The following is a 55,860-nucleotide window of genomic DNA, read 5'->3' on the forward strand; positions in this document are numbered from 1 at the left end:
GCCGACATCGACCGCCGCGGTCATCAGCTCGGACATGTCTGAATGCAGCTGCTCAAGCTCGGCCTTGAGCCGGATGCGGATGTCTTCGAAGTCGAGGCCAGCGTACTGCTGGTTGAGGTAATTGGCTGCGGTGACCAGCTCCGACGGCGAATATTTGCGGTTGGTGATCAGGATGCGGTTTTGGACATCACCACGCGTGGTGACGATGATCAGCAGAATGCGTGTCTCTGACAGCGACAGAAACTCAATCTGACGAATGCGCACGACCTCCCGTCGCGGCGACACCACCACGCCGGCAAAGTGGGTGAGTTGCGACAGCAGGTTCGACGCCGCGCTGATCAGGCGCTGCGGCTGGTCAGGTTGCAGTTGCTCCTTGAGTTCGAGCATCTGCGCCTTGTGCATGGGCCGGACGGTGAGCAGGTTGTCGACGAACAGGCGGTAGCCGCGCGAGGTCGGAATCCGGCCGGCCGAGGTGTGCGGGCTCGAAATGAAGCCCGCCTCTTCGAGATCCGACATGACATTGCGGATGGTGGCCGGTGACAGCTCCAGCCCGGATTGCTTCGACAGCGCGCGCGATCCAATCGGCTGGCCGTCCGCGATATAGCGTTCGATCAGCGTCTTGAGCAGGATTCTGGAGCGTTCGTCGAGTTCAGCCATAGTGTTCGTAGTCCGGATCGGCCATGGATTTTAAGTAAGTCTGCCACGTGTGCCTAGCGCAGTGTCGGCGGCGTCATGCTTTGCACCGTCGAATCGCCCGGATTCTTGTGGTTTAATCTTTGCCCTATGAATCCTGCGTTCAAGACGATCGCTCTGATCGGCAAATACCAAAGCCCCGATGTGGCCGCCGCCGTGCTGCAAATCGGCGATTTTCTGCGTGCTCGCGGGCTGCATGTGTTGATCGAGCAAGGCACGGCAAGTTCCACCCGTCTCGGTTCGGGCTTTGCCGTGGCGACTTACGAAGAAATCGGCGCTGGCGCCGATCTGGCCGTGGTGCTGGGTGGTGATGGCACGATGCTCAATGCCGCGCGTCGCCTGGCCGCGCATGGTGTGCCATTGGTTGGCGTCAACAAAGGGCGGCTGGGCTTTCTGACGGACATCGCGCGTGAGGTCATGGACGTCAGCCTGGGGGCAATTCTTGACGGCGAAGGCGTTGAGGCCCACCGGTTCATGCTTGATGTGGTCGTCAAGCGTGGGCCCCGTAGCGTGTTTCATACGGTTGCCCTTAACGACGTTGTGGTCAACAAAGGCGACATTGGCCGCATGATTGAATTCGATGTGCGCATCGACGACGAATTTGTCTATACGCAGCGCTCCGACGGCATGATCGTGTCCACCCCGACGGGCTCTACGGCCTACGCGCTGTCAGCCAACGGCCCGATCCTGCATCCCGACATGGTCGGTATCGCGCTCGTGCCCTTGTGTCCGCATACGCTCACGGCGCGCCCGATCACCTTGCCTGATAGCTGCACCATCGATATCACACTGCTCGCGCCGCATGACGCGCGGGTGCACTTCGATGGTCAGGAACGCTTCGATGCACGGGCGGGCGACAGTATTCGTGTGACCCGTTCGCCGCATTACCTCCGCCTCATTCATCCGCCCGGCTACAGCTATTTCGCCATGCTGCGCGAGAAGCTCCACTGGAGCGCCTCGCCGCGCACGCCCTGACACCGGTTTTTTCGTCCCTACGGTCCATCCATGCTGCGTCGTCTTCATATCCGCGATTTCGTCATTGTTGATGCGCTCGAACTGCATTTCGATGCAGGCTTTGGCGCGCTCACCGGCGAGACCGGTGCGGGCAAGTCCATCCTGCTCGACGCGCTCGGCTTGGTGATGGGCGATCGTGCCGAAAGCGGGGTGGTTAGAGCGGGGCAGGCGCGGGCCGAGATGAGTGCCGAATTCGACCTGCCGGTAGCCGACGATCTGATGCAGTGGCTGGACGAGCAAGCCATCGACGTGGATGACGACAGCTTGCTGCTGCGTCGCGTAGTCGACCAGACCGGCCGCTCGCGCGCCTGGATCAACGGTGTGAGTGTCACGCTCACGCAATTGCGCGAGGTCGGCGCCTGGCTGGCCGATATCCACGGGCAGCACGCACACCACGCCTTGCTGCGCGCTGATGCGCAGCGCAATTTGCTTGACACCTACGCAGGCCTCGAAGACCAGGCAAAGGCTGTTGCTGCCGCCTGGCAGCAGTGTCAAAAGGCGCGTCAGGCCTGCCAGCGGGCTGAGGCTGACGCCGCCGGTGTGGCGCAGGAGCGCGAACTGCTCGAATGGCAGGTGAAGGAGCTCGACGCGCTCGATTTCAATGCCGACGCCTGGCGCGAACTCGAAGCCGAACACGCCCGATTGGGTCACGCCACCGGGCTGCTCGAAGGCGTGTCGGCCGCGGTGGATGTGCTGGACGAAGGCGAGCAGCCGCTGATTGGCGAGATCGAGCGCATGGCCGTACGGATTGCCGAACTGGCGGCGATCGACCCAACACTTCAAGAACTGCAAGAGCTTCTCAGCAGTGCGGCCATTCAGGCGGACGAGGCGGTTCATGGCCTGCGGCGCTATCGGGATCGTGTCGAGGCGGACCCCGAACGCCTGGCCGATATTGAAGCCCGTATTGCGGCCGTGACCGACATGGCGCGCAAACACCGGGTTAGCCCCGAGGCTTTGGCGGATGTGCTCGCCGAGCGCCGTGCCCGGCTGGACGCCTTGCTATCGGATGCCGATCCGGTCGCACTGCAAGAGAAAGCCGAGGCCGCGCAGCGCGCCTACGCAACACTGGCGGCCGATTTGAGTACGGCGCGTGCGCCGGTGGCCAAGGCCTTGTCTGAGCAGGTGACTGCCGCGATGCAAACGCTGGCGATGACCGGGGGGCAATTCGACATTGCCTTGCTGCCGATGCCGGAGGGCAGCGCTCACGGCAACGAGAGTGTGGAATTTCAGGTGGCCGCCAACCCCAGTCAGCCGGTGCGGCCTTTGGCCAAAGTGGCGTCCGGCGGCGAGTTGTCGCGTATCGGGCTGGCGATTCAGGTCATTACCAGTCGCGCCGCGGCGGTGCCGACCCTGATTTTTGACGAAGTGGATGTCGGTATTGGCGGTCGGGTGGCCGAGATTGTCGGCCGCATGCTGCGCGAGCTGGGTGTGCAGCGCCAGGTGATGTGCGTGACCCACTTGCCGCAGGTGGCGGCGCAGGCCAACTGGCAGTGGTCCATCGCCAAGACGCAGCGCGATGGCGAAACGGTGAGCACCGTGGCCGTGCTGGATGACGCAGCCCGTATCGATGAGATTGCCCGCATGCTCGGCGGCGTCAACATCACCGACACCACCCGCCAGCACGCCTCGGAAATCCTCGGCCTGACGCCAACCGCCTGAGTCAGTTGAGGGCGGTGATCAGCGCGGTGAGCATGAACCCCGCCGCAGCGACGCGTCGCATGATGTGACCGGGCAGGCGCTGGGCCAGGCGTTCGCCAACCAGCACTGCCGGTATGTTAGCAATCATCATGCCCAGCGTGGTGCCCAGCACGACCCAGGTCAATCCATCAAAGCGTGCGCCCAGCGCCACGGTCGCGAACTGGGTTTTGTCACCAATCTCCGCCACAAAAAACGCCACCAGCGCGATCATGAACACCCGCCACGCGGTGTGCGCGGGCGGGGTGGTGGTGTCGTCCAGCGTGTCGGGGAGAAGCGCCCACAGCCCGAATGCGACAAAGCTGATGACCAGCGCCCACTTCAGCCAGCCCTCCGGCAGCCACTGGGCCAGCCAGGCGCCCGCCGCAGCGGCCAGCGCATGGTTGAGCACGGTGGCGATGAGGATGCCCCAGATGATGGCGCTGCGATGCTTCAATCGCGCGGCCAGCATGAAGGAGAGGAGTTGGGTTTTGTCGCCGATTTCGGCGACAGCGACCAGAGCGGTCGCCGTCAGAAAGGTTTCCAAGTACGCCTGCTTTGATTATTTTTCGTTGTTGTTTCGGTTGGGGCAGTTCTTGCGCAGGCATTCGACGTAGAGATACAGCGCATGCTCTTTCACCGCAAAGCCGCGTTCTTTGGCGACGGCGACCTGGCGTTTTTCGATCTCGGGGTCAAAAAATTCTTCCACCGCGCCGCATTCGACGCACACCAGATGGTCGTGGTGCGCGCCTTCGTTCAGTTCGAACACGGCTTTGCCGGACTCGAAGTGATGGCGTTCGAGCAGCCCGGCCTGCTCGAATTGGGTGAGTACCCGATAGACCGTGGCCAGGCCAATGTCCATGTCGTCATTCATCAACAGACGATAGACATCCTCTGCGGTCAGGTGGCGCTGATCGGTGTGCTGGAACAGTTCGAGGATCTTCAGCCGCGGTAAAGTGGCTTTCAGACCCATGCTCTTGAGGCTCTGCGAATTTGATGGCATGTCGGTGTCGGCCCGCCAGATGTTGGGGAACACGAAAAGTTGGGCGAGACAGTATGATATATTTTTTGTCTTTTCCTGAGAATTCGGGCGTTATTCCACGCCGTTCCTTGAGCAGACCATGCACTCCAAAACCAAATTGATGACCGCAATGGCGGCGGCACTGCTGATCGCCGGCTGCAGCGTGACTGAGTATCTCAGCCCCTATCGCATCGACGTGCGCCAAGGAAACTATGTGACTCAGGACATGGTGTCGCATCTGAAAAAAGGCATGACCCGCGATCAAGTGCGCTTCGCGCTCGGTACGCCCTTGCTGTCGGATGCCTTCCATGCTGACCGCTGGGACTATGTTTATCGCTTTGCGCCCGGCAAAGGTGAAGCGGATCAGCGCGTGCTGACGGTGTTCTTCGAGGGCGATCAACTGGTGCGCGTCGAAGGCGATGTGGTGGCCGGCGATGCCGCTGGGCAACCTGAATCGACCGAGAACCGGATTCGCACGCTGTCCTTGAGTGGCCCGGAGGCGACAGCCGCGGCAGAGGCCTCGACCGACGCACAGGAAGCGAAGAAGTGAGCGCACCTCAGCCAATCAAAATTGCCGTTGCCGGGGGCAGCGGCCGCATGGGCCGGATGCTGATCGAGGCCGTGCAGCAGTCAGACGATCTGGTGCTGGCGTCGGTATTCGACCGCGTCGGCAGCCCGTTCATCGGCCGTGATGCCGGTGAGCTGGTGGCCCAGCCTTGCGGCGTGATCATGACTGACGACGTGGCCGCAGCCATTGCGGCGGCCGATTGTGTCATCGACTTCACCCTGCCGGAAGGCTCGCTCGGGCATCTTGAGGTGGCGCGCCAGCTGGGTAAAGCCATGGTGATCGGCACCACCGGTTTCAATGCCGAGCAAAAAGGCCAGATCCAGCGTGCCGCCGAGCGTATTCCCGTCGTGTTCGCGCCGAACATGGCGGTCGGCGTAAATGCCGTTTTCAAGTTGCTTGAAGTGGCTGCGCGCATTCTCGATCAGGGCTACGACATCGAAGTCATCGAGGCGCATCACCGCTTGAAGGTCGATGCGCCTTCCGGCACCGCGCTGCGCATGGGCGAAATTGTGGCCGCTGAGCTGGGTCGGGATCTTGAGCAATGCGCGATCTACGGTCGTGAAGGCGTGACCGGCAAGCGCAAAGACGAGACCATCGGCTTTTCGACGATCCGCGGTGGTGATGTGGTGGGTGATCACACGGTGCTGTTCGCGGGCATCGGCGAGCGCATCGAGATCACGCACAAATCGGGCAGTCGCATGCCTTACGCGCTGGGCGCCTTGCGCGGCGCGCGTTTCCTGGCCGGGCGAGAGAAGGGATTGTTCGACATGCAGGACGTTCTCGGCCTGCGTTGATGAGGGTGGCGACCTGATGCATCGCACTCAAGTAGCGATGCGTCAGGCCGATAGCGCTTGTGATGGCCCGCTTTTCTGCTTGGGCCGCCATTGTGATCCGGGAAATCTATCCGCGTGGCCTCTCCAGCTTTTCAGGCGCTTCTTGAAGAACATCTTTCGCTGCAGTCGGGCGAAACGGTCGATGCGTGCTTGACGCGTCAGGGCTTCTCGGCCGAACAGGTCGCATTGTTGTCAGCGTTCATGACGGCCTGCGAAAAAAACTGTGCGCTGACCGCCGACCGTTTGGCGGGGGCGCAGGAGCGGCTGGGCCTGGCCTTGCGCAATACCGACATGGGCCTGTGGGAGTGGGATCTTCGTACGGACGCCGTTCAGGTGGATACGAGCTGGCAGCGGATGCTCGGACTTGACGAGGATGAGAGCGTTAGCGATTTCCCCGCCTTCTTTTCGCGAATGAACGCCGACGATGTGGCGAGCTTCCGCGAGGCGCTACTGGCGCACCTGCGGGGCGAAAAACATTCGTTCGAGATCACCTTCCGCGCCCGCGACAGCAAGGATGACTGGCGATGGGTGCAGGGGCGTGGTCGCGCCTTCGAGAAAGGTGCGGACGGGCGCTGGTCGCGCATGCTTGGCACCTACCGAGACGTGACGCAGGAGCACATCGACGCGCAGGCGCTCCGCGAAGCGCGTGACGCCGCCGAAGACGCCAATCGCGCCAAAAGCGAATTTCTGGCCAACATGAGCCATGAAATTCGCACGCCGATGAACGGCATTATCGGCATGACCGAGTTGGCGCTCGATACGCCGCTCGACAGCGAGCAGCGCGAGTACCTCAACAACGTCAAGGCCTCTGGCGACGCGCTGCTGACGATCCTGAACGATATTCTTGATTTCTCGAAAATCGAGGCCGGCAAGATGGGCCTGGAGGCCATCGATTTTTCGATGCGCTCCGTGGTCTCCGATACGGCCAAAACCCTGGCACTGAGGGCGCATCAGCAAGGCCTGGAGCTGGCCTATGAAATCGCCCCGGAAGTGCCCTCGGTGCTGAAGGGTGATCCTGGGCGGATCCGGCAGATCCTTCTCAATCTGGTTGGCAATGCGCTCAAGTTCACGCCGCGCGGACAGGTCATGATCCGCGTGACGCGGGTCGAGCGTGGCGGGGCAGGCACGACGCTTGCCGTGACGGTCAAGGACTCCGGTATCGGGATCCCGCAAACCAAGCTGGCGTCGATCTTTGAGGCCTTCTCCCAAGCGGATACCTCAACCACGCGTAAATTCGGCGGCACCGGCCTCGGGCTGGCGATTTGCCAGCGCCTGGTGAGCTTGATGGGGGGCGTGTTGAGCGCGCAAAGCGAGGAGGGCGCTGGCAGCGAGTTTCGCTTTACGATGTGTTTGCCCGAAGTGGCCGCCGCCACGCAGCCCGATGCCAGCCTGATGCGGGGCCGGCGCGCCCTGATCGCCGACCGCAATTTGGTGCTCGGCCAGATGCTCTCAACGATGCTTGGCCGATGGGGCGTGCGTTGCGAGCTCGTCCAGACGGGCGACGGCATGGCAAAAGCGCTGCAGGTGGCGAGCGATAGCGGCGTGCCCTTTGATTTTGTGATGGCCGATTCCGGCATGGCGTCGCCGGGGGGCTTCGCGCTGGCTGAGCGACTCAAGGGCGAGACGGTCTGGCTCGACCGGATCGTGATGATGCTCACCACACATACCCAGCGGAAGGATCTGGCGCGCTGCAAGGATCTGGGCTTGTCGTCGCGCCTGATCAAGCCGTTTTCCGCCGACGAGGTGTGCGAGGTGCTCTCCGCGGCGTTGAGTGGTCAGAGCACCGTGGGCGAAGAGCTGTTCGAGTTCGACCCGGAGCTGACGCTCACCCAGTTGAGCCACGGCCGGGACGATAGTTGCACGATCTTGCTGGTCGAAGACAACCCGATCAATCAGGCGGTGGCGACCAAGATGCTGGAAAAGGCCGGGCACCGTGTGACCGTGGCCGGCAACGGCCAGGAGGCCATTGAGGCGCTGGAGGCGTGCGAGTTCGATCTGATCCTGATGGACGTGCAGATGCCGGTGATGGGGGGGATCGAAGCGACACAGGCGATCCGCGCGCGCGAGGCGCGGCGAAGCTGGGCGATGGCGGGTCAATGGAAGTCGCTGCCGATCATTGCCATGACGGCACATGCCATGGCGGGCGATCGCCAGCGCTGCCTGGAGGCCGGCATGGACGACTACGTGACCAAACCGATCAAGCCGGCCGATCTGTTCGCGGCCATTGCCCGGGTGTCTGGAGAGGCCGATCTGGAAACGATCGACCCCGATTTGTCCTTGCTGGAAATGTCCACGCGCAGCAGTGGCGTCAGTGTGATGGACCTGGATCAGACCCGGCAATTGCTCGACGGCGATGAAGATGCCTTGAAGCAATTGGTCGATATCTTTTTTGCGGATTTTCCGAGCAGCCTTCAAAAGCTCAAGGCCTCGGCCGGCGCGGGAGACCTGACAGCGCTCGCCGCCATTGCACACACCGTCAAGGGGTCGGTTGGCGTTTTTGGCGCGACACCGTCGCTCGAAGCGGCAGAGGCGGTCGAGCACGCGGCACGGGAAGGCAGTATCGAGCGCGCCCGCGAAGCGCTGCCCGGATTGCTGGATGCCCTGAATCAGCTGGGCAATGCCCTGCGCCGTTCAGTGCTGGCGCGGCCAGCGCGCTGAGGCACCATCTGGGCAAGTGTCGAGCCAGACGTAGCGTCGGCACCGATTTGACAGAGCGGCGAGGCCATTTTTGAGTCCGTGCGTTTTTACCGACGTTGCCGGCGAGGCCGAATTTAGCTAGAATTCGGCGAATTTTCTTGTTGATTGCTGAGCGGGATGGGCCGGCTAGGCTTGTCCCGTTTTTCACGTGTGGAGCAGCGCGCGGTTGCGCTGAAATCCTATCAACGGTTGAACCAGGAGTTTCGTCGTGACTCAATTTCCGCGCGCCATCCTCGTCCTCGCTGACGGGACGGTTTTTAGCGGCAAAGGCATCGGTGCAGTTGGCCAGACCGTGGGCGAGGTTGTTTTCAATACCGCCATGTCGGGCTATCAGGAGATCCTCACCGATCCGAGCTATTCACGGCAGATCGTCACGCTGACTTACCCGCACATCGGTAACACCGGTGTGAACGCCGAGGACGTGGAATCCGGCCGGATCCACGCTGCCGGTCTGGTGATTCGTGACCTGCCTTTGCGCGCCTCCAACTGGCGTATGTCCAAAACACTGGACGCCTACCTTCGTGACGAAGGCGTGGTGGCCATTGCCGATATCGACACGCGTCGTCTGACTCGTGTGTTGCGCGAGAAGGGCGCCCAGGCCGGGTGCATCGTGACCGCGGGCGAAGATGGTGTGATCGACACCCAGGCGGCGCTGGCCGCTGCCCGCGCCTTTCCGGGCCTCGCTGGTATGGATCTGGCGAAGGAAGTCACGGCCGAGGCGACTCAGCAGTGGGCTGAGACCGAGTGGGATCTCGCGGACGGCTACGGCGCGCTCGACGCACCGAAGCACCACGTGGTGGCCTACGATTTCGGCGTCAAGCGCAACATCCTTCGCATGCTCGCGTCGCGCGGCTGCCGCCTGACCGTTGTGCCGGCACAAACGCCTGCCGACGAGGTGCTGGCCATGAATCCGGATGGCGTGTTCCTGTCGAACGGACCGGGCGATCCGGAGCCGTGTGACTACGCCATCAGCGCGATCAAGACCATCGTCGACAAAGGCGTGCCGACTTTTGGCATCTGCCTCGGGCATCAGCTGCTGGCGCTGGCCTCCGGCGGGCGCACAGCAAAGATGAAGTTCGGCCACCACGGTGCCAACCACCCGGTGAAAGACCTGGATTCCGGTCAGGTGATGATCACCAGCCAGAACCACGGCTTTGCGGTTGATGCCGACAGCCTGCCGGCTAATCTGCGCGCCACGCATGTGTCCTTGTTTGACGGCAGTTTGCAGGGCATTGCGCGCACCGATGCACCAGCCTTCAGCTTCCAGGGACACCCCGAGGCGAGCCCCGGCCCGCACGACGTCGCCTACCTGTTCGACCGCTTCATCAAACTGATGGATGCGCGTTAGTGATGTGATCGATCCCGGCACAAGCGGGATCGCCTTCTTTTCGACACATCACATTTACCGAGTTATCGAGGCAAGCACATGCCCAAGCGTACCGACTTAAACACCATCCTGATCATTGGCGCGGGTCCGATCATCATCGGCCAGGCCTGCGAATTCGACTATTCCGGCGCGCAAGCCTGCAAGGCCTTGCGCGAGGAAGGCTATCGCGTGGTGCTGGTGAATTCCAACCCCGCCACGATCATGACCGACCCGGAAACGGCCGACGTCACCTATATCGAGCCGATCACCTGGCAGGTGGTCGAGCGCATCATCGAAAAAGAGCGCCCCGACGCGATCCTGCCGACCATGGGCGGGCAGACCGCGCTGAATTGCGCGCTCGATCTGGCCAAGCACGGCGTGCTCGAAAAGTACAATGTTGAGCTGATCGGCGCCAAGCGCGAGGCCATCGACAAGGCCGAAGATCGCGAGAAGTTCAAGCAGGCGATGACCAAGATCGGTCTCGGCTCGGCGCGCTCGGGTATCGCCCACTCGATTGAAGAGGCTTACCAGGTCCAGGCTGGCATCGGTTTCCCGGTCATCATCCGGCCGTCCTTCACCATGGGGGGCAGCGGCGGCGGTATTGCCTACAACAACGAAGAATTCATCGATATCTGCAAAGGCGGCCTCGAGGCCAGCCCGACCAATGAGCTGCTGATCGAAGAGTCGCTGATCGGCTGGAAAGAGTTCGAGATGGAGGTGGTTCGCGACCATGCGGACAACTGCATCATCGTGTGCTCGATCGAAAACCTTGATCCGATGGGCGTGCACACCGGTGACTCCATCACCGTGGCGCCGGCGCAGACGCTGACCGACAAGGAATACCAGATCCTGCGGAACGCCTCCGTTGCCGTGCTGCGCGAGATCGGCGTTGATACCGGTGGCTCGAACGTACAGTTCGCCATCAACCCCGACGATGGCCGCATGATCGTCATCGAAATGAACCCGCGCGTGTCGCGCTCCTCGGCGCTGGCGTCCAAGGCCACCGGCTTCCCGATCGCCAAGGTCGCGGCCAAGCTGGCCGTTGGTTTTACGCTCGACGAGCTGAAGAACGACATCACCGGCGGCGCCACCCCGGCGTCTTTCGAGCCGTCGATCGACTACGTGGTCACCAAGATCCCGCGTTTTGCATTTGAAAAATTCCCGACCGCCAATGGTCGCCTGACCACCCAGATGAAGTCGGTGGGCGAGGTGATGGCAATCGGTCGCAGCTTCCAGGAATCGTTCCAGAAGGCCCTGCGTGGTCTGGAAGTTGGCGTCTATGGTCTCGATGAGATCGAAGCCGACCAGGACGAGCTCGAGCGCGAACTGGCCTATCCGGGCGCAGAGCGCATCTGGTACGTGGGTCAGGGCTTCCGCGAAGGGATGACGCTGGACGAGGTGTTCAAGCTCACCAAGATCGACCCGTGGTTCCTGGCTCAGATCGAAGACATCGTGCTGACCGAGAAGTCGCTTTCCGGCCGTTCGCTCAAGCGTCTCGACGCCGATCAGATCCGTGCGCTCAAGCGCAAGGGCTTCTCTGATCGCCGCCTCTCCAAACTGCTGGCCACCGACGAAACCGCCGTGCGCCTGCACCGTCATGCCCTCGGCGTGCGCCCGGTGTACAAGCGCGTTGATACCTGCGCCGCAGAGTTCGCGACCTCGACCGCCTACATGTACTCGACCTACGAGGAAGAGTGCGAAGCCGCACCGACCAGTCGTCGCAAGATCATGGTGCTTGGAGGCGGTCCGAACCGCATCGGCCAGGGTATCGAGTTCGACTACTGCTGCGTGCATGCCGCGCTGGCGCTGCGCGAAGACGGCTACGAGACCATCATGGTCAACTGCAACCCGGAGACCGTGTCCACCGACTACGACACCTCCGATCGCCTCTACTTTGAGCCGATCACGCTCGAAGACGTGCTCGAAATCGTGCATATCGAGCAGCCCGAGGGCGTCATCGTCCAGTTCGGCGGCCAGACGCCGCTCAAGCGGGCGCGCGCGCTCGAAGCCAACGGCGTGCCGATCATCGGCACCAGCCCCGACATGATCGACGCCGCAGAAGACCGGGAGCGTTTCCAGAAGCTGCTCAACGACCTCGGCCTGAAGCAGCCGCCCAACCGCACGGCGCGTACGCCGGAAGCGGCGGTGCGTCTGGCGGCCGAAATCGGCTATCCGCTGGTGGTGCGGCCCAGCTATGTGCTCGGTGGCCGCGCGATGGAAATCGTGCACGAGCAGAAAGACCTCGAGCGCTACATGCGCGAGGCCGTCAAGGTCTCCAACGAGTCGCCCGTGCTGCTCGATCGTTTCCTGAATGATGCGACCGAAGTCGACGTCGATGCTTTGTCCGACGGAGATCAGGTGATCATCGGCGGCATCATGGAACACATCGAACAGGCTGGCGTGCACTCCGGTGACTCGGCCTGCTCGCTGCCGCCGTATTCGCTTCCCGCCGACCTGCAGGACGAACTGCGTCGCCAGACCGCGGCCATGGCCAAGGCGCTCAAGGTGTGCGGCCTGATGAACGTTCAGTTCGCCATCCAGGGTGAGGGCGAGGCTGCCGTGGTGTATGTGCTGGAAGTGAACCCGCGCGCATCGCGCACCGTGCCCTTCGTATCCAAGGCTTGCTCACTTCAGCTGGCCAAGATTGCGGCGCGCTGCATGGCCGGGCGTTCGCTGGCCGATCAAGGCATCGTCGGTGAGATCGTACCGCCGTACTTCTCGGTCAAAGAGGCTGTTTTCCCGTTCAATAAATTCCCGGGTGTTGACACCATTCTCGGCCCCGAAATGAAGTCCACCGGCGAAGTGATGGGCGTTGGTCACACCTTTGCCGAAGCCTTCGTCAAGTCGCAGATCGCAGCCGGCGTCAAGCTCCCGCAAGGCGGCACCGCCTTCATCAGCGTCAAGCCGACCGATCGCCCCGCTGCCGTGGATGTGGCGCGTCAATTGCACGACCTGGGTTTTGGTCTGGTGGCAACGCGTGGTACGGCATCGGCCATCGAGGCGGCGGGGATTCCGGTCGCCGCGGTGAACAAGGTCAACGAAGGTCGTCCGCACATTGTGGACATGATCAAGAACAACGAAATCTCGCTGGTCATCAATACGGTCGAAGAGCGTCGTCAGGCAGTGACTGACTCGCGCTCGATTCGTACCAGTGCGCTGGCTGCCAAAGTGACGGTCTATACCACTGCAGAAGGCGCCCGCGCTGCCTGCATGGGCTTGCGTCACCTGAATCAACTGGAGGTGTACGCGCTGCAGGCGCTGCACGCGGAACTGAACTAAGACAATGAACAAGATTCCTTTGACCGTGAACGGAGCCGAACTGCTCCGCCAAGAACTGCATCAACTCAAAACTGTCGAGCGCCCGAGTGTTATCGCGGCGATTGCCGAAGCGCGTTCGCATGGCGATCTGTCGGAGAATGCCGAGTACGATGCCGCCAAAGAGCGCCAGGGATTCGTCGAGGGGCGAATCAAGGAAGTCGAAGGCAAGTTGTCGATGGCGCAGATCATCGATCCGAGCGTGCTCGATGCCGACGGCCGTTGCGTGTTTGGCGCCACCATCGAACTCGAAGACCTTGAGACCGAAAGCGTTGTGACCTACCAGATCGTCGGCGACGATGAGGCCGACATCAAGCTGGGCAAGATTTCGATCAGCTCACCGATCGCGCGTGCCCTGATTGGTAAATACGCCGGCGACGTGGCCGAAGTGCAGGCACCCGGTGGCGTACGCGAGTACGAAATCATCGACGTTCGGTACATCTGAGTCATTCGATGACATTTACCGTCGCCCGCCTGCAGCGCCTGATCCTCACACTTTGGGTCGGTGCGATGTGGGCGGTGGCGTATCTGGTGGTGCCGGTGCTGTTCAGCGCGCTCGACAACCCGGTGTTGGCGGGGTCGCTGGCCGGCAAGTTGTTTGAAAACGTGGCATGGCTCGGGCTGGTGTGTGGCGCCGGCCTGCTCGTTCTGCAGTTTTCACGGGGTCACGCCTCGCCGTTACCGCGCGTTGTGGTGATTTGTATCATCGGCATGGTGGCGCTGGTGTGTGTCGGGCAGTTCGTGATTGACCCGATGATCGCCGCCATCAAGGCCGAAGCCGGTGCGGCGGGCGTCATGGCCGGTGCCCAACAAGATCGCTTTGCCATGTGGCATGGCATCGCCAGCGTGCTCTATCTGTGTCAGAGCCTGCTGGGTGCCTTGGCCGTCTGGCGCGCCGCGGTGCCCGAAGGCACGATCGCGGACGCGTCAGCGCGTTCAGCCACGTGACTGACGACGCGGTGCGCTGGTGCGCGCCGTGCGGGACGCCGGTTTGCCGCGGCTTGCGGTGGTGTCGCGGGTGTAAGCTGTGCGTGCCTTCGGTTTGTCGGCAGACGGGCGGGGGCTGCGTTTCTTGACCTCGACCGCCGGTTTTTCTTCGGCCGGCGCTTCACGCCAGAGTACGAGAATATTGCCGATATGCTGAATGCTGGCGGCGCCGGTCTGCTCGCAAATGTCGGCCATGAGCTGCTCTCGGGCATCGCGGTCTTCACCATAGACGCGGACCTTGATCAGTTCGTGGGCAGCCAGGTTGTGATTGATTTCTGCCAGCACCGAGGGGCTCAACCCGTTGCCCGCAACACTGACCACCGGATTCAGATGGTGGGCGCGGGCGCGAAGAGCACGTCGCTGGACGGGCGTGAGGTCAGTCATGTTGTTGATCCATTTGGGGAAAAGGACGCGATTCTACTCCTATGAAGCGTAGCAAGACCAGCAAGGCGTGGATGCGCGAGCATCTCAACGACACCTATGTACAGCAGGCGCGGGCCGCCGGTTATCGCGCCCGTGCGGCCTACAAGCTGCTTGAGATCGACGAAAAAGACAAACTGATCCGGCCCGGCATGGTCGTGGTCGATCTGGGCGCCGCGCCCGGGTCCTGGAGTCAGGTGGCGGCGCAGAAGGTCGGTGACAACGGGCGGGTGATCGCGCTCGACCTGCTTGAAGTGCTGGGTATGCCGCGTGTGACCTTCATTCAGGGCGATTTTCAGGATCTCGCGGTGCTGCGCCAATTGGAGGCGACACTCGATGGCCGGCCGGTCGATCTTGTTTTATCGGACATGGCCCCCAATGTATCCGGTATCGGTGCGGCGGATCAGGCACGATCGATTGGCCTGTGCGAGTTGGCGCTTGATTTCGCGGTTCAAAACCTGACGCCGGGGGGTAATTTCCTGGTGAAGGTGTTTCAGGGCAGTGGCTTCGATGCGTTCCGGCGCGCCATGCAGGCCGCTTTTCGATCGGTGGTTGTTCGAAAGCCCGCCGCCTCGCGGGACCGCAGTTCCGAAGTCTATTTGTTGGGGCTGGGTGTCAAATCGGCCGATTAGAGGCAGGCAAGTGGTGTTTGTTTTGCCTGCGGGAACGTTCACCCATAGAATGGGTCTGCATCACTAGTGCCCCTGCCGGGCGTTCAAGGAAGTCGCGTTGAATAATCTTTTCAAGAATCTGGCGATCTGGATGGTGATCGGCGTCGTTTTGATGACGGTCTTCAACCAGTTCAATAAACAGCAGCTTTCGCAGAATACGATGGAGTATTCGCAGTTCATGCAGGAAGCGAAAGCCGGCAAGATCACCAAGGTCCTGATCGATGGACGTGTGGTGCGCGCCACGACCCAGGAAGGGCGGAACATCGTCGTCTATACGCCGGGTACGCAAGACCTGTGGATGGTCTCCGACCTGATGCGCTATGGCGTCAATGTCACGGCAGGCAAGCCGGAAGAAGAGCAGTCCTTCCTGGCCAGCATTTTCGTGTCCTGGTTCCCGATGCTGCTGCTGATCGGCGTGTGGATCTTCTTCATGCGGCAGATGCAGGGCGGCGGACGTGGTGGCGCCTTCTCCTTTGGCAAATCGAAAGCGCGGATGCTCGACGAGAGCGCCAATACGGTGAATTTCGCGGATGTGGCCGGCTGCGATGAAGCCAAGGAAGAAGTGTCCGAACTGGTCGACTTCCTGCGTGACCCCTCCAAATTCCAGAAGCTGGGCGGCCGTATTCCGCGTGGCGTGCTGATGGTCGGCTCGCCGGGTACGGGTAAAACGCTGCTCGCCAAGGCGATTGCCGGCGAGGCGAAGGTGCCGTTCTTCAGCATTTCCGGTTCCGACTTCGTCGAGATGTTCGTCGGTGTCGGTGCCGCCCGCGTGCGCGACATGTTCGAGCAGGCCAAGAAGCAGGCGCCGTGCATCATCTTCATCGACGAGATCGACGCGGTCGGCCGTCAGCGTGGCGCTGGCCTGGGCGGCGGCAACGACGAACGCGAACAAACCCTCAACCAGTTGCTGGTCGAAATGGACGGCTTTGAGGGGTCGGCGGGCGTGATCGTCATCGCCGCAACCAACCGTCCCGACGTGCTCGACCCGGCGCTGCTGCGTCCGGGTCGTTTCGACCGTCAGGTGGTCGTACCCCTGCCCGATATTCGTGGCCGCGAGCAGATCCTGCGGGTGCACATGCGCAAGGTGCCGATCGCGCCCGACGTTGAGCCGATGGTGCTGGCGCGCGGCACGCCGGGCTTTGCCGGTGCCGACCTGGCCAACCTGGTCAACGAAGCGGCCTTGTTCGCAGCGCGGGCAAGTAAGCGCCTCGTCGATATGGATGACTTCGAGAACGCCAAAGACAAGATCATGATGGGTGCAGCCCGTCGCTCGGTGGTGATGCCTGAAGAAGAGCGCCGTAATACGGCCTACCACGAGTCAGGTCATGCCGTGGTAGCCAAGCTGCTCGACAAGACCGATCCGGTGCACAAAGTCACGATCATTCCGCGTGGCCGCGCGCTTGGTGTGACCATGCAGTTGCCGGCAGAAGATCGTTACAGCCAGGATCGCGAACGTCTGTTGCAGACCATTGCCGTGCTGTTCGGTGGCCGTATTGCCGAAGAAATCTTCATGAAGCAGATGACCACAGGCGCATCGAACGACTTCCAGCGCGCGACCGACATGGCGCGCCGCATGGTGACGCAGTGGGGCATGTCCGACGTGCTCGGCCCGATGGTGTATGGCGAAGAAGACGGCGAGATTTTCCTCGGCCGTCAGGTCACCACGCACAAGAATGTGTCTGAATCGACGATGCAGAAAGTCGATGCCGAGATTCGTCGCATTCTTGATCAGCAGTACGCGATTGCACGCAAGCTGATCGAGGCCAATTCCGACAAGGTTGAGGCAATGACGCAGGCCTTGCTTGAGTGGGAAACCCTGGACGCCGACCAGCTCGACGACATCATGGACGGCCGCGCGCCGCGTACGCCCAAGCCGGCCTCGATGCCGCCGACCCGACCGGGTGATGATTCACCAGGTGCTGCGCCAACGGCGCCCGCGCCGGCGGCGTGATCGTAGTTGTGTAGAACGAATGGCCGGCCTATGCCGGCCATTTTTCCGTTCATTCTCGATTTTTCGCACTGCCATCAGGACTGACGCATGACTGCTGCTCCGATTCGCTATTCCATTCAGCCCATTGATCTTGCAGGCCATCTGTTTTCAGTGAGTTGCGAGATCAGCGCACCGGCACCGGCGGGGCAGTGTCTGTCTTTGCCCGCCTGGATCCCTGGTAGCTACATGATTCGCGATTTTGCGCGAAACATTGTCAGCATCGCCGCCGAATCGGCGGGGAAACCGCTTGGATTGGAAAAGCGTGACAAACACACCTGGCAGGCTGAGCCGGTGGCTGATGGCGCGGCGCTGCGGATTGTCTATACCGTCTATGCGTGGGACTTGTCGGTACGCACGGCGCACCTGGATCAAACACACGGCTTCTTCAACGGGACGAGTGTCTTTCTGGCCGTTGATGGGCAAACCGATCAACCCTGCCAGGTCGACATCTTGCCGCCACCGGCCGACGCCGTCGGCCACTGGCGCGTTGCCACGGCCATGCGCGAGGCGGTGGGTGTCGACGGGGCGGCGCACCGACATGGTTTTGGATGGTACGAAGCCGACAACTACGACGAATTGATCGACCACCCGGTCGAGATGGGCGATTTTACGCTGGCGAGCTTCGACGCCGGCGGCGTGGTGCACGAGATCGTGCTGACTGGTCGGCACGACTGCGATCTGACGCGGCTGTGCGAAGACTTGGCACAGGTCTGCCAGTGGCAGATCGATCTGTTCGGCGCGCCGCCACCCATGTCGCGTTATGTGTTTTTGACCATGGTGGTGGGTGATGGCTATGGCGGGCTGGAACATCGCGCGTCCACCGCCTTGCTCACGCGTCGCGACGATCTGCCCTTCCATGGCATGGATAAACAGACCGAGGGCTACCAGCGCTTTCTCGGGCTGTGCAGCCATGAGTATTTTCATAGCTGGAACGTCAAGCGTATCCGGCCGGCGGCTTTCATCCCCTACGACTTGTCCCGCGAAACCCACACGCCCTTGCTGTGGTTGTTTGAAGGCTTCACGTCTTACTACGATGATCTGGCGCTGGTGCGCAGCGGGGTGCTGGCGGTTGAGGACTACCTCAATCAGCTGGGCAAGACGATCACTCAGGTGCAACGTGGCGCCGGGCGTCTCAAGCAGAGCGTGGCCGCGTCCTCCTTCGACGCCTGGACCAAGTACTACCGTCAGGACGAGAACGCCGCCAACGCGATCGTCAGTTATTACAGCAAGGGCGCATTGATTGCCTTGGCGCTGGATCTGCAGATCCGGCTGCACAGCGAAGGGGCGCAGAGTCTGGATGATGTGATGCGAGCCTTGTGGCAAGCGCACGGGCAAACCGATGTCGGGGTGACGGAAGAGGCGGTGTTTTCAATCGTCAAAACCGTTGGTGGCGCGACGATCGCCCGCTGGCTGCGCAAATCGGTCAGCGCAGCCGAGGATGTGCCGCTGGCGCGCTGGTTGAAAAAGATTGGCGTGCAGGTGCAGATCGATGTGGCCGGCACCCCATCGCTCGGCGCGCGCCTTGGCGCGACGTCGGGGCCAGCGGTGCTTTCGGTGGTGCATGAAGGTTCAGCCGCGCATCGGGCTGGCTTGTCTGCTGGCGATACTTTGATCGCCATCGATGATCTGAAAGTTTCGGCAGAGACACTGGTGCCGATGTTGGCGCGCCGCGCCGCAGGTAGTGCGGTGCGCATCCATGCCTTCCGCCGCGATGAATTGATGTGTTTTGATGCCGTACTCGACCGTGGCGACGTCTCCACCCGTCTCGCGCTGCTTGAGCGCCCGACCACGCCGGTGCGTCGATTGCGGCGTGCTTGGTTGGGGCGCTAGGCGGTCTTCAGCCGACCCACGGGGCGACAGGCTGAAAGCCGTGTGAAGCCGGAATCAGCGTTTTTTCGATAGCGCGCTGATGGCGCGGCTGAGCCCGTCGAGCGTCAGCGGATACATGCGCTCCTCGCCGACGATATCGCGAATGATGCGGATCGACTGGCGGTACTCCCACAGCCGCTCGGGCTCGGGGTTGAGCCAGGCCGCCGAGGGGTAGGTTTCGAGCAGGCGGCGCAGCCAGTCCGCGCCGGGCTCCTCGTTCATGTACTCAATGGCACCGCCGGGCTGGACGATTTCATACGGGCTCATGGTCGCGTCGCCGACAAAGATCAGTTTGTAATCTGGCCCGTAGGTGTGGATCACGTCCATGGTCGGCGTCCGCTCCGAGTGCCGGCGGTGGCCGTCGCGCCACACGTAGTCGTACACGCAATTGTGGAAGTAGAAATACTCCAGGTGCTTGAACTCGGTCCGGCTGGCGGAGAACAGTTCTTCGCAGACCTTGATGTGGTCGTCCATCGAGCCGCCAACATCGAAAAACATCAGCACTTTTACTGCGTTGTGGCGTTCCGGCCGCATGTGCAGATCCAGCCAGCCGGCGTTGCGGGCGGTGGCGGAGATGGTTTTGTCGAGGTCCAGCTCTTCGACGGCACCCTCGCGGGCAAAGCGTCGCAAGCGGCGCAGTGCGACCTTGATGTTGCGGGTGCCGATCTCGACGCTGTCGTCGAGATTGCGAAACTCGCGCTTCTCCCACACCTTGACGGCCGTGCGATGGCCCGCTGATTCGCCGCCAACGCGAATGCCTTCGGGGTGGTAGCCGTTGTTGCCGAAAGGTGAGGTGCCGCCGGTGCCCACCCACTTGCTGCCGCCCTGGTGGCGTCCCTTTTGCTCTTCGAGGCGCTTGCGGAATTCGTCCATCAAACTGTCCCAGCCGAGTTTTTCGAGGGCCGCTTTTTCTGCGGCGCTCAGATGCTTGGTCGCCAGCGCCTTGAGCCAGTCTTCTGGCAGGTCGACATTGAGACCGGGGATTTCAGTGACACCCGAAAAATAGCTGCCGAAGGCTTTGTCGAAGCGATCGTAGTGGCTCTCGTCCTTGACCAGACAGGTGCGTGAGAACACATAAAAATCGTCGATCGAGTGTCCGCACACACGCTGCGACAGGCCTTCGAGCAAGGTCAGGAACTCCTTGGTGGAGACCGGGAGCTTGTGCTGCCGAAGATGAAGGAAAAACGGGATCAACACGGTGGTGCGCTTCCAGCGGTTTGGCGAGTCATGATGCCGCCCACGACGTCGGCCGTCGAGTGATCAGCGTGCGCGGATTTCGACCAGTTCAAAAATGTCTTCTTCAATTTCGGCGTTGCTTGCGGCCTTGGTTGTGCGCACCATTTTGACATAGCGTTTGGCTTCGGGCGCGTACCACACATCGAAGTGAACCGTTGTCGGTTCAATATCGCGCATGGCGGAGCCGCCGGTCGCCAAGCGGGTGCTCCACACTTCGATGCGAACGGTGTCGAAGCTGCCCGCCGGCACACGTACGCGCTCACGGCCATCGACTTTTGCCACTGTGTTCCAGTCGCCCCAGCGGCCTTCGAGTTTTGGTGTGCTGATGCTGCGCCAGCGCCCGGAATTGGTGGGCGGGTCAAATGCGCCCATCCAGGGGCTGAACTCCCAGCCGATGTCGCCCCAGTCGACCAGTGTCGCTTGCGTACCGGGTGAGCGCCGAAGCACGGCGCGGGCGGGCTTGGGGGCCAGGACGCTCATGTTTTCGTACACCGTGTTGCCGTCCACCCGGTCCGTGGTGAATTGGAGCGTGCGTGCCGGGCTGGTAGGCCACTTGCCGCGGGTGCGGTAGATCCAGGTCTCGCCGGGCTGGGGGTGGGCAGAGACGACCGGCGCCGGCGGCGGTGGTGTCGGGGTCGCGAGGACTTTCTGACGCGTGCTGCCGCCGGGGCCGGTTGCGGTGAGTGTCAGCGTGGCGGGTGCGGACAGTGGCACCTTGATGCAGTTGCGGGCGGTGCTGGGGAGGTCGCCCGGGCGCGGCGTCAGGCGTAGCTGTGTACTGTTCTCGACCCGATAGCAGATGGTGGCGCCATCGGATTCGGCGCGGGCGTCGAGGCTGAGAATGCGCGGTGCGGCGGGCGCGGGGGGCGGTTGGGGCGCCGGAGCAGGCGCGGGTGTCGGCACAGCCACCGGGGCTGACGGTGTGGGCGCAGGCGGCGCCTCTGCCTCGCCGGACAGTTGCCATTGCAGTGGTTCGCCCTCAAGTTGACTGACATGCAGCGCCGCCAGATAGTTGCCGGCTTGAGCGGGAGAGAAGGCCACGGTGTAGCTGCAGCTCCCACCGGCGCGCAGTGAGTCACCACAGGTGTCGACGATGATCCGGAAGCTGCCGTGCGCGTTGTCAGTCAGGGTGCTCTTCAGCGCGGCGGGCGCCTGACCGGTGTTTCGGAGCTTCAGTTCGAGCGTCGCGGTTTTTCCGAGCGCGATGGCGTCGAACCGGGCCTCTTTGTGCTCGGCAACCAGATGTGCCACGGGGGGCGGGGCTTCGGCGGCGGGGGCATTGCGAGCGGGGGCTTCGGCCGCAGGGGGCGCAGAGGCTGGCGTGGCAGGTGGGTGCGGGGTGCCGCGATTGAGCCAGAGCCACGCGCCGACGGCCGCGACGATCAGGGCGGCGAGGGCGCCCCAGCGGCCCCAGTGCTTGGCCGGCGAGGTGGGCGTGGCAGCGGGGGGGGCAGGAATGATGGGCGGTGGGGCGGCGGGTTCGGGGTCCGCCGACGGGGCGGGCGTGGGCGCATCGTTTGCGCCAAGAATCTTTTCGAGCGTGCGGATGAGTTCGCCGGAGGTCGCGTCCCATTGTTTGTGATTGAGCTCAACGGCCTGCCGACGCACCAGGGGGCGGAGGTCTTCGGGCAGCGCCTCGTAGGCCGGCATGGGCGCGCGGTCGAGCAGGACCGGTACAACACGGATGTCGCGCGCCAGCGCGGCACGGGTTTCGAGGCGGATGAAATCGTGCGGGTCGTCGAGCCGCCGTCGGCCGTTGGCGTCGGTGGTCGACAACCATTCATCGCCGATCAGGACTATCAGGACGCGGCAGGACGCAACGGCGTTTTCGATCGCGTCGACGAAGTCCGTGCCAGGCTCAATGCCTTCCACGTCCATGAACACCCGGCCCGCGCCAAAGTGGCCAGCCAGCCGGTCATAGAGGCGGCCGGCGTAGCCGGCCGAATCGTCCCGACGATAGCTTATGAAGATGCCATCCACACTCGCAGCCCTCATGCCTTCGTACTGCAAGCATAGCAGTGGCGCGCTGCCGGTGTGGCGCCGATTAGTCTTCTTCGGCTTCGATGCTGGCGCGCTGGCGCGCCATGTAGGCGCGGTGCAGCCCGGCGATGCAGAGTAGGAAGCCGACGAGCGTGACCAGCCCGAGCAGCATGCCGGCGCTACCGGAGATGATCAGCGGCGGGGGCGTGGGTTGGCTGGCGGCCACATAAATGCCGAAGCCGAAAACCATGAGAATGGGCATCACGGCGGTGCCGATCGCGAAGAGAATGACTTTCATACGGTGTCTCGATAGTGCACAGAAATGGCGTGGGTTAGCGGTTGCGCTTCGCCATGTAGGCGAGGCGTTCGAAGAGGTGGACGTCTTGCTCGTTTTTGAGCAGGGCGCCGTGCAGGGGCGGCAGCACGGATTGGTCGTCGCGGCTATGCAGGGCTTCGGGCGGGAGGTCTTCGGCCATGAGCAGCTTGAGCCAGTCAATCAGCTCGGAGGTGGAGGGCTTCTTCTTGAGGCCGGGAATGCTGCGCAGGCCGAAGAACACCTCCATGGCTTCCTTGAGCAGCGCCGGCTTGATGCCGGGGTAGTGGACGTCGACGATGCGCTGCATGGTGTCGGCGTCGGGAAACTGGATGTAGTGAAAGAAACAGCGACGCAAGAAGGCGTCGGGCAGCTCTTTTTCGTTGTTGGAGGTAATGACGACGATCGGGCGGCGCTTGGCGGCGATGGTCTGCCGTGTTTCATAGACATGGAATTCCATGCGATCGAGCTCACGCAGCAGATCGTTGGGGAACTCGATGTCGGCCTTGTCGATCTCGTCGATCAGCACCACGCAAGGCGTGTCCTGCTCAAAAGCCTGCCACAGCACGCCCTTGACGATGTAGTTGGCGATGTCCTTGACCTTGTCGTCGCCCAGTTGCGAATCGCGCAGGCGTGAGACGGCGTCGTATTCGTATAGACCGTGCTGCGCCTTGGTGGTCGACTTGATGTGCCATTGCAGCAAGGGCAGGCCGAGCGCGGCGGCCACTTCCTCGGCCAGCATGGTCTTGCCGGTGCCGGGTTCGCCCTTGATGAGGAGCGGGCGCTGCAGCGTGATGGCCGCGTTCACTGCCAGTTTCAGGTCGTCTGTGGCGACATAGCTGTCGCTGCCTTCGAATCGCATGGCGTGTCCTGCCGGTTTGGGATCGTCAAAGCGCTGATTATATGCGCCGCACCAGAGCTTGTCAGAATCGAACGAGTGTTTGATTATTTGCTCGCCGAAGACTAAGTTGCTCATGTGCTGGCACCGCGGGGGCCGCCGGTGCGCTCATCAAAAAATAACGACAAGGAGACATTTTATGATCGAAATTCGTCACGTTGGCGCGGCGCTGGTGTTGTCGGCAGCTTGCACCATGGCGAACGCCGGGTGGTCGTCGCTAGTGGTGATTGGCGACAGCCTCTCGGACAACGGCAATGTATCGGCGTTGACCGGCGGTGCGCTTCCACCCCCACCGTATGTGGGCGGCCGGTTCAGCAATGGCCCGGTGGCGGCAGAGTACATGGCCGCCTCGCTGGGGATTGGTTTGCAGGACTTCGCTCACGGCGGCGCCAAGACGGGCGTGGATCTCGTCGGCAATGACAGTTATCTGTGGAGCCTCGGCCTGAACGGCACCGGCATGGGCGCTCAGGTGGGGATGTTCGCGGCGAGTCTCGGCGGCGCAGCGGCGGACGCCAATGCGCTGTACATGGTGTGGGGCGGGCCGAATGATTTCTTTGAGCCGACCATGACACCGGCCATGTCGGCGGCGAATATCGGGTCAGTGATTTCGGGCTTGTATGGCTTGGGGGCACGCAGTTTCTTTGTGCCGAACATGCCGGATCTTGGCCGTACGCCGGAGTTCCTCGGCACGGCGCTGGCCGGCACCATGACCGGGGCGACCCTGGCGTTCAACGCGCTGCTTGACGCCGAGGTCATGAGCCTGGGCCTGGCCTTGCCTGACGCCAGCTTCATTCAGTTCGATACCTTCAATTTTTTCTCTGAGGTGCTGGCGCGGCCCGGGGACTTCGGCATGACGAATGTTACTGGTGCGTGTATCGACAGTTTGGCGTGTCTGACCTCGCCGACGGAGCAAATGACGACCTTGTTCTGGGACGGCGTGCACCCAACGACGACCGCCCATGGACTGCTGGGGCTGGCCTTTGTGCGATCGGTGCCCGAGCCGTCAACGGCGTGGCTGGTGTTTGGCGTGTTAGGCATGTTGGGCTGGGTGCGCGGGCGCAGAAACGCCTGAGCAATGGTGTCGCCGCGTGCGGATCTCGGGCGCGGCGACTCCAGTTTTGCCGGGGTGATGCGGGAAGTTTTTGATTTTTCGTGAGTTTTTGTGCGCCGCAGCGAAACGAGAATGGTTTGCATCGGGCCGAAGCCTGCCCGTAGAATCAGTCCGTCGTTTCCGCACACCCCCCAACCCAACAGAGGAGTCTCCATGAAGGGACGACGTCTCATTATTGCGACTGCCATGGTCGCTGCCTGTGTCCCCGCATGGGCTGTAGAAGGTAACGCCGACGCCGCAAAAGACAAAATATCCATGTGCGTCGGATGTCACGGTATCCCCGGATACCGGACAGCATTTCCCTCGGTGTACCACGTGCCCAAGCTGGGCGGTCAGCATCCGGCCTATATTGTTCAGGCGCTTCAGGCCTACCAGCGCGGGGATCGAGACCATCCGTCCATGCAGGCCATTGCGGCCAGTCTGAGTGAGCAGGACATGGCCGATCTGGCTGCGTATTACGGAGGGGCGAAATGAAGACCAAACGATTGCTGATCGCGGGCTGTCTGGCGGCCTTCATCATGCCGATGTCGGCGCTGGCCGGCAATGTGGCCGCTGGCAAGGAAAAGTCCACGGTGTGTGCGGCCTGTCATGGGCAGACCGGGCAGAGCGTGTCGCCCGATTTTCCCAACTTGGGCGGTCAGCACGCGGACTATTTGTTCCGTGCGATGCTCGACTACAAGGCCGGGCATCGCAAGAACCCGATCATGGCAGCGCAGGTTGAGAGCCTGAGTCGGGAGGACATGGCCGATCTTGCCGCCTACTTTGCCGCGCAGTCGGGGCTCTCGGTCAAACGCTGAAGCCTGCCTCGATCGACACGCCGGTGCTTGCCGTCACGCGAGGCCGGCGCGTTTGCGTACGGCCTCGACATAGGCCGCGCCGTCGGGCGGTTGCCGGTCGCGCTGGGCTTTCCAGATCACTTCACCGAGACATTCGAGCACCTCGTGCAAGGCGTCGTGCCGATCGCCCTTGCGCAGTTGCAGTTGCGCGAAGGCCGGCTTGAGTCCGGGTGGCTGGTTGATCGAGAGCTGCTCCTCGATGGCCAGATGCAGTGACAGGTGCAAAAACGGATTCACCTGGCCGTCTTCCGGCGAGAAGTCATGATCGATGGCGTCCGGATCTTCCAGCAAGGGCTGGTATTCCGGGTGCAGTTGGACAATATCGACCACCATGGATTCGAGCGGCGTGAGGATGTTGCCATCGCGTTGCTTGCGCCAGGCCTCGATGAAGAACTGGCGGGCTTGGTCGCGGCTGGGATCAAACATGGTCTGGGCTTCCGGGTGGCGGGAGATCGGTCTTGTCGCGTGAGTTGCACAGGTCGCGCACCAGGCAGCGGTCGCAGGCCGGCTTGCGTGCGGTGCACACATAGCGGCCGTGCAAAATCAGCCAGTGGTGGGCATCGAGCAAATAGGGCTTGGGCACACGCCGCAACAGCGCAGCTTCGACCGCGTCGACATCTTTGCCGGCGGCCAGACCTGTGCGGTTGGCGAGCCGGAAAATGTGGGTGTCGACGGCCATGGTTGGCTGACGAAAGATGGTGTTCAGCACCACGTTGGCGGTCTTGCGGCCGACGCCGGGTAGGGCGGTTAGCGCGTCGCGATCGGCGGGCACCTCGCCACCATGGCGCTCCAGCAGCAGGTAGGACAGGGCGACGACGTTCTTGGCCTTGTTGCGGAACAGGCCAATGGTCTTGATGTGCTCAGTGACGCCCGCCTCACCCAAAGTAATCATGGCCTCGGGTGTCGGCGCCTCTGCAAACAGTTTGCGGGTGGCAATATTCACCCCCTTGTCGGTGGCTTGTGCCGACAGGACGACAGCCACCAGCAACTGATAGGGCGAGGCGTATTCGAGCTCGGTTTCCGGATTCGGGTTGGCCGCCTGGAATCGCGCGAACATCTCGGCGATGGCAGCCTTGCTCATCGGGCGGGCCATGCCAGGCTCAGCTCTCCGGTACGGCGTCGGCAGGCAGGTCAGGCTTTGCCGGCGCGGCGTGTTTGCGCGCGGTGGCGCGGCTGTTGATCCAGTTGAAGGCGGCGATCAGGCAGCCGAGCGCAAAGAAGGCGCCGGGCGGCAGGATGGCAATCAGGAAACCGGGATAGTCCGCGCCCAGCACCTTGATGGCCGATGCGCCTTCGATGATCAGGTCGATGCCGCCAAACAGCGTGCCGGCGCCGATCAGCTCGCGCATGGTGCCAAGCACCGCCAGCACCAGCAGCAGGCCAACACCTTGAGCGATGCCATCAAAGGTAGAAATCAGCGGATCGTTCTTGGCGGCAAAGGCTTCGATACGTGCGAGCACGATGCAGTTGGTGACGATCAGCGGAATGAAGATGCCGAGCACCAGATACATTTCGTGCAGATAGGCGTTGAACAGTAGATCAACCACGGTCACCAGCGAGGCGATGATCAGGATGAACACCGGGATGCGGATCTCGTAGGGGATGAAGTTGCGCAAGGTGGCGACCGACAGGTTGGCCAGCGCCATCACCACAATGGTCGCAATGCCAAGGCTGACCGCGTTGACCATGGTGGTGCTCACCGCGAGGATGGGGCACAGGCCGAGCAGTTGAACCAGGCCGGGGTTCTGCTTCCACAGGCCATTGATCCAGGTGTCTTTGCTGAAGGCGCTCATGGCTTCGCTCCTGCAGTGACGGCGGCGGTGATTCGCTCGCCGGTTTTTGCGTCGAACAGGCGGTGCTGGTTGGCATCGGCATACGCCAGTGCGCGGGCGGTAGCGGCCACGACGGCACGGGCGCTGATGGTGGCGCCGGCACGGGCGTCGAATTCGCCGCCGTCCTTGCGTACCTTCCAGCGTGCCTTATCCCCGCCATCGAGGGCGCGGCCGACGAACTGGTCGATCCAGGGCTGTGTTTTGTTCTGATCCTTGCGCGGATCGATATAGTCCCCCAGACCCGGTGTTTCTTTGTGGGCGGTGGCGCGCACGCCGGTCAGGCGGCCATCGGCGTCAACCGCCACCACCAGGTCGATGCTGCCACCGTAGCCGTCGGGCGCGCGGGCTTCGACGATCAGCGCGACCGGCTCACCGTTTTTGCGGGCGCGATAGACCACACTGCCTTCTTCAACGCCAAGTGCGACGGGGGCAAGGACAGTGATGGTGTCGGTGAGCAGGCTGTTATCGTAGCGGTCGGGGGCCAGCACCTCGGCAATCAGCTTGCGCTTGACCTCGGCCACGGCGGCGTCGATGTCGGGCTTGGTGTAGCGATAGGTCAGTGCCATCGCGGCGGTGAACAGCGAGGCAAACAGCGTGAGGATCAGCGCGGTGCGGATCGAGGTGCGGGCGGCGGTGTATTCGGTGCTCATGGGCTCATTCTCCCTTGTGGCCGAATACGCGCGGTTGGGTCTTCATGTCGATGAGCGGCACGCACAGGTTCATCAGCAGCACGGCGAAGGCGATGCCGTCAGGGTAGGCGCCAAAGTTGCGGATCAGATAGGTGATCAGCGCGATGCTGGCGGCAAAAATGAGTTTGCCGCGCGGCGTGGTCGCGCCGGAGACCGGATCGGTGACGATGAAGAACGCCGCCAGGAGCGTGCCGCCACTGGCCAGATGAAACATTGGCGAAGCGTAGTGCGTCGGATTGGCCATCCAGAACAGGCCGGAGACGACGATCAGGCCGACGAGGAAGGCCGTGGGCAGATGCCAGGTGATGACGCGGCGCTGGATCAGGAACAGGCCACCGGCCAGGTAACCGAGCCCGATCCACTCCCAACCGCGTCCGCCCAGCGCGCCAAAGGCACCATTGCCCAGAATGCTGTCGACGGCAGCGCCTGAGCGCAGACCGGTGCGTAGCGCATCCAGCGGCGTGGCGCCGGTGACGGCATCGAAACTGGCGCCGCCAATCAATTGCAAATGTGTGGACAGATCCATCCAGCCTGCCGCGGGCCACTGCGACATGGCCGAGGGGTAGGCGACGATCATCAGGCAGTAGGCGGCCATGGCCGGGTTGAACGGGTTCTGCCCGAGGCCGCCGTAGAGCTGCTTGACCGCCACGATGGACAGCACCGTGGCGAGGATCAGGATCCAGGCCGGCAGGATGGTCGGGAAGGTGAGCGCGATCAGCCAGGCGGTGACCACGGCCGAGAGGTCGGACACATACAGCCCGACGGGCTTCTTGCGCAATTTGAGAATCGCGGCCTCGGCACCCACGGCGCTGACGGTGGCGATGAGGATATTGACCACGATGCCGGGGCCGAATTGCCAGACGTACAGCGCAATGGCCGGGAGCAGCGCGACCAGCACCGTGAACATCACCTGCTGCACGCTGGTGGGTTTGCGAACGAAAGGTGAGGTCAGCATCAGTTCGATTCCGGCGCGTCGGCGGCAGTGTCGGTCGCGGCTTTGGCGGCACGGCGTTCATCGGCTTCGGCCACTTGGGCAGCCTGGTCGGGGGTGAGTGCGTCGGTGTTTTTGGGTTCGATGGCGGCTTTCTGGGCTTTGGCGCGTTCGAGTGCCGCGGCGATCAGGGCGCGCTTGGCATCGTCTGGGCCGGCCGGGGCATCGCTGCTTGCGGCTGCAGCCGCCGGGGCATCAGCCGAGCTTGCGGCGAGCTTGGCTTTGGTGGCGGCGGCCTTGGCGGCGAGCTTCTCGGCTTTTTCGCGTTTTTCGCGGGCCTGGCGCTCGTTGCGGAATTCAAAGCGTTCGCGCGCGGCATCGGCCGCACTCTTTTCACGCTCGCGCGCCCAGATCTCGCCCTTGGCAAACCGGTAGTAGTCGACCAACCGGATGTGCGAGGGGCACACGTAGGAGCAGCAGCCGCATTCGATGCAGTCGAAGAGGTGATATTCCTGCGCCTTGCCGAAGTTGCGGGCGCGCGAGAACCAGTACAGTTCGAAGGGTTGCAGCTCGGCCGGGCAGGCCGCGGCGCAGGCGCCGCAGCGGATGCAGTTCATTTCCGGCGGCGGCGGCGGGAACAGCGTCGGCGAGGTGGCGATCAGGCAGTTGGTGGCTTTGGTGGCCGGCACGTCGAGGCGGGGCAGCTCGAAGCCCATCATCGGGCCGCCCATCAGGATGCGGCCGGTGTCGGGCTTGGGCTGACCCAGGGCGAGCAAGGCCTCGACGGGGGTGCCGATGAGGACTTCGAAATTGCCGGGCTTTTCGACGTTGCCGGTGACCGTCATCACGCGCGAGACCAGCGGTTCGCCATGGTTGATAGCGCGATTGACCGCATACGCGGTGCCGACGTTGAAGCACTGCACGCCAAAATCGCCGCCCAGCTTGCCGTGCGGAATCTCGACGCCGGTGAGCACACGGATCAGCTGTTTTTCGCCGCCGGCCGGATAGAGCGAGGGCACGGGAATGACGGTGATGTCGCCGCTCAGACCATGGATGGCCGTGCGCAAGGCTTCGATGGCCTGCGGCTTGTTGTCTTCGACGCCGAAGACGATCTCGCGTGCACCGGTGAGGTGCTTGAGAATGAGCGCGCCGGCCACGATGCCGTCGGCGCGTTCGCGCATGAGGCGGTCGTCACAGGTGATCCAGGGCTCGCACTCGGCGCCGTTGAGGATCAGGGTTTCGATGCCGCCGTCGACGCCGGCCTTGATGTGGCTGGGAAAAGTCGCGCCGCCCAGACCGACGATGCCGTGGTCGCGCAGCCAGGCGAGGGCTTCTTTGGGGCTGGCGGACGCGTAGTCGAGCGTGGGGCGATCAATCCAGCGTTCGTCGCCGTCGGGTTCGATGACCACGCAACGTGTCTGCAAGCCGGAGGCGTGGGCCATGGCGTGGGGTGTGATCTCGACCACGGTGCCCGAGGTGGGCGCATGGACGGCGGTGCTCAGCGGGCTGTCGGGCAGGCCGATGCGCTCGCCCTTGAGCACTTTCTGACCCGGCACGACAATGCACTCGGCGGTCGCGCGCGGGCTTTGGCGCAGCGGCACGATCAGCTGTTTGGGCAGCGGCGCGATCTGGATGGGCGAGCCGGCCGAGGCGTTTTTGTGGGTCTCGGGTTTGATGCCGCCCTTGAAACGGAACAGACCGGCGATCATGCGACGTCCTTGATCTGGATGACCGGGTACTTCCATTTCCAGGTCTTCACGGTTTCTTTCAGCGGCTCCATGGTGATGCAGTCCACCGGACAGGGCGCGATGCACAGCTCGCAGCCGGTGCATTCGGCTTCGACAATGGTGTGCATCTGTTTGGCCGCGCCAACGATGGCATCGACCGGGCAGGCCTGGATGCACAGCGTGCAGCCGATGCAGGTTTGCTCGTCGATGACGGCAACCGATTTGGGCTTCTCGACGCCGTGTTCTTCGTCGAGCGGTTTGAATTCGCGGCCGAGCAGGTCGGCCAGATGTCGGATGCCTTCCTCGCCGCCCGGCGGGCACTGGTTGATGTCGGCCTCGCCGTTGGCGATGGCTTCGGCATAGGGCCGGCAGCCGGGAAAGCCGCACTGGCCGCATTGGGTTTGGGGCAGGATGGCGTCGATGTTGTCGACCAGCGGGTCGCCTTCGACCTTGAAGAAGATGGCGGCAAAGCCGAGCGCAGCGCCGAGCACCAGGGCGATGCCGGTCATGACGAGAATGGCGGTCAGCATGGCTGGGCGTGTTTGGGCACGGGCAATTGGCGGGCTGCGGTCACTGGAAGCGGTCCAGTCCGGCAAAGCCCATGAAGGCGAGGCTCATCAGGCCAGCGGTAATCATGGCGATCGCCGTGCCTTTGAAGGGGCCGGGGATGTCGGCGCCGTCGAGCCGCTCGCGGATACCGGCGAACAGCACCAGCGCCAGCGTGAAGCCGACCGAACTGCCGAAGCCGAAGAGCAGGGATTCGAACAGGTCGTGACGCAGACCCACGTTGAGCAGCGGCACGCCGAGCACCGCACAGTTGGTGGTGATCAGCGGCAGATAGATGCCGAGCACCTGATGCAGCAGCGGGCTGGTCTTGTGGATGACCAGTTCGGTGAGCTGGACGATAGCGGCAATGACGACGATGAACGACAGGGTGCGCAGATACACCAGATCGTTGGGGACCAGCAGGTAGTGGTCGATCAGCCAGCTGGTGCCGCTGCCGAGGGTGAGCACAAAGGTGGTGGCTGCGCCCATGCCAATAGCCGTCTCGAGTTTCTTGGAGACGCCCATGAAGGGGCACAGGCCAAGGATGCGCACCAGCACCACGTTGTTGACCAGAACCGCACCAAGAATCACGAAGAGATAACTGCTCATGCCAAGCCGTTCTTATTGAAGCGGTGGATTATCCCCTGAGCGGAGGTGCCGCTCAACCCCGCTGCGGTTATAGGTATATGCATTCCGATCGCGTCAGTAGTGCCGATCGGTGGCGGCGACGCAGTCGCGGATCAGGCGCGGGCCGTGGTAGATGAGGCCGCTGTAGATCTGCACCAGGGCGGCACCGGCGTCGATTTTTTCGCGCGCGTGCTCGCCATTCAGAATGCCGCCTGCACCAATGATCGGCACTTCGCCGCCGAGTTTGCCCGACAGCGCGCGGATCACGCGGGTGCTGGCGTCGCGCACCGGCCCGCCGGACAGGCCGCCGGTTTCGTCACCGTGGCGCAGGCCCTGGACGGCATCGCGGGCAATGGTGGTGTTGGTGGCGATGACCGCCTCGAAGCGGTGCTTGCGCACGGCGTCGGCGATCTGGGTGATCTGTTCGTCGTCGAGGTCGGGGGCAATCTTGAGTGCCAGCGGCACGAGTTTGCCGTGCTGGTCGGCCAGGCGCTCCTGCGCGGCCTTGAGCGGCCCGAGCAGGGCGTCGAGTTCGGTGGCGCCTTGCAGGGCGCGCAGGTTCTTGGTGTTCGGCGAGGAGATGTTGATCGTGACGTAGCTGGCCAGCGGATAGACCTTGTCGAGGCAGGCGAGGTAGTCATCGACTGCGCGCTCGATCGGCGTGTCGGCGTTTTTACCGATGTTGATGCCCAGCACGCCGCGGTATTTGGCCGCGCGTACATTGGCGATCAGGGCGTCGACGCCATGGTTGTTGAAGCCCATGCGGTTGATGATGCCTTCGACTTCCGGCAGGCGGAACAGGCGGGGCTTGGGGTTGCCCGGCTGGGGGCGCGGCGTGATGGTGCCGATTTCGAGAAAGCCGAAGCCGATGCGCGCCAGACCGTCGATGGCCTCACCGTTCTTGTCCAGCCCGGCGGCCAGGCCGACCCGGTTGGGAAAGGCGATGCCCATCACCTCGGTGGGCACGGCGGGCAGGGGCTCGGCGGGTGGCAGCAGCCGGCCGCCGAGGCGCAGGGCATTCATGCCGAGGCCGTGGGCCTGCTCGGCATCCATCGAGAAGAATACAGATCGGATCAGGTCGTAGAGCATCGGCGGATTTTACTCTACCGCCGCTGCGTTTTGTGCGCCGCGTCAGGCCAAGGTGTCGGGGCTCAGCGTCTGCCATTGCCCGCCGATGCGGCCTTCGAGCGGTTTGAAGTGTGCCTTGTAGGCCATCTTGCGGCTGTCGCGAATCCAGTAGCCCAGATAGAGATAGGGCAGATCCAGTGCCCGGCACACCTCGATCTGCCACAGCACACCCCAGGTGCCATAGCTGGCGCCGGGGATGTTGGGGTCGAAATAGGTGTAGACGCTCGACAGCCCGTCGGTCAGGCGGTCGATGATGCACACCATGCGCAGCACACCCGCGTCACGAAATTCGATCAGGCGGGTGTCGACATGGCTTTGCAGCAGAAAGTGGGCGTACTGCTCGCGGCTGTCCTGATCCATGCCGCCGCCGGCGTGGCGTTGCTCCTGGTAGCGCTTGTAGAGCGCGTAATGTTCGTCGTCAAAGCCCAGCGGGCGTTCGGTGACCGACAAACGGCCGAGCCGTGCGGCGGTGCGCCGCTGGCTGCGGTTGGCGACGAACTGATCGACCGGAATGCGCACCGGCACGCAGGCCTGACATTGATCGCAGTAGGGGCGGTAGGTGAACACGCCGCTGCGGCGAAAGCCATTGCGCACGAGCTCTGAGTAGATCGGCGTGTCGATCACATGATTGGGTGTGGCCACCTGCGAGCGGGCGCGCTCCGCGGGGAGATAGGAGCAGTCGTAGGGCCCGGTGACGTAGAACTGAATCAGCGCGTAGGGGTAGTCCTTTTGCATGGCTTACTCCGGTGTGCGGGTCCAAGTCTGCCCGGTTTCTGACTGCTTTGGCCAATGTTGCGGCTCAGGGGCCGGGCCGATCAGTTGCGACAGCGCCTGGCTGAATGCGGCGCGCGGGATTTCGACCCCGCCCATGTTGCTCAGGTGTGACGTGGTCATCTGGCAGTCAATCAGACCCACACCCCGTTGATCCAGAAATCGCGCCAGATGCGCCAGCGCGACCTTGGAGGCGTCGCTGACCCGCGAGAACATGGATTCGCCAAAAAACGCCTTGTCCAGCGCGATGCCGTACAGTCCGCCCACCAGTTCGTTATCGATGAAGCATTCGACACTGTGGGCGTAGCCCAGTTCATGCAGTCGCAGGTAGGCAGCCTGCATGTGCGCGGTGATCCAGGTGCCGTGGCCGTCGGCGCGCGGTGCGGCGCAGCCGGCCATGACTTGGGCAAAGACGGTATCAAAACGCACTTCGAAGCGATCGCTGCGCAGGGTTTTTGCGAGGGAGCGGGTGATTCGGACCTGGCTGGGCAGTAAGACCATGCGCGGGTCGGGGCTCCACCACATGATCGGCTCGCCTTCGCTGAACCACGGAAAGATGCCGCGGCGATAGGCGGCGAGCAACCAGGCGGGGGTGAGCTGACCACCTGCTGCGAGTAGACCGTTGGGCTCGGCCAGCGCGCGGGTCAGTGGCGGAAAGTCGGGTGCTTCCAGCCAGGGAATCATGGCTGGGTGGCGTGCGTCGGTGGCGGGACCGGCTCATAGAAGGTCACCACATGGTCGACATCAAGGCGAATGCCGATGCGCTCGCCGATGGCATGGTTGTGGTGGCTGGGCACCAGTGACAAGAGCTTGACGCCGTTGTCGAGCTTGAGCGTGTAGAGGATGTCGGCGCCGCGAAAGGCTTTCATCAGCACGGTGGCGGTGTCGGGGCTGGCATCGTCATGCACGATATCGTCGGGGCGCAGCAGCACATCGACCGTGGCGTTGATCGGGCACACGCCGAGCGGGCCGCAATCGAGCGGGGTGTCGCTGCGCAGCGTGCCCAGCGCGATCTCGACCCGGTCGTCGCCAATCACCCGGCCCGGCACCAGCACGCCCTGACCCACAAAATCGGCCACAAAGCGATTGATCGGCCGGTGGTAGAGGTCGTATGGCGTGGCGCGCTGCTGAATGCGGCCGCCGTGCATCAGGGCGATCACGTCGGCCACGGCAAAGGCTTCGTTCTGATCGTGAGTCACCAGAATGGCGGTGGTGCCGGTTTCCTTGAGAATCCGGCGCACTTCCAGCGAGAGGCGCTCGCGCAATTCCACGTCGAGGTTGGAGAAGGGCTCGTCCATCAGCAGCAGGCTGGGCGCCGGCGCCAGGGCCCGTGCCAGTGCAACCCGTTGCTGCTGACCGCCTGAGAGTTCGTGTGGGTAGCGCCTGGCCTGTTGGCCGAGCCCGACCAGATCGAGCAGGGCATCGACCCGCTTTCGCTGGGCGTCGGCGTTCTGTTTGCCGAGGCCGAAGGCGATGTTCTCGCTCACATCGAGATGCGGAAACAGTGCGTAGTCCTGAAACACCATGCCGATGCGCCGACGCTCGGGGGGCAGGTGGGTGTGCACACTGCTGACACATTGCCCGTCAATCAGGATCTCGCCATCGCGTACCCGCTCGAAGCCGGCAATCGCCCGCAGCACGGTGGTCTTGCCGCAACCCGACGGCCCGAGCAGGCAGCCGATCTCGCCTTCGGCCAGCGAGAAATCCAGCCGGTCGACGACCGGCTGTGTTCCGTAGGCGAGTGTGATCTGGCGAACATCGAGAAGCGTCATGGCAGAAAGTTCGGTGGTGTTGCGGGATGAGTGAATGCGATCCATTATAATTTCGTTCCTGCCCGAGGCGCGTCGGCCGTCGGGCTTTTTTCGGGAACAGGATGCATCGTCGTCTGACTCTGCTTGGCCAGTACCCCTGGTTAACGCTTGCCGCGCTAGGCATTGCGGCCTTGGCCGCGGTGCCAATTCTGGCGGTTTTTGCCAGCCTGGCCGATTTCAGTACCCTCGATACGTGGGCGCATCTGGCGTCGACGGTGCTGCCCGACTACATGCTCAACACGGTCATTTTGTGCGTTGGTGTGGGGCTCGGCGTGTCCAGCATTGGCGTGACCACCGCCTGGCTGACCGTGATGCACGACTTCCCCGGTCGCCGTTTCTTCGAGTGGGCGCTCATCTTGCCCCTGGCGGTACCGGCCTACGTGATGGCCTATGTATACACCGACTTCCTGCAGTTCGTCGGCCCCCTGCAGAGCATGCTGCGCGAGTGGTTTGGCTGGCAGTACGGCGACTACTGGTTTCCGGACGTCCGAACCGTCGGTGGCGCGGTGGGCATGTTCGCCTTTGTGTTCTATCCCTATGTTTACATGCTGGCGCGCACCGCGTTTCTCGAGCGCGCCACCGGTGCGATGGAAGCCGGACGCTCGCTCGGCCTCGGCCCGTGGGCCTGTTTTTTTCGGGTGTCCTTGCCCATGGCGCGCCCGGCCATCGTCGCCGGCACCGCGCTGGCGTTGATGGAAACCCTGGCCGACTTCGGTACGGTGTCGTATTTCGGTGTGCAGACCTTCACCACCGGCATCTACCGCGCCTGGTTCTCGCTGGGCGACCGGGCGGCGGCGGCGCAGCTATCGGCGGCGCTGCTGTCGGTCGTGGTGCTGGTGCTGGTGCTCGAACACATCAGTCGTGGTCGGGCACGCTTTAACGACACTTCGCGTCAGCAGCGCCCGCCGCTGGGGCGAAAGCTGTCGCCGCTGGCGGGGGCCATCGCCGCGACCGCGTGTTTTTTGCCCTTGTTGTTTGGCTTCCTGCTGCCGGCCGGCTTGCTGCTTGAGATGGCGCTGACCGAAGGCGATGCACATTTCGGCCCGCGCTTCTTCACGTTGGCGGGCAATAGTTTCATGCTCGCCTCGGTGACCGCGGTGCTCGGTGTGGCACTGGCGATGCTGCTGGCCTACGCCAACCGGCTGTCTCGTGGCCCGTTTACGCGCGGCCTGAACCGCCTGGTCGGGCTCGGTTATGCCGTGCCCGGGACGGTGATTGCGGTGGGGGTGCTGATCCCGGTCACGCAACTAGACAACTGGCTGGCCGGGCAGTTCAAGACGCATTTCGATCTCAGTGTCGGCTTGATGCTCACCGGTGGCATGGTGGCGCTGGTGTATGCCTACCTGACGCGCTTTCTCAGCGTGGCGCTGCATGCCGTCGACACCGGGCTGGGCAAGATCACCCCGTCCATGGATGAAGCCGCGCGCAGCCTGGGCGCGGGTGCCTGGGCCAGTTTGCGGCGGGTGCATATGCCCATGCTTAAAGGTAGCTTGCTGACGGCGGGCTTGATGGTGTTCGTGGATGTGATGAAAGAGCTGCCCGCCACGCTGGTGATGCGCCCCTTCAACCTCGATACGTTGGCAACCCAGGCCTTCAATCTGGCCTCCGACGAGCGATTGGCCGAAGCCTCGACGGCCGCGCTGACGATTGTCGCGGTCGGGCTGGTGCCCGTCATTATTCTGTCGGGTCAGATCGCGCGGCAGCGATTGCGGCGCGCCTAGGGGCAATGAAAATGGGGAGCCGAGGCTCCCCATTTTTTTACTCTCGCTGCCTTACTTGACGTCGGCGGAGGTGCGCAGTTGCAGGATGTGCTGCTCCAGCGTCTGAGCCTGCAGGCGTTGCTTGAGCTGCGGCGAGACCTGATCAAACTCGGGGGCGGCCATCTTGCGGGTGTCGTCCAGCTTGATGATGTGATAGCCGAAGTTGGTCTTGATCGGTGCGGGCGTCATCTTGCCCTTTTCGAGCTTGACCATGGCGTCCGAGAACTGGGGAACGAAGGTGGCGGGGTTGTTCCAGCCCAGATCGCCGCCCTTGTCTTTGGAGCCGGGGTCCTTCGAGTGGGCTTTGGCCAGGTCGTCGAACTTTTCGCCCTTGTTGATCTTGGCGATGATGGCGCGGGCTTCGGCTTCGTCGTCAACCAGGATGTGACGTGCGTGGTACTCGGTGTCGCCCAGACGGCCCTTGATTTCGTCATAGGCCTTGCGTACGTCGGCATCAGTGACCGGGTTCTTGGCCACGAAGTCTTGCAGGTAGGCACGAATCACGACGGCCTTGCGGGCCAGCTCGATCTGGGTGGTGACCTCGGGGGTCTTGTCCAGACCATCTTTCTGGGCAGCCTGGAACAGAATTTCGCGGCGAACCAGTTCTTCGCGCACGGCACCGCGCAGTTGTTCGTTGTCCGGCGTGCCTTTGGCGGTTTGCTCGGTGATCAGTGCGTCGGCGTGTCCCTGGGGGATGGCCGTGCCGTTGACGGTGGCGACCGGGCCGGCAGCGAGGGCGACTTGGGCAGCTGCGCCGGCAATCAGCACGACGAGCAGCTTCTTGGAAAACAGGTTCATGCAGAAATTTCCTTGTTGGCGGGAGTCAGAGTTCTTCGGGTGCGCTGGCGCGAATGGCCAGCGCGTGAATGGCACGCGGCATCAGGTCGCCCAGCGCCGAGTAGATGAGTCGGTGGCGAGCCACGGTGTTTTTACCGGTAAACGCCGCCGAGACGATGTCGACACGGTAGTGGCCGCCGCCGTCGCGGGCGCCAGCGTGGCCGGCATGTTGCGCTGATTCATCGTCGATATGCAATGACATCGGCGCGAGGGCGTCGGTGAGGCGTGTTTCGATCTGGGCCAGCGTGTTGCTCACGGCAGCACCTTCTTGAAGGGTTTGGCGGTGGTGCGCGCAAACACGCCTTCGGTGACATAGGGGTCGGCGGCCATCCAGGCTTCGGCGTCGGCCAGTGAGGCAAATTCGGCGACGATCAGGCTGCCGGAGAAACCCGCGGGGCCGGGGTCGGGCGAGTCGATGGCGGGGCAGGGGCCGGCCAGCAGCAGACGGCCTTCATCCTTGAGTGCATTGAGACGCGCGAGGTGGGCCGCACGCACGGCCAGGCGGGTGTCAAGCGTGCCCGGGGCGTCTTCGCCGATCAGGGCGTAGAACATCATTGTTGGGGTTCCTCTTCAACATGGCGGGACAGGTACATGCCCTGCCCGATGACAAACAGCAGCATTAAACCCATGCCGCCAAACAGTTTGAAATTGACCCAGGTTTCTTCGGTGAAACTGAAAGCGACATACAGGTTCAGCACGCCCATCAGGACAAAGAAGCCCGCCCAGGCGGCGTTGAGACGGCTCCAGATGCGGTCGGGCAAGCTCATTTGCGCTTCGAGAACAGATCGGATCAGATTTTTGCCAAACAGCATGGCCGATGCCAGCAGGGAGATGGCGAATAGCCAGTACACCGCGGTGGGTTTCCATTTGATGAACACCGGGTCGTGGAAGACCAGTGTGGCGCCGCCCAGCAGCGTGACCAGGCCCAGCGTCACCCACAGCATGGTGTCGACTTTCCGGCGACGTAGCTTGAGCCATCCGATCTGGCCGAAGGTGGCGAGAATGGTCACTGCGGTGGCGAGCAGGATGGGCGCTTGCTTGATGCCGATCTCGGTGCCGAGCATGGCAGTGGCCAAGTCGGCCGCGGCCATCTCGTTCATGCCGGCGATTTTGTAGGCCGCGAAGAACAGCAGAACGGGGAGAAGGTCAAAAAGTACTTTCATGGGCGGCGATTATATCGGTTTCGGTCTGGCGCCGTCTGGGCGCAGGGGCTTTGCAAAGTGTTCAGACGCCCTGAAGATCAATCAGTTCCGTCGTTCGACCGCAGGCTTCGTTGGCAGGCAGTGCGGTGTCGATCTGGCGCGGTGGCGGTAATTTGAGATTGGCCATGGTGTCCAGAAAAGCGTCGCGCGAGGTGTTGGCGAGGCGCGGGTTGGTGTCGCGCTCCTGGCCAATGCAGGAGACGCGCTGGCCTTTGTAGTCATGCCCCGGATAGACCAGTGTTTCAGCGGGCAGCGTAAACAGGCGGCCAGTCACGCTGTCGTAGAGGGTGCCAGCGTCGCCGCCCTGGAAGTCGGTGCGACCACACCCTCCGATCAGCAGGGCGTCGCCGGTAAAGATGCGATCGCGCCAGCGGTAGGTCACGCAGCCCGGGGTGTGCCCGGGCGTGGGAATGACGCGAATCAGCTCTTCGCCAAAGGCGATGAGGGTGTTTTCGGTTGCCCGGACGTCGGCACATTCTGCGCCGCCTTCTGCGCTGGTGACCGTGCGCGCGCCGGTGTGTTCCTTGAGCGCGGCGGCGCCGGTGATGTGGTCGGCGTGGACATGGGTTTCGAGCACCCAGCGAAGTTGCAGGCCATGCTCCTGCAGCAGCGACAGGTAACCGCCGACATGTTCGCGCACCGTGTCGATCAGGACGGCGTCGGCCGTGAGCGCGTCGGCTAGCAGATAGGTGTAGGTGCAGCTGTCTTCATCGAAGAGCTGGCGGAATACGATGCTCATGAGATCGACCCTCGAATACGCGAACTCTGATTCTAGCCCGAAGTCATGACAGGCGCGTTGGTCCCCGGCAGGGTGAGGGTGGCAATCAGGCCTCCGTCCGGGTGATTGGACAAGTCAAGCCGTCCGTCGTGCGCGCGGGCAAAGCGGTCGACAATGGCCAGGCCCAGGCCGGCGCCTTGCGGGTTGCTGCGCGCTTCGTCGAGCCGGACGAAAGGGCGCTTGAGGGTTTCGAAGGCCGATTCCGGCACGCCGGGGCCTTGGTCGGTGACGGAGATTTTCCAGTGATCGCCCGCTGAGTGCGTGGAGACGGTGATCGTTTGTGCTTTTCCGCCATAACGCTCTGCGTTGTCGATCAGGTTGCGCAGGGCGCGCCGGAAGGCAATGGGCCGAACACGGATTGCCGCGGCGCTGTCGAGATCGAGCTGGATGTCCAGACCGCGCAATCGATAGGCCTCGGTGATGTCGGAAATCAGTTGGGCAAGTTTGACGGTTTCGGGCGGCTGAGGCTCGCTGCGGCCGTAGTCGACGAACTGGCCGATCACGCGGTCCATTTCTTCGATGTCGCTGACCATGGCCCGCACCTCGTCGTTGGGTGCGCCACTCATCTCGACGCCGAGGCGCAAGCGGGCCAGCGGGGTGCGCAGATCGTGCGAGACGCCGGCGAGAATGATCGCGCGGTCGCTCTCGAGCCGGGCCAGATCGCCGGACATCTGGTTGAAGGCGACCGCGACTTCGGCAATTTCGCCTGGGCCGCCGGCTGGCAGCGGCGGCGGATACTTGCCTTGACCGACCGTGCGTGCGGCCTGCGCAATCAGGCGCAGGGGCCGGCCGATACGGAACACGATCAAATAGGCGCCGAGCAGGGCGATGCCCATGATCACGCCGCCCCAGCCCAGCCATTCGAGTGCGCGGGGCCGTTGAATGCGCTCGCGTGGCAGCATCACCCAGTATTCGTCGGGGTCTTGCGGGTCGAGTCGAAAACTTACCCAGAAACCGGTGAGCCCTTCCCAGCTGCCTGCAAAGCGGGTGCCCGGGCCGAGCTGCCGGCGGATTTCGCTCGTCAGAAGCGTGATCGGGCGGGTGTCCGGCAAGGGCGTCAGTGTGTCGTCGTCCTCGGCCGGATAGACTCGGATGCCTTCGAGCGCGGTGAGATCGATGAGCATTTCGAGGCGACGCGCAGACTCGGCGTTAACCAGGGCGGTGCGGGTCAGATTGACGATGCTGACGACCATCTGAGCCAGGTCGCGCGCGCGGGGTTCTTGTTCGAAATGGCGGACGATCTGTGACCAGGCTGCGAAGGCGAGCACCAGCATGACGGCCAGCAAGGCGAAGGTTTGCCAAAGCAGTGAGCGGGGCAAAAACCATCGCTGCGACGCCGGGGTTGCGGCCGTGTTCGTGCGGGCCGGCCCCTGTTTTTTCTCGCTCGAGCCGTTGTGAACGCGGGAAATGGTGGGATCCCTAGTTGGCGGACTTGGCGCCGTCCGGCACAAAGACGTAGCCGAAGCCCCACACCGTCTGGATGTAACGCGGCTTGCCGGCGTCTTCTTCGACCAGTTTTCGCAGTCGGGATATCTGGACGTCAATGGCGCGATCAAACACGCCGTATTCGCGCCCGCGCGCCAGTTCCATCAGTTTGTCGCGCGACAGCGGCTGGCGCGGGTGTTGCACCAGCACCTTGAGCAGGGAAAACTCGCCCGTGGTGAGGGCGATTTCTTCGCCGTCTCGGGTCAGCGTGCGGGTCGACAAGTCGATGGTGACCGATCCGAAGCTGACGGTTTCGTCGTCCAGCGCGGGGGCGCCCGGCAGTTGCTGGGGCTGGCGGCGCATCACGGCTTGAATGCGGGCCACCAGTTCGCGCGGATTGAAGGGTTTGGGCAGGTAATCGTCAGCGCCCATTTCAAGGCCGAGAATGCGGTCGACATCATCGCCCTTGGCAGTGAGCATGATGATGGGCGTGTTGTTTTCGGCCGAGCGCAAACGCCGGCAGATCGACAGCCCGTCTTCGCCCGGCAGCATCAGGTCGAGCACGATCAGGTCGTAGTGTTCGCGGTGCAGTGCCCGGTCGAGGCCGGCGCTGTCAACGACGGCTTTGACGGCATAGCCTTGTTCGGATAAATAACGTGAAAGCAGGTCACGCAGGCGGGCATCATCGTCGACCACCAATACCCGGCAGCGCTGTTTGGAAGCATTGAGTGTTGTCATGGCGTGAATCGTATCGGCACCCGCGATTCGAAACCAGCGTGGTGGCCCACTTGGCGGGGAAACAAGCGTAACCGTTCGTAAGTTCTACCATTGTGCGCAATATTGCCTTACATGTCGCTTGGTTGCTGGATAAAATCCGGCTATCTAGACAGTGTCGTTCAATGTGTGCCATGTCTCCCATGCCTGATCATTCATTCATGAACCGGTTGCGCCAGTGTTCGTTGTTTGTTGCCGTGTTGGCAATGAGCGGCATCGCGATGGCTCAGAGTGATGACAATGGTATTTCTTCGCGTCAAATACTGAACGACCAGAATCGCGCCTGGCGGGCGGACATCCGTGCGTCCGTGAGCCAGTTCGCGCACATCTCTGCCGATGCTGATCGCCCCGAGCGTCGCCAGTTGAGTGATGCCGAGCGCCTCGAAATGCGGCGCGATATCGACGAGGCCATCCGCAAGGCCTACGGCAAGCGCCAGCGTCAGCGTCCCTGATTGTCCGTGAGGGCGGGCGCCCCCGGTCCTCGACGACTTTCCGTTTTTCCGCCCCGAAGCATGCCGGTTCGTGCCGATCGATGCTGCCCCTTGCCGACGGCGCGGGTACAATCCGGTCTCGATGAAACTCCTCGGCATTGAATCTTCTTGCGAACGCGTCAGCGTCGCCGTCCTGATCGACGACCAGGTCCACCAGCGGTGGGTCGAGGGCGGCGCGACCCCATCGGATCAGATCATTCCCGCGGTGCTCGAGCTGCTGGCCGAGCACGGGCTGTCGCTGTCATCGCTCGACGCCATCGCGCTGGGCGTCGGGCCGGGCGCTTTCACCAGTTTGCGCCTTGGCTGCAGCGTGGCGCAGGGCTTCGCGCTGGCAGCCAATCTGGGCATCGTGCCGGTGTGCAGTCTCGACCTGATTGCCGCCGCGCAGACCGCCGCGCGTGTACTGGTGGCGACCGATGCACGCATGGGCGAAACCTATTTTGCGGCCTATGAACGCGGTGACGCCGGCTATGTCGCGGTGACCGAACCGGCGTGTTTGCCCCCCGAGGCGGTGACGCTGCCCGAGCATGGCGAATGGGCCGGTGTCGGCAGCGCGTTCGGCAGCTACGCGGAAAAACTGCTGCCGAATGAAGCGCGCCTGACGGTGCTGAACGCGATGGCAGTGCCCGAGGCGGGTGCGCTGGTTCGTCTGGCGGCGCAGTCATTGGCGCACACGCCGGCCATGGACGCCGCTCAGGTGGGGCCGCGCTATGTGCGCGACAAGGTTGCGCAGACCGTCGCCGAGCGCCTCGCCCAAGGCGGCAAGGCATGAGTGCGGCGGCGTTCTCGTATCGGCCCATGGCCGAGGACGATCTGGACTGGGTGCTGCGGCACGAGCCGGCGCTTTATCCGTTTCCCTGGACGCGGGGCAATTTCGAAGATTCGCTCAGCGCCGGCTATAGCTGCTGGATCATGGCGGAAGGCGATGTACCCATTGCCTACGCCGTCGTGATGCAAATTGTGGATGAGGCGCACTTGCTCAATTTCAGCGTAGTGCGCTCGGCACAGGGGCGCGGCGTTGGGGCGGCGCTGCTCGACTTTCTGCGCCACGCGTTGCGTCACCGTGGCGTGACCCAGTTTTTTCTCGAAGTCCGCCCCTCCAATCTGGCCGCGCGCGCGGTGTACGAGAAGGCGGGCTTTGCCAGCATCGGTCGTCGCAAGGGCTATTACCCGGCTGAAAATGGTCGGGAAGACGCGCTGGTGATGCGGGTGGCGCCATGAGTGTGCGCGAGTCGATTCTCCGCGAGATGGGCCTGGGGCCGATCTGGCGGCTGCGCGACGCGCCGGAGGCTGAGCTGCCTGAGGTCGAGCTGCCTGAGGTCGAGGTCGACGCGCCCCCCGAACACAGCACGCCCAAGGCCGCGCCCAGCGCTGCACCCGATGCTGCGCCTCGTCGTCTTTCGTCCGAGATGTTGTCGATGGCGAGAGAAGCCAACGCCGCCACGGACGCAACGCCCGCATCCGTGCCGGCGGCGTCGCGTGAGAACACGGCACGTGCTGGCGATCTCGACTGGGACGCGCTGACTCAAACCATCCAGAGCTGCCGCGATTGCAGCTTGTGCGAGCAGCGCACACAAGCCGTGCCAGGCGTCGGCGATCGCCAGGCGGACTGGCTGATTGTGGGCGAAGGCCCGGGCGCAGAAGAAGACGCGCGGGGTGAGCCGTTTGTGGGCAAGGCGGGCAAGCTGCTCGACGCCATGCTCAGCGCGATTGGCCTGGCGCGCGGTGAGAACGTCTATCTCACCAACGCCGTGAAATGCCGTCCGCCCATGAACCGACCGATCGACGCGTCAGAGCTGGCCGCATGCGCGCCGTATCTTGCCCGTCAGATCGCGCTGATCAAGCCGCGGCTGATTGTCGTGCTGGGCCGGCCGGCGGCACAAGCTTTGTTAAATACCGACATTCGTATTGCTTCAGCGCGCGGGCGATGTTTTGATTACCACGGTATCCCGGTGGTGGTGACCTACCACCCGGCCTATTTGCTGCGAAACCCCCTCGACAAAGCCAAAGCCTGGGAAGACCTGTGCTTTGCCCGTCGCCAGATGCGGGATCGCTCATCCGGAAATGGAGACGCTTGATGAAATTCGTTCGCCTGTTGGCCCTTCTTGCCGTGTCAGCCAGCCTGCTGTCGGGCTGTGGCTACAACCAGATTCAGATCAATGACGAGAAGGTGACCGCGGCCTGGGCCGAAGTGCTCAACCAGTACAAGCGTCGCGCCGACCTGATTCCCAATCTGGTGAATGTGGTCAAGGGCTATGCCGACCACGAAAAGGAAGTCCTCACCCAGGTGACCGAGGCCCGCGCGGGCGTGGGCAGCATCAAGGCCACGCCGGAGCTGCTGAACGATCCGGCCGCCATGGCCAACTTCCAACAGGCACAGGCCGGTCTCAGTGGTGCGCTGTCGCGGCTGATGGTGGTCGTCGAGCGTTACCCCGACCTCAAGGCGGACGCCAGCTTCCGCGATTTGCAGGCCCAGCTCGAAGGCACCGAAAACCGTGTGACCGTCGCGCGCAACCGCTTCATCGAATCGGTGCAGACCTACAACATCTCGGTGCGGACCTTCCCGAACAACCTCACCGCCATGGTGATGGGCTATTCGCCCAAAGCCAGTTTCGCGGTTGAGAACCCCGAGGCCATCGCCCAACCGCCCGCGGTCCAGTTCGGTAACGGCAAGCAGTAATGCAGAGGCGAACGGGCGGGCGCGTTGCGCTCGCGCTGTGGCTATGCCTGCTGTGCTTTGCCATGCTGCCGCGCCTTGGTATGGCGCAGGCCTTGCAAGCGATCCCGGCGCTCGAAGCCCGCGTCACCGACCTGACCGATTCACTCACCGGCACCGAGCGCGACACGCTCGAGCAGCGTCTGGCGGCATTTGAACAGACCAAGGGCAGCCAGATTGCGGTACTGATCGTGCCGACCACGCAGCCTGAAGCCATCGAGCAATACAGCATCCGGGTGGTCGATGCCTGGCAACTCGGGCGCGATGACATTGATGACGGCGTGCTGCTGCTGGTCGCCAAGAATGATCGCAAACTGCGCATTGAAGTCGGCCGCGGGCTGGAGGGTGTGATTCCCGACGCCATCGCCAAACGCATCATCGCCGAACGCATTTCACCCGCCTTTCGCGAAGGTCGATTTGCCGATGGCCTCTCCGATGGTGTCGACGCGATTCTGGCGCGCATTCAGGGCGAACCCCTGCCGCCACCCCGTCAAGCCCCCGTCAGCGTGGACGGTGTGCTCGATTTGCTGGTGCAGACGGTCTTTGTCGCGTTCATTGCCGCGCCGATCCTGCGCTCTATCTTTGGTCGCCTCGTGGGGGCTGGCGTTGGCGCGGTGGGCGGTGGGCTCTGGTGGTTTTTGAGCACCAGCGCGCTGACCCTCGGTGGCGTGGGCGCGATCATCGCCGCGCTTGCGGTGATTCTGCTGGGCAGTGGTCGCGGCGGCGGACCCTGGACGACCGGCTCCGGCCACGGTGGCGGCTTCGGCAGTCGTGGCGGCGGTTGGTCGTCGGGCGGCGGTGGCTTTAGCGGCGGCGGCGGTGGATTCAGCGGCGGCGGCGCCTCGGGAGGCTGGTGATGGATTTTAAACGCATGCTTCGCCATCTGATGATTCCGACCTGGCAGGTGAAACGTCGCTTCCCCGAGCCCTTGCTGGCGCAGGTCGAGTCGGCGATTCGCGCCTCTGAATCGGCGCATCGGGGTGAGATCGGTTTTGCCATTGAGGGCGGGCTGGACCTGGCCGATCTGTGGCGTGGCGTCAGCCCACGCCAGCGAGCGCTGGACGCGTTTGCGTCGCTGGGGATCTGGGATACCGAGGAAAATACCGGGGTGCTGGTGTACATCCAGTACGCCGATCACGCGGTCGAGATCGTCGCCGACCGCGGCATTTCCCGGCATGTACCGCCGGAACAATGGCAAGCGATCTGCCGGACACTCGAAGCACGCTTTCGCGAGGGCGACTACGCGACCGGTTGCGCGGCGGCGGTATCAGCCATTGGTGACTTGATCGCCACGCATTTTCCGAAGACCGATGGCAATCCGAACGAACTGCCGAATCGACCGGTGATCTTGTAGCGCGGCCTTGGCGTCAGGCGTAGGGTGGTCAGCTTGCTGCCCACCAAGCGATGCGAGTCGGAAACGATGATGGTGGGCAGCAAAGCTGACCACCCTACGAAACTCCGAGGTCGATGCGGCTCGGCCGGCCGGCAATCAATGCGTCGTCGAATCGTCCAGGTGCGCCACGTCGTCGGAGATGCGCTGATTGGCGTGGTGGGCTTTTTGCACCAGATACATGGTGCCGGCCACGAACAGACCGAACAGGATGATCACGGTGTTGATCGATACGCCCCACATGATCAGCAGGGCGTAGACGCCGGTCATGACCAGAATCGACAGGTTTTCATTGAAGTTCTGCACTGCGATCGAGTGGCCGGCGCCCATCAGGATGTGCCCGCGGTGCTGGAGCAGGGCGTTCATCGGCACAACAAAGAAGCCCGCCAGTCCACCAATCAGAATGAGCAGCACAATGGCGATGGTCTCGTTGGTGACCAGGGTCATCACCAGCACCATCAAACCCATGCCGATCCCCATCGGAATCACCCGCACCGATTTGCGCAGCGTCACATAGCGCGCCGCCAGCACAGCGCCCACCGCCACACCGATGGCGACCACGCCTTGCAGCATGGTGGCGCTGGACAGATCCATCCCCAGTGCGTGCTCGGCCCACTTGTACACAATGAACTGCAGCGTCGCGCCGGCACCCCAGAACAGTGTGGTGACCGCCAGCGAAATCTGGCCGAGCTTGTCGCGCCACAGCAGCTTGAGGCAGTGATTGAAGTCGTGCAGCAGGTAGATCGGGTTCTTCTTGAGCGTCTTGTGGTCGACGCCGGTGTCGGGAATGAACAGATTGAAAATGGCCGCGATCAGGTAGATCACACCGACGATCATCAGCGCTGCCTGGAAGGGGCCATTGCCGAAGGGCAGCGGCAGGCTTTGGAGAAACAGGCTGACATCATCCCGGATCAGCGCGCCACCGATGACCGTGCCGAGGATGATGGCCCCCACGGTGAGCCCTTCGATCCAGCCGTTGGCCACCACCAGCAAGCGGTGGGGCAGGTATTCGGTGAGGATGCCGTATTTGGCGGGTGAGTAGGCCGCGGCGCCGAGTCCGACCACGGCGTAGGCAAACAGCGGATGGGCACCGAGCACCATCATGGCGCAGCCGCCGATCTTGATGGTGTTGGCGACGAGCATGACCCGCCACTTGGGCATGGAGTCAGCAAAGGCACCCACAAAGGCGGCCAGAGCGACGTATGAGACGGTGAAGAACAGCTTGAGTAGCGGTTCGTATTCCTGCGGTGCCTGCATGTCGCGGAGCAGGCCGATGGACGCAATCAACAGTGCATTGTCGGCCAGCGCCGAAAAAAACTGTGCCGCCATGATGATATAGAAGCCGCGATTCATCGTTTTATTTTGGCGGGGCGCAGGATTGACGAAGGTCGGTTTATACCATGACCGCGGTGACGGCGTGACCGGGTCAGATCAAGGCTGTGACGAATCGGGCATGGCAGAGCAGCGAGGCCGAATCTGTGGTGAAATGCGGATGTCAATAAACGCGGTTTATCAATCATGGCCGATCGTCGCCTGCAAGTTTTCAATGCCGTTGTGAAACACGGCTCCTTCACCCGCGCCGCGGAGCGTCTTTTCATGACGCAACCCGCGGTGACCTTCCAGATCAAGCAGCTCGAAGAGCACTTCAATACCCGCTTGCTCGAGCGCGGTCACGGCTACGCGACGCTGACGCCGGCCGGCGAAATCGTGCACAACTACGCCGAAAAAATCCTCGGCCTCAATGAAGAGATGGAATCCCGCGTGGCGGAGCTGACCGACGAGTTGTCCGGCACGCTCAATATCGGCACCAGCACCACCATTGCCGCCTACTGGCTGCCGAAAATTCTCGAAGGCTTCAAGCGCCAGTTTCCGCGCGTGATTCCGCGCGTCAGCGTCGGCAACTCCAGCACGGTGGCAGGGCGAGTGGCCAACCGCGATCTCGACCTCGGGCTGATCGAAATCGTCACTGATGATCCGTCGCTCGAGCGACGAGGTGCCGCGCAGGACGAGCTGATGGTCATCTGCAGCCCAAACCATCCGCTCGCCCGCGAGACCTCGCTGACGGCCTCCCAGTTGCTGCCGCATCCCTTCATTACGCGCGAACCGGGCAACGCCATCCGCGACCTGGCCGACCAATACTTTGAAGCCGCAGGCATCGCTATGGAAGAGGTGAGTATTGCTGCCGAGTTGGGCTCGCTGGCCGCGGTCAAACAGCTCGCTGCCGAAGGTTTTGGTTTCGGTATCGCCTCGCATGCTGCCATTCAGCGTGACATCGGTGACGGCCGTATTGCCGCCGTGCCGCTGGTGCCCAAGCTCTACACGCCGCTGGAAGTCATCTTCCCCAAAGACAAATTCCGTTCGCGCCTGATCACCACTTTTGCCGAATTCGCCGCCGAGCAACTCGCCGCCGGCGCGCAACGCTAAACATGGCCACCAAAGCAAAATCACGCAGCAGCTTCGTCTGCAACGAGTGCGGCGGCAGTACCCCGCGCTGGCAGGGGCAGTGTCCGCACTGCGGCCAGTGGAACACCATCGTCGAGACCGTCGCCGAATCGAGCAGCGGCCCGAACCGCTTCGCTGCGCTGGCCGGCACCACCAGCGGCTTGCGTGCGTTATCAGAGATCGAACCGCGCGAAGAGCCGCGCATCGCCACCGGCATCGGCGAGTTCGATCGCGTGCTCGGCGGCGGGCTGGTGGCGGGCGGGGTGGTGCTGATCGGCGGCGACCCCGGCATCGGAAAATCCACGCTCTTGCTGCAGGCCTTGGCCGTGCTCGCGCCGCATCACAAAGTGATTTACGTGAGCGGTGAAGAATCCGCCGATCAGGTCGCCCTGCGCGCCCAGCGCCTGCAACTGCCCACCGAAGGCCTGCAGTTACTGCCCGAGATCGGCCTCGAAGCCATCCTCGGCACGCTCGCCGCCGCCCGCCCGCGCATCGCCGTCATCGACTCGATCCAGACGCTGTACTCCGACGCCTACAGCTCCGCCCCCGGCTCGGTCACCCAAGTGCGCGAATGCGCCGCTCAGCTCACCCGCTTCGCCAAACAGAGCGGCACCAGCCTCATCCTTGTGGGGCATGTCACCAAAGACGGCAGCCTCGCCGGCCCGCGCGTGCTCGAACACATGGTCGACACCGTGCTCTATTTCGAAGGCGACACCCACTCCAGCTTCCGCTTGGTGCGCGCCTTCAAGAACCGCTTCGGCGCGGTCAACGAACTTGGCGTCTTCGCCATGACCGACCGCGGCCTGCGCCCGGTCTCCAACCCCTCGGCCATTTTCCTCTCCCAGCACAGCCAGCCCGTCGCCGGCGCCTGTGTGCTGGTCACGCAAGAAGGCACGCGCCCGCTGCTGGTTGAAGTGCAAGCCCTGGTCGACAACAGCCACGCGCCCAGCCCGCGCCGTCTGAGTGTTGGCCTGGAGCAAAACCGCCTCGCCATGCTCCTCGCCGTTGCCCATCGCCACGCTGGCATCCAGTGCGCCGACCAGGACGTGTTCGTCAACGCCGTCGGCGGTGTCAAGATCACCGAGCCCGCCGCCGACCTCGCGGTGCTGCTGGCCATCGTCTCCTCACTCAAGAACAAACCGCTCCCCGCCCAACTCGCCGTCTTCGGCGAAGTCGGCCTCGCCGGCGAAATCCGCCCCGCACCGCGCGGGCAAGAGCGCCTCAAGGAAGCCGCCAAACTCGGTTTTACCCACGCCATCGTGCCCAAGGCTAATGCGCCGAAAGGCGGGGTGAAGGGGATCGAGGTGATTGCGGTGGATCGGGTCGAGGAGGCGATTTCTCGGGTGTCGGGGCTCGGGTAGACGAAGGTGACAATGTATTTGGAACGTATCCGGTTGGATCGCGTGTTTGATGTTCAATTAATCCAGCATGGCAGGGGCGCTCGCCTGCGGACGTTGTTTTCCTTCGAGTCCGGCCCGACGCGCCAGTTTGGCGTGTCAGTGGAAGGGCAGCCCGCGATGGCTGACGGCATGGAAATCGTTGCTGCCATGCGGCGGCATGGCGACTGGCAGAGTCTGGTTGCCTTTCTGAACTGTCGGAGCCTTGAGTTTGCCGGTAGATCACCGCGTCAAGAGGCGTTGCTTTGCGCAATGCTGATCGCGTTGTTTCTAGTCTCGCTTTTGCTGCGGGACGGCTGGGGTCTTACTGTCTTGCGCTTGGTTTCCGGGATTGGTGTGCTGATGTTCGGCTGGAGCGGATTCAAGGCGTATCGGCTTCGTCAGACGCTTCGAAGGTTTAGGACTTCAGTGCCTGACTGATGCTGGTGTGCTGCCACTCGAAGGAAGCGTAGCCCGGATGCAGGCCTGCAAGGCCGGAATCTGGGGACAACGGTTGAACGAGGCACCGCTCCCGGATTTCGCTTCGCTGCATCCGGGCTACGAATCGCCGTTAATCGGCCGCGGCGTCCGGATCAAACCGGACACCGCGGCTGCGTCGTTTTATTTCTCCACAAACGCCCGTTCAATCACGTAGTCGCCGGTTTCTCCGGTGCGTGGCGAGATATCGAAGCCCAGGCGGTCGAGCATCTTGCTGCAGTCGTCGAGCATGGCGGGGCTGCCGCAGATCATGGCGCGGTCGACGGCCGGGTCGATGATCGGCAGGCCGGTGTCGGTGAAAAGCTTGCCGGAGGGGATCACCTCGGTGATGCGGCCGTTGTTGCGGAAGGGCTCGCGGGTGACGGTGGGGTAGTACACCAGTTGTTCGCGCACCGCGTCGCCGATGAATTCGTTGGCTGGCAGCGTTTTCTCGATGAAGTCGCTGTAGGCCAGTTCAGAGGTCCAGCGCACGCCGTGCAGCAGCACCACCTTTTCGAAGCGCTCGTAGGTTTCCGGGTCCTGGATCACGCTCATGAACGGGGCCAGACCGGTGCCGGTGGACAGCAGATACAGGTTGCGACCGGGGCGCAGGTCGCGCAGCACCAGGGTGCCGGTGGGCTTGCGGCTGACCACGATGGGGTCGCCGGGCTGCAGGTGTTGCAGGCGCGAGGTGAGCGGGCCGTCGGGCACCTTGATGCTGAAGAACTCGAGGTGCTCTTCATAGTTGGGGCTGGCGATGCTGTAGGCGCGGATCAGCGGGCGGGATTCGGTTTCGAGGCCGATCATGACGAACTGGCCGTTCTCGAAGCGCAGGCCGCGGTCGCGGGTGGTGCGGAAGCTGAACAGGTTCTCGTTCCAGTGATGGACGCTGAGGACGCGTTCGGTGGCCAGGTTGCTCATGTTTTTACTCCAGACACGTTGGGTTGATGTGACTTTACGGTGGTGTTTATGTTCGATAAAGCGAATAATTTGGATGAATGTGTTCGATTGAGTCGATATGAAAATCACGCTCCGTCAGTTGCAGGTGTTTTTAGAGGTGGCCCGGGCCGACAGCGTGTCGCGCGCGGCCGTGCGGCTGTCGATGTCGCAGTCGGCCGTCAGCTCGGCGCTCGGTGAGCTGGAGCGGCAGTTCGATACCTTGCTGTTCGACCGCGTCGGCCGGGTGTTGCGGCTGAACACCATGGGTGAGCAGTTGGTGCCGCAGGTGGCCGATCTGCTCGATCGCAGCCAGGCGATTGAAGATGTGCTGGCAGGGCGGCAGGGCTACGGCCGGCTGCGCATCGGGGCGACGCTGACGATCGGTAACTATCTTGCGACGCTGCTGGTGGCGCGTTTCTTACAGAATCACCCAGACAGCCGGGTGGATCTGAAGGTGCACAACACGGCCTCAATCATCGAGCGTCTGGCCGCTTTTGAACTCGATCTGGGCTTGATCGAGGGCACGTGTAGCCATCCGGATCTCGAGGTAGAGACTTGGGTGGCGGATGAATTGGCGGTGTTCTGCGCGCCGACGCACCCCTTGGCGGGGCGTGGTGATCTGAGCCTGGATGACCTGCGGGATGTGGAGTGGATCGTGCGCGAGGCGGGCAGCGGCACGCGGGCGACCTTTGAGCAGGCCTTTCGTCGCGCCCCGCATTCGCCGCGGGTGCGCTTGTCGCTGGAGCACACGGAGGCGATCAAACGGGCCGTTGAGTTCGGTTTGGGCGTGGGCTGTTTGTCTCGACTGGCGCTACGCGACGCCTTCCGTCGGGGCTCGCTGGTGCCGCTGGCGGTGCCGGATCTGGACTTGATGCGTAGCTTTCAGTTTGTGTGGCATCGGCAGAAATACCAGAGCGCGGGTATGCGCGAATTTCTGGCCCTGTGCCGCGCCATGACGGCGAATGCCGGGCGTAGCGACGCGATCGACATCCCCTTTGTGCCATAGCGCATTGTTGTTTCATCCGTGGCTGGGGTGCGAATACGGCCCGTTTTGGCGATAGAATCGACTCGGGAGCGCACTGCCAGGGAGGGTCAGTGATCGAGTCTCAGTGGATCCGACAGCCGGTGTTGGCCATGGTCTATGCGTTGGCCGGCGTCTTGGCGAGCATGTTCCCCGGACCGGTGGCCGGCGAACTCACCATTGCCTTCCCCGCTGTCGTGGCCTTGCTCGGCTGGCTGGCCTGCGGCCCCTGGGCGCTTATCGGCGTGTCCGTCGGCGCGCTGTTTTTTGGCATGATCAGCGACCCGTTGCTCGGCTCGCTGCCTCGCTCGGACGCCTTTGTGGGCGCGCTGTTCGGGCTTGTTGGCGCCAATGTTCAGGCCCTGCTCGGGGCGGTATTGACCCGACGTTTCGTGCCCGGCTGGAAACAGCTCACCCATGTATTCGATGCACTGCGCGTGTTCTTTTTCGCCGGCGCACTGGCCGCCTTGCCGTGGGCGGTGCTTCGCCTTGCGCTGCGCTATTTGGGCGATTTTCCGCTGTTTGTGAGTCCCGCCGCCGCGTTTGGCGCGGCCTGGTTGTCGCAAGTGCTTGCGGTGATCGCCGTGTTGCCGATCGTGCTCAGCCTGAGCTGGCGCGGCGATGCGCCGTTGCGCACGCGCTTGGCGTCGCTGGTGATTCCGGCCGGCGCGGTGCTGCTCGCGGTGCTGGCTTTGTATCGCGTGGCCTTTGATGTAGAGCACCAGCGGCAAGCCGCGCGATTCGAGGCCGTGGGGGCCGCGATCAGCCACCGGTTTCAGGATCGCGTGGGCGAGGTCATGGCTGCGCTCGACGGAGTGGATCGTTTTCTCGAAGTGGATGCGACGCCGACACGGCGTACTTTCCATCGCTTGGCCGACGCCGCCGTGCAACGCGCGCCGGGACTGGTGGCCTTGCAATGGGTGCCGCAAGTGGCGGGTCAGGACAGGCGGACTTACGAGACCTTGGCCGAGGCCGACGGGTTGGCAGGGTTTGTATTTCGTGAGTATGAGGTGGGGGGCAGTGTGACGCCGGCGCGTGCGCGCGAGGTGCATTTCCCGGTGTATTTCTCGGTGCCCCGGCAGCGCAGTCCCTATCGTCTTGGCGTGGATCTGGCCTCGATTCCGACGCTTGAGCATGCCATCTCGAAAGCACCCGACGCCGGGCTGCGTGTGCTTGGCCCCGTGGCCATGCCGGTTTCAAGCAATGCGCGCGTGGCGGAAGAAGTCATGTTGCTGATGTCGCCCGTTTTCCAGGACACCGGCGCGGCGGGCGGCCCGGTGTTTGGGGGCTTGATCGTGGGCGTGCTGGGTTTGACGCCTTTGATGACATCGGTGGTGGCCGATTTTGATCTGACCGGTCTGTTCGTGTCCTTGTCGGACGCCAGCGACGGTGCGGGCAATGGCCGCTTGTATCCAGCGGCACTGCGACCGGTCAGCGATGGCTTTGTCTTGACCGACACCATTGCCGTCGGCGACCGGGTATGGCAACTGCGCCTGGCCTCCGATGCCAGGTTTGATGCGGCCGATGGCCTGCCTTTGCTGTGGATCGCTATGATCGGCAGCGCGATTTTTTTCGCACTGCTGCATGGTTTTTTGCTGACGGTCAGTGGCCAGCGCGTCGAAGTGGCCCGCCAGATTGGTGAAGCCACGGCCAGACTCACGCGAGAGGTCGAAGAGCGGCGGCGCATTGAAGCCATCCTGCGTCAGAGCGATGCCCGAATGAGCGGGGTTTTTCAGGCGGTGGTCGATGGCATCGTGATTATCGACGAGTCTGGCGTGATCGATTCGGCCAATCCGGCGGTCACCGGGATTTTCGGCTGGACGCCGCTGGAGCTCGTTGGCCGGAATGTCAGCATGTTGATGCCGGAACCTTTTCAGAGCGCACACGACGGCTACCTCGACACCTATCGGCGCACCGGGCGCAAAAATACCATTGGTTTTCATCGCACGGTTGAAGGCTTGAGGAAGGATGGCAGCCGGTTTCCTGTCGAGCTCACCGTGTCCGAGCTGGTGCTCGCCGATCGCAAGCTGTTTGTCGGCTTGTTGCGCGACATCACCGATCGCGTGGCGTCGGCAGAACAGGCGCGGCAGTTCAATGAGCAGCTTCAGGACATGGTCGGCGCGCTCGAGCGTCGTGACGGCGAACTGACTGAGCTGAACCGAATCAATGAGCAGTTGATGGCCTGCAATGACCGCAATGAGGCGGCCGAGGTGGTGCGCCTGGCGATGGCGCGCATCTTTTCGGGGACCTCGGGGCGCATCGTGGCGCATGTGCCTGGTCAGCGCGATGGTCATTTGGCGGACTGGGTGAGCTGGGGCGATGCCGCCGATATGGCCAGTCTGGTGCATCCCAACGAGTGCTGGGCCGTTCGGCAGGGTCGCAGCTACGAAGTAGTGGCGACCGAGGCCTTGGTGAAGTGCACCCATCTCGACCCGGCCCTCGGGCCGTACATGTGCGTTCCGCTCATGGTTCAGGGGCGTGCCCACGCTTTGGTCACGCTGGCGTTTGGAAACATGAGTGAGCTGCAGCGACGCAACATCCGGCGCCTGTTGGGGGCGGTGGCCGAGAGCGTGAACCTGGCGCTGTCAAACCTCAATTTGCGTGAGATTTTGCGCGATCAGGTGGTGCGCGATCCGCTCACCCAGCTCTACAACCGGCGCTACATGGAAGAGGCCTTG

At 63.1% G+C, this 55,860-nt stretch carries 57 protein-coding genes (2 of these 57 only partly in view); 28 read left to right on the top strand and 29 right to left on the bottom strand.

Annotated features, from left to right (window positions below):
• Nucleotides 1–657, bottom strand: the 5' portion of a protein-coding gene (hrcA, locus tag FHP89_RS08255) for a heat-inducible transcriptional repressor HrcA (RefSeq protein ID WP_144172983.1). 369 nt of this gene lie to the left of the window's left edge; only the first 657 of its 1,026 coding nucleotides appear in the window; the start codon lies at nt 655–657; the stop codon falls past the left edge of the window.
• A 126-nt stretch (nt 658–783) separates the two neighbouring features.
• Here hrcA and FHP89_RS08260 point away from each other — a divergent pair, with 126 nt between their 5' ends.
• Nucleotides 784–1,668, top strand: coding sequence for an NAD kinase (locus FHP89_RS08260; protein WP_144172992.1), 885 nt, complete (start codon nt 784–786; stop codon nt 1,666–1,668).
• Between the two features lie 30 nt (nt 1,669–1,698).
• Nucleotides 1,699–3,366, top strand: coding sequence for a DNA repair protein RecN (recN, locus tag FHP89_RS08265; RefSeq protein WP_144173000.1), 1,668 nt, complete (start codon nt 1,699–1,701; stop codon nt 3,364–3,366).
• A gap of 1 nt (nt 3,367) precedes the next feature.
• Here recN and FHP89_RS08270 read toward each other — a convergent pair whose 3' ends face one another.
• Complete coding sequence (locus FHP89_RS08270; protein ID WP_144173006.1) at nt 3,368–3,928, bottom strand: TMEM165/GDT1 family protein; 561 nt, start codon at nt 3,926–3,928, stop codon at nt 3,368–3,370.
• Between the two features lie 15 nt (nt 3,929–3,943).
• On the bottom strand, nt 3,944–4,384 hold the full coding sequence (fur, locus tag FHP89_RS08275; RefSeq protein ID WP_144173008.1) for a ferric iron uptake transcriptional regulator: 441 nt from the start codon (nt 4,382–4,384) through the stop codon (nt 3,944–3,946).
• 118 nt (nt 4,385–4,502) lie between these two features.
• Between fur and FHP89_RS08280 the strand changes: the two genes are divergently transcribed.
• The 7 genes from FHP89_RS08280 (at nt 4,503) to FHP89_RS08310 (ending at nt 14,129) form a co-directional block, all read left to right on the top strand.
• The gene (locus FHP89_RS08280; RefSeq protein ID WP_260851521.1) at nt 4,503–4,952 is read left to right on the top strand and encodes an outer membrane protein assembly factor BamE; all 450 of its coding nucleotides are present in this window, start codon (nt 4,503–4,505) and stop codon (nt 4,950–4,952) included.
• A complete protein-coding gene (dapB, locus tag FHP89_RS08285) occupies nt 4,949–5,764 on the top strand; it encodes a 4-hydroxy-tetrahydrodipicolinate reductase (protein WP_260851522.1) in 816 nt (271 codons plus the stop codon). Before FHP89_RS08280 ends, dapB begins: the two co-directional genes overlap by 4 nt.
• 114 nt (nt 5,765–5,878) lie before the next feature.
• Entirely contained in the window at nt 5,879–8,461 is a 2,583-nt protein-coding gene (locus FHP89_RS08290; protein ID WP_144173010.1) for a response regulator, read from the top strand.
• Nucleotides 8,462–8,708: 247 nt separating this feature from the next.
• Nucleotides 8,709–9,848 (top strand): glutamine-hydrolyzing carbamoyl-phosphate synthase small subunit, encoded by a 1,140-nt coding sequence (carA, locus tag FHP89_RS08295; RefSeq protein ID WP_144173012.1) that lies wholly within the window; start codon nt 8,709–8,711, stop codon nt 9,846–9,848.
• A 78-nt stretch (nt 9,849–9,926) separates the two neighbouring features.
• The gene (carB, locus tag FHP89_RS08300; protein ID WP_144173014.1) at nt 9,927–13,145 is read left to right on the top strand and encodes a carbamoyl-phosphate synthase large subunit; all 3,219 of its coding nucleotides are present in this window, start codon (nt 9,927–9,929) and stop codon (nt 13,143–13,145) included.
• Nucleotides 13,146–13,149: 4 nt separating this feature from the next.
• A complete protein-coding gene (greA, locus tag FHP89_RS08305) occupies nt 13,150–13,626 on the top strand; it encodes a transcription elongation factor GreA (protein WP_144173023.1) in 477 nt (158 codons plus the stop codon).
• 8 nt (nt 13,627–13,634) lie between these two features.
• On the top strand, nt 13,635–14,129 hold the full coding sequence (locus tag FHP89_RS08310; protein WP_144173028.1) for a DUF4149 domain-containing protein: 495 nt from the start codon (nt 13,635–13,637) through the stop codon (nt 14,127–14,129).
• On the opposite strand, the gene FHP89_RS08315 is transcribed toward FHP89_RS08310, so the two are convergent.
• Nucleotides 14,118–14,552 (bottom strand): YhbY family RNA-binding protein, encoded by a 435-nt coding sequence (locus FHP89_RS08315; protein WP_144173030.1) that lies wholly within the window; start codon nt 14,550–14,552, stop codon nt 14,118–14,120. The two genes, FHP89_RS08310 and FHP89_RS08315, sit on opposite strands and share 12 nt — an antisense overlap.
• Nucleotides 14,553–14,593: 41 nt before the next feature.
• Here FHP89_RS08315 and FHP89_RS08320 point away from each other — a divergent pair, with 41 nt between their 5' ends.
• The 3 genes from FHP89_RS08320 to FHP89_RS08330 all read left to right on the top strand — a co-directional run bounded on the left by FHP89_RS08320 (nt 14,594) and on the right by FHP89_RS08330 (nt 19,079).
• Nucleotides 14,594–15,220 carry an RlmE family RNA methyltransferase gene (locus FHP89_RS08320; RefSeq protein WP_144173039.1) on the top strand — a complete coding sequence of 209 codons (627 nt, stop codon included), beginning with the start codon at nt 14,594–14,596 and terminating at the stop codon, nt 15,218–15,220.
• 97 nt (nt 15,221–15,317) lie between these two features.
• Nucleotides 15,318–17,210, top strand: coding sequence for an ATP-dependent zinc metalloprotease FtsH (gene ftsH / locus FHP89_RS08325; RefSeq protein WP_144173047.1), 1,893 nt, complete (start codon nt 15,318–15,320; stop codon nt 17,208–17,210).
• Between the two features lie 87 nt (nt 17,211–17,297).
• Nucleotides 17,298–19,079: a M61 family metallopeptidase gene (locus FHP89_RS08330; protein WP_144173054.1), complete on the top strand. Its 1,782-nt coding sequence runs from the start codon at nt 17,298–17,300 to the stop codon at nt 19,077–19,079.
• Between the two features lie 54 nt (nt 19,080–19,133).
• On the opposite strand, the gene FHP89_RS08335 is transcribed toward FHP89_RS08330, so the two are convergent.
• From FHP89_RS08335 to FHP89_RS08350, 4 genes are all read right to left on the bottom strand, one after another.
• Nucleotides 19,134–20,315, bottom strand: coding sequence for a vWA domain-containing protein (locus tag FHP89_RS08335; protein ID WP_144173058.1), 1,182 nt, complete (start codon nt 20,313–20,315; stop codon nt 19,134–19,136).
• A gap of 63 nt (nt 20,316–20,378) precedes the next feature.
• Nucleotides 20,379–22,349, bottom strand: coding sequence for a TIR domain-containing protein (locus tag FHP89_RS21045; protein WP_222105341.1), 1,971 nt, complete (start codon nt 22,347–22,349; stop codon nt 20,379–20,381).
• Nucleotides 22,350–22,398: 49 nt separating this feature from the next.
• The gene (locus FHP89_RS08345) at nt 22,399–22,632 is read right to left on the bottom strand and encodes a hypothetical protein (RefSeq protein WP_144173060.1); all 234 of its coding nucleotides are present in this window, start codon (nt 22,630–22,632) and stop codon (nt 22,399–22,401) included.
• A 34-nt stretch (nt 22,633–22,666) separates the two neighbouring features.
• Nucleotides 22,667–23,509: an AAA family ATPase gene (locus FHP89_RS08350; RefSeq protein ID WP_144173062.1), complete on the bottom strand. Its 843-nt coding sequence runs from the start codon at nt 23,507–23,509 to the stop codon at nt 22,667–22,669.
• A 175-nt stretch (nt 23,510–23,684) separates the two neighbouring features.
• Here FHP89_RS08350 and FHP89_RS08355 point away from each other — a divergent pair, with 175 nt between their 5' ends.
• From FHP89_RS08355 to FHP89_RS08365, 3 genes are all read left to right on the top strand, one after another.
• Nucleotides 23,685–24,617, top strand: coding sequence for an SGNH/GDSL hydrolase family protein (locus tag FHP89_RS08355; RefSeq protein WP_186300179.1), 933 nt, complete (start codon nt 23,685–23,687; stop codon nt 24,615–24,617).
• A gap of 192 nt (nt 24,618–24,809) precedes the next feature.
• Nucleotides 24,810–25,130 (top strand): c-type cytochrome, encoded by a 321-nt coding sequence (locus FHP89_RS08360; protein WP_186300180.1) that lies wholly within the window; start codon nt 24,810–24,812, stop codon nt 25,128–25,130.
• Nucleotides 25,127–25,453, top strand: a complete 327-nt coding sequence (locus tag FHP89_RS08365) for a c-type cytochrome (RefSeq protein WP_144173066.1) — start codon at nt 25,127–25,129, stop codon at nt 25,451–25,453. The genes FHP89_RS08360 and FHP89_RS08365 overlap by 4 nt, the downstream gene beginning before the upstream one ends.
• A 33-nt stretch (nt 25,454–25,486) precedes the next feature.
• Here the strand turns inward: FHP89_RS08365 and FHP89_RS08370 are convergent, their stop codons facing one another.
• The 12 genes from FHP89_RS08370 to FHP89_RS08425 form a co-directional block, all read right to left on the bottom strand.
• The gene (locus tag FHP89_RS08370) at nt 25,487–25,918 is read right to left on the bottom strand and encodes a DUF1841 family protein (RefSeq protein ID WP_144173068.1); all 432 of its coding nucleotides are present in this window, start codon (nt 25,916–25,918) and stop codon (nt 25,487–25,489) included.
• Nucleotides 25,911–26,573 carry an endonuclease III gene (gene nth, locus FHP89_RS08375; RefSeq protein WP_144173766.1) on the bottom strand — a complete coding sequence of 221 codons (663 nt, stop codon included), beginning with the start codon at nt 26,571–26,573 and terminating at the stop codon, nt 25,911–25,913. Before nth ends, FHP89_RS08370 begins: the two co-directional genes overlap by 8 nt.
• A gap of 19 nt (nt 26,574–26,592) precedes the next feature.
• A complete protein-coding gene (locus FHP89_RS08380; RefSeq protein ID WP_144173070.1) occupies nt 26,593–27,285 on the bottom strand; it encodes an electron transport complex subunit E in 693 nt (230 codons plus the stop codon).
• Nucleotides 27,282–27,974, bottom strand: a complete 693-nt coding sequence (gene rsxG, locus FHP89_RS08385; protein WP_144173072.1) for an electron transport complex subunit RsxG — start codon at nt 27,972–27,974, stop codon at nt 27,282–27,284. The genes FHP89_RS08380 and rsxG overlap by 4 nt, the downstream gene beginning before the upstream one ends.
• 4 nt (nt 27,975–27,978) lie before the next feature.
• A complete protein-coding gene (locus FHP89_RS08390; RefSeq protein WP_144173074.1) occupies nt 27,979–28,968 on the bottom strand; it encodes an RnfABCDGE type electron transport complex subunit D in 990 nt (329 codons plus the stop codon).
• Nucleotides 28,968–30,653: an electron transport complex subunit RsxC gene (gene rsxC, locus FHP89_RS08395; protein WP_144173076.1), complete on the bottom strand. Its 1,686-nt coding sequence runs from the start codon at nt 30,651–30,653 to the stop codon at nt 28,968–28,970. The genes FHP89_RS08390 and rsxC overlap by 1 nt, the downstream gene beginning before the upstream one ends.
• Nucleotides 30,650–31,201, bottom strand: coding sequence for an electron transport complex subunit RsxB (gene rsxB / locus FHP89_RS08400; protein WP_144173078.1), 552 nt, complete (start codon nt 31,199–31,201; stop codon nt 30,650–30,652). Before rsxB ends, rsxC begins: the two co-directional genes overlap by 4 nt.
• A 40-nt stretch (nt 31,202–31,241) precedes the next feature.
• The gene (gene rsxA, locus FHP89_RS08405; protein WP_144173080.1) at nt 31,242–31,826 is read right to left on the bottom strand and encodes an electron transport complex subunit RsxA; all 585 of its coding nucleotides are present in this window, start codon (nt 31,824–31,826) and stop codon (nt 31,242–31,244) included.
• A gap of 93 nt (nt 31,827–31,919) precedes the next feature.
• Nucleotides 31,920–32,933 carry a quinone-dependent dihydroorotate dehydrogenase gene (locus FHP89_RS08410; RefSeq protein WP_144173082.1) on the bottom strand — a complete coding sequence of 338 codons (1,014 nt, stop codon included), beginning with the start codon at nt 32,931–32,933 and terminating at the stop codon, nt 31,920–31,922.
• A gap of 42 nt (nt 32,934–32,975) precedes the next feature.
• A complete protein-coding gene (locus FHP89_RS08415) occupies nt 32,976–33,707 on the bottom strand; it encodes an arginyltransferase (RefSeq protein ID WP_144173084.1) in 732 nt (243 codons plus the stop codon).
• 3 nt (nt 33,708–33,710) lie between these two features.
• Nucleotides 33,711–34,427, bottom strand: a complete 717-nt coding sequence (gene aat, locus FHP89_RS08420; RefSeq protein WP_144173087.1) for a leucyl/phenylalanyl-tRNA--protein transferase — start codon at nt 34,425–34,427, stop codon at nt 33,711–33,713.
• Nucleotides 34,424–35,515: an ABC transporter ATP-binding protein gene (locus FHP89_RS08425; protein ID WP_144173768.1), complete on the bottom strand. Its 1,092-nt coding sequence runs from the start codon at nt 35,513–35,515 to the stop codon at nt 34,424–34,426. Before FHP89_RS08425 ends, aat begins: the two co-directional genes overlap by 4 nt.
• Before the next feature lie 101 nt (nt 35,516–35,616).
• Between FHP89_RS08425 and FHP89_RS08430 the strand changes: the two genes are divergently transcribed.
• Entirely contained in the window at nt 35,617–37,275 is a 1,659-nt protein-coding gene (locus tag FHP89_RS08430) for an ABC transporter permease (RefSeq protein WP_144173089.1), read from the top strand.
• 51 nt (nt 37,276–37,326) lie between these two features.
• Here FHP89_RS08430 and FHP89_RS08435 read toward each other — a convergent pair whose 3' ends face one another.
• The 7 genes from FHP89_RS08435 to ompR form a co-directional block, all read right to left on the bottom strand.
• The gene (locus FHP89_RS08435) at nt 37,327–38,112 is read right to left on the bottom strand and encodes a peptidylprolyl isomerase (protein WP_144173091.1); all 786 of its coding nucleotides are present in this window, start codon (nt 38,110–38,112) and stop codon (nt 37,327–37,329) included.
• A gap of 25 nt (nt 38,113–38,137) precedes the next feature.
• Entirely contained in the window at nt 38,138–38,407 is a 270-nt protein-coding gene (locus FHP89_RS08440; RefSeq protein WP_144173093.1) for a BolA family protein, read from the bottom strand.
• Complete coding sequence (locus FHP89_RS08445; protein ID WP_144173771.1) at nt 38,404–38,703, bottom strand: YciI family protein; 300 nt, start codon at nt 38,701–38,703, stop codon at nt 38,404–38,406. The genes FHP89_RS08440 and FHP89_RS08445 overlap by 4 nt, the downstream gene beginning before the upstream one ends.
• Nucleotides 38,703–39,314, bottom strand: a complete 612-nt coding sequence (locus FHP89_RS08450) for a septation protein A (RefSeq protein WP_144173095.1) — start codon at nt 39,312–39,314, stop codon at nt 38,703–38,705. The genes FHP89_RS08445 and FHP89_RS08450 overlap by 1 nt, the downstream gene beginning before the upstream one ends.
• 61 nt (nt 39,315–39,375) lie before the next feature.
• On the bottom strand, nt 39,376–40,092 hold the full coding sequence (locus tag FHP89_RS08455; protein WP_144173098.1) for an MBL fold metallo-hydrolase: 717 nt from the start codon (nt 40,090–40,092) through the stop codon (nt 39,376–39,378).
• Nucleotides 40,093–40,124: 32 nt separating this feature from the next.
• Nucleotides 40,125–41,450 carry an ATP-binding protein gene (locus FHP89_RS08460; RefSeq protein WP_260851524.1) on the bottom strand — a complete coding sequence of 442 codons (1,326 nt, stop codon included), beginning with the start codon at nt 41,448–41,450 and terminating at the stop codon, nt 40,125–40,127.
• A gap of 100 nt (nt 41,451–41,550) precedes the next feature.
• On the bottom strand, nt 41,551–42,294 hold the full coding sequence (ompR, locus tag FHP89_RS08465) for an osmolarity response regulator transcription factor OmpR (protein ID WP_144173100.1): 744 nt from the start codon (nt 42,292–42,294) through the stop codon (nt 41,551–41,553).
• Nucleotides 42,295–42,491: 197 nt separating this feature from the next.
• On the opposite strand from ompR, the gene FHP89_RS08470 reads away from it, so the two are divergent.
• From FHP89_RS08470 to FHP89_RS08500, 7 genes are all read left to right on the top strand, one after another.
• On the top strand, nt 42,492–42,782 hold the full coding sequence (locus FHP89_RS08470; RefSeq protein WP_144173102.1) for a hypothetical protein: 291 nt from the start codon (nt 42,492–42,494) through the stop codon (nt 42,780–42,782).
• A gap of 121 nt (nt 42,783–42,903) precedes the next feature.
• Entirely contained in the window at nt 42,904–43,593 is a 690-nt protein-coding gene (gene tsaB / locus FHP89_RS08475) for a tRNA (adenosine(37)-N6)-threonylcarbamoyltransferase complex dimerization subunit type 1 TsaB (RefSeq protein WP_144173104.1), read from the top strand.
• Nucleotides 43,590–44,042, top strand: a complete 453-nt coding sequence (gene rimI / locus FHP89_RS08480) for a ribosomal protein S18-alanine N-acetyltransferase (protein WP_144173107.1) — start codon at nt 43,590–43,592, stop codon at nt 44,040–44,042. The genes tsaB and rimI overlap by 4 nt, the downstream gene beginning before the upstream one ends.
• Entirely contained in the window at nt 44,039–44,899 is an 861-nt protein-coding gene (locus FHP89_RS08485; RefSeq protein WP_144173109.1) for a uracil-DNA glycosylase, read from the top strand. Before rimI ends, FHP89_RS08485 begins: the two co-directional genes overlap by 4 nt.
• A complete protein-coding gene (locus FHP89_RS08490) occupies nt 44,899–45,501 on the top strand; it encodes a LemA family protein (protein WP_144173111.1) in 603 nt (200 codons plus the stop codon). Before FHP89_RS08485 ends, FHP89_RS08490 begins: the two co-directional genes overlap by 1 nt.
• The gene (locus FHP89_RS08495; protein WP_260851526.1) at nt 45,501–46,394 is read left to right on the top strand and encodes a TPM domain-containing protein; all 894 of its coding nucleotides are present in this window, start codon (nt 45,501–45,503) and stop codon (nt 46,392–46,394) included. Before FHP89_RS08490 ends, FHP89_RS08495 begins: the two co-directional genes overlap by 1 nt.
• Nucleotides 46,394–46,891, top strand: a complete 498-nt coding sequence (locus FHP89_RS08500) for a TPM domain-containing protein (RefSeq protein ID WP_144173113.1) — start codon at nt 46,394–46,396, stop codon at nt 46,889–46,891. Before FHP89_RS08495 ends, FHP89_RS08500 begins: the two co-directional genes overlap by 1 nt.
• Nucleotides 46,892–47,026: 135 nt before the next feature.
• Here the strand turns inward: FHP89_RS08500 and lplT are convergent, their stop codons facing one another.
• Nucleotides 47,027–48,280: a lysophospholipid transporter LplT gene (gene lplT, locus FHP89_RS08505; protein WP_144173115.1), complete on the bottom strand. Its 1,254-nt coding sequence runs from the start codon at nt 48,278–48,280 to the stop codon at nt 47,027–47,029.
• Between the two features lie 165 nt (nt 48,281–48,445).
• On the opposite strand from lplT, the gene FHP89_RS08510 reads away from it, so the two are divergent.
• From FHP89_RS08510 to FHP89_RS08520, 3 genes are read left to right on the top strand one after another with little or no spacing between them, the layout of a single operon-like run.
• Entirely contained in the window at nt 48,446–49,351 is a 906-nt protein-coding gene (locus FHP89_RS08510) for a LysR family transcriptional regulator (RefSeq protein ID WP_144173117.1), read from the top strand.
• A gap of 2 nt (nt 49,352–49,353) precedes the next feature.
• Nucleotides 49,354–50,730 (top strand): DNA repair protein RadA, encoded by a 1,377-nt coding sequence (gene radA / locus FHP89_RS08515; protein ID WP_144173120.1) that lies wholly within the window; start codon nt 49,354–49,356, stop codon nt 50,728–50,730.
• 12 nt (nt 50,731–50,742) lie between these two features.
• Nucleotides 50,743–51,186 (top strand): hypothetical protein, encoded by a 444-nt coding sequence (locus tag FHP89_RS08520; protein ID WP_144173122.1) that lies wholly within the window; start codon nt 50,743–50,745, stop codon nt 51,184–51,186.
• A gap of 180 nt (nt 51,187–51,366) precedes the next feature.
• On the opposite strand, the gene FHP89_RS08525 is transcribed toward FHP89_RS08520, so the two are convergent.
• Nucleotides 51,367–52,143: a ferredoxin--NADP reductase gene (locus FHP89_RS08525; protein ID WP_144173124.1), complete on the bottom strand. Its 777-nt coding sequence runs from the start codon at nt 52,141–52,143 to the stop codon at nt 51,367–51,369.
• Between the two features lie 97 nt (nt 52,144–52,240).
• On the opposite strand from FHP89_RS08525, the gene FHP89_RS08530 reads away from it, so the two are divergent.
• Nucleotides 52,241–53,167: a LysR family transcriptional regulator gene (locus tag FHP89_RS08530; protein ID WP_144173126.1), complete on the top strand. Its 927-nt coding sequence runs from the start codon at nt 52,241–52,243 to the stop codon at nt 53,165–53,167.
• Nucleotides 53,168–53,256: 89 nt separating this feature from the next.
• Nucleotides 53,257–55,860: the 5' portion of a diguanylate cyclase gene (locus tag FHP89_RS08535; RefSeq protein WP_144173128.1), read on the top strand. 441 nt of this gene lie beyond the right edge of the window; only the first 2,604 of its 3,045 coding nucleotides appear in the window; it begins with the start codon at nt 53,257–53,259; its stop codon lies off the right edge, out of view.

Origin of the sequence: Denitromonas ohlonensis (assembly GCF_007625205.1) — a bacterium.
Lineage (GTDB): Bacteria > Pseudomonadota > Gammaproteobacteria > Burkholderiales > Rhodocyclaceae > Nitrogeniibacter > Nitrogeniibacter ohlonensis.

Bases quoted from the DNA above. Each gene is read 5' to 3' on its own strand.
- FHP89_RS21045 (WP_222105341.1), bottom strand. From the start codon at position 22,349: ATGAGGGCTGCGAGTGTGGATGGCATCTTCATAAGCTATCGTCGGGAC.
- FHP89_RS08320 (WP_144173039.1), top strand. From the start codon at position 14,594: ATGAAGCGTAGCAAGACCAGCAAGGCGTGGATGCGCGAGCATCTCAAC.
- FHP89_RS08425 (WP_144173768.1), bottom strand. From the start codon at position 35,515: ATGACGCTTCTCGATGTTCGCCAGATCACACTCGCCTACGGAACACAG.
- rsxA (WP_144173080.1), bottom strand. From the start codon at position 31,826: ATGAGCAGTTATCTCTTCGTGATTCTTGGTGCGGTTCTGGTCAACAAC.
- ompR (WP_144173100.1), bottom strand. From the start codon at position 42,294: ATGACAACACTCAATGCTTCCAAACAGCGCTGCCGGGTATTGGTGGTC.
- FHP89_RS08520 (WP_144173122.1), top strand. From the start codon at position 50,743: ATGTATTTGGAACGTATCCGGTTGGATCGCGTGTTTGATGTTCAATTA.
- FHP89_RS08415 (WP_144173084.1), bottom strand. From the start codon at position 33,707: ATGCAAAAGGACTACCCCTACGCGCTGATTCAGTTCTACGTCACCGGG.
- FHP89_RS08445 (WP_144173771.1), bottom strand. From the start codon at position 38,703: ATGTTCTACGCCCTGATCGGCGAAGACGCCCCGGGCACGCTTGACACC.
- FHP89_RS08495 (WP_260851526.1), top strand. From the start codon at position 45,501: ATGCAGAGGCGAACGGGCGGGCGCGTTGCGCTCGCGCTGTGGCTATGC.
- FHP89_RS08365 (WP_144173066.1), top strand. From the start codon at position 25,127: ATGAAGACCAAACGATTGCTGATCGCGGGCTGTCTGGCGGCCTTCATC.
- FHP89_RS08490 (WP_144173111.1), top strand. From the start codon at position 44,899: ATGAAATTCGTTCGCCTGTTGGCCCTTCTTGCCGTGTCAGCCAGCCTG.
- recN (WP_144173000.1), top strand. From the start codon at position 1,699: ATGCTGCGTCGTCTTCATATCCGCGATTTCGTCATTGTTGATGCGCTC.
- rimI (WP_144173107.1), top strand. From the start codon at position 43,590: ATGAGTGCGGCGGCGTTCTCGTATCGGCCCATGGCCGAGGACGATCTG.
- FHP89_RS08280 (WP_260851521.1), top strand. From the start codon at position 4,503: ATGCACTCCAAAACCAAATTGATGACCGCAATGGCGGCGGCACTGCTG.
- FHP89_RS08370 (WP_144173068.1), bottom strand. From the start codon at position 25,918: ATGTTTGATCCCAGCCGCGACCAAGCCCGCCAGTTCTTCATCGAGGCC.
- FHP89_RS08470 (WP_144173102.1), top strand. From the start codon at position 42,492: ATGAACCGGTTGCGCCAGTGTTCGTTGTTTGTTGCCGTGTTGGCAATG.
- FHP89_RS08380 (WP_144173070.1), bottom strand. From the start codon at position 27,285: ATGAGCGCCTTCAGCAAAGACACCTGGATCAATGGCCTGTGGAAGCAG.
- nth (WP_144173766.1), bottom strand. From the start codon at position 26,573: ATGAGCAAGGCTGCCATCGCCGAGATGTTCGCGCGATTCCAGGCGGCC.
- FHP89_RS08435 (WP_144173091.1), bottom strand. From the start codon at position 38,112: ATGAACCTGTTTTCCAAGAAGCTGCTCGTCGTGCTGATTGCCGGCGCA.
- FHP89_RS08350 (WP_144173062.1), bottom strand. From the start codon at position 23,509: ATGCGATTCGAAGGCAGCGACAGCTATGTCGCCACAGACGACCTGAAA.
- FHP89_RS08410 (WP_144173082.1), bottom strand. From the start codon at position 32,933: ATGCTCTACGACCTGATCCGATCTGTATTCTTCTCGATGGATGCCGAG.
- FHP89_RS08530 (WP_144173126.1), top strand. From the start codon at position 52,241: ATGAAAATCACGCTCCGTCAGTTGCAGGTGTTTTTAGAGGTGGCCCGG.
- FHP89_RS08510 (WP_144173117.1), top strand. From the start codon at position 48,446: ATGGCCGATCGTCGCCTGCAAGTTTTCAATGCCGTTGTGAAACACGGC.
- FHP89_RS08330 (WP_144173054.1), top strand. From the start codon at position 17,298: ATGACTGCTGCTCCGATTCGCTATTCCATTCAGCCCATTGATCTTGCA.
- FHP89_RS08315 (WP_144173030.1), bottom strand. From the start codon at position 14,552: ATGACTGACCTCACGCCCGTCCAGCGACGTGCTCTTCGCGCCCGCGCC.
- FHP89_RS08430 (WP_144173089.1), top strand. From the start codon at position 35,617: ATGCATCGTCGTCTGACTCTGCTTGGCCAGTACCCCTGGTTAACGCTT.
- rsxG (WP_144173072.1), bottom strand. From the start codon at position 27,974: ATGAGCACCGAATACACCGCCGCCCGCACCTCGATCCGCACCGCGCTG.
- FHP89_RS08390 (WP_144173074.1), bottom strand. From the start codon at position 28,968: ATGCTGACCTCACCTTTCGTTCGCAAACCCACCAGCGTGCAGCAGGTG.
- greA (WP_144173023.1), top strand. From the start codon at position 13,150: ATGAACAAGATTCCTTTGACCGTGAACGGAGCCGAACTGCTCCGCCAA.
- FHP89_RS08260 (WP_144172992.1), top strand. From the start codon at position 784: ATGAATCCTGCGTTCAAGACGATCGCTCTGATCGGCAAATACCAAAGC.
- fur (WP_144173008.1), bottom strand. From the start codon at position 4,384: ATGCCATCAAATTCGCAGAGCCTCAAGAGCATGGGTCTGAAAGCCACT.
- radA (WP_144173120.1), top strand. From the start codon at position 49,354: ATGGCCACCAAAGCAAAATCACGCAGCAGCTTCGTCTGCAACGAGTGC.
- rsxB (WP_144173078.1), bottom strand. From the start codon at position 31,201: ATGCTGACCGCCATTCTCGTCATGACCGGCATCGCCCTGGTGCTCGGC.
- FHP89_RS08525 (WP_144173124.1), bottom strand. From the start codon at position 52,143: ATGAGCAACCTGGCCACCGAACGCGTCCTCAGCGTCCATCACTGGAAC.
- rsxC (WP_144173076.1), bottom strand. From the start codon at position 30,653: ATGATCGCCGGTCTGTTCCGTTTCAAGGGCGGCATCAAACCCGAGACC.
- tsaB (WP_144173104.1), top strand. From the start codon at position 42,904: ATGAAACTCCTCGGCATTGAATCTTCTTGCGAACGCGTCAGCGTCGCC.
- FHP89_RS08500 (WP_144173113.1), top strand. From the start codon at position 46,394: ATGGATTTTAAACGCATGCTTCGCCATCTGATGATTCCGACCTGGCAG.
- FHP89_RS08455 (WP_144173098.1), bottom strand. From the start codon at position 40,092: ATGAGCATCGTATTCCGCCAGCTCTTCGATGAAGACAGCTGCACCTAC.
- FHP89_RS08310 (WP_144173028.1), top strand. From the start codon at position 13,635: ATGACATTTACCGTCGCCCGCCTGCAGCGCCTGATCCTCACACTTTGG.
- FHP89_RS08345 (WP_144173060.1), bottom strand. From the start codon at position 22,632: ATGAAAGTCATTCTCTTCGCGATCGGCACCGCCGTGATGCCCATTCTC.
- aat (WP_144173087.1), bottom strand. From the start codon at position 34,427: ATGATTCCCTGGCTGGAAGCACCCGACTTTCCGCCACTGACCCGCGCG.
- FHP89_RS08485 (WP_144173109.1), top strand. From the start codon at position 44,039: ATGAGTGTGCGCGAGTCGATTCTCCGCGAGATGGGCCTGGGGCCGATC.
- carB (WP_144173014.1), top strand. From the start codon at position 9,927: ATGCCCAAGCGTACCGACTTAAACACCATCCTGATCATTGGCGCGGGT.
- FHP89_RS08355 (WP_186300179.1), top strand. From the start codon at position 23,685: ATGATCGAAATTCGTCACGTTGGCGCGGCGCTGGTGTTGTCGGCAGCT.
- FHP89_RS08360 (WP_186300180.1), top strand. From the start codon at position 24,810: ATGAAGGGACGACGTCTCATTATTGCGACTGCCATGGTCGCTGCCTGT.
- FHP89_RS08450 (WP_144173095.1), bottom strand. From the start codon at position 39,314: ATGAAAGTACTTTTTGACCTTCTCCCCGTTCTGCTGTTCTTCGCGGCC.
- lplT (WP_144173115.1), bottom strand. From the start codon at position 48,280: ATGAATCGCGGCTTCTATATCATCATGGCGGCACAGTTTTTTTCGGCG.